At 37.6% G+C, this 57,671-nt stretch carries 52 protein-coding genes and 2 tRNA genes (1 of these 54 running past the window's edge); 35 read left to right on the top strand and 19 right to left on the bottom strand.

Annotated elements, in window-relative coordinates; translation table 11 throughout:
• Positions 1-63: 63 nt before the first annotated feature.
• The gene (locus B4F31_RS00795; RefSeq protein ID WP_286760351.1) at positions 64-1,494 is read right to left on the bottom strand and encodes a TonB-dependent receptor; all 1,431 of its coding nucleotides are present in this window, start codon (positions 1,492-1,494) and stop codon (positions 64-66) included.
• Positions 1,495-1,530: 36 nt separating this feature from the next.
• Positions 1,531-3,075: a SulP family inorganic anion transporter gene (locus B4F31_RS00800; RefSeq protein ID WP_286760352.1), complete on the bottom strand. Its 1,545-nt coding sequence runs from the start codon at positions 3,073-3,075 to the stop codon at positions 1,531-1,533.
• 357 nt (positions 3,076-3,432) lie between these two features.
• Between B4F31_RS00800 and era the strand changes: the two genes are divergently transcribed.
• The 4 genes from era (at position 3,433) to B4F31_RS00820 (ending at position 9,590) form a co-directional block, all read left to right on the top strand.
• Positions 3,433-4,314, top strand: coding sequence for a GTPase Era (gene era, locus B4F31_RS00805; RefSeq protein ID WP_075325885.1), 882 nt, complete (start codon positions 3,433-3,435; stop codon positions 4,312-4,314).
• A gap of 189 nt (positions 4,315-4,503) precedes the next feature.
• Positions 4,504-5,811 carry a ribosome biogenesis GTPase Der gene (der, locus tag B4F31_RS00810; protein WP_286760353.1) on the top strand — a complete coding sequence of 436 codons (1,308 nt, stop codon included), beginning with the start codon at positions 4,504-4,506 and terminating at the stop codon, positions 5,809-5,811.
• Positions 5,812-5,917: 106 nt separating this feature from the next.
• Positions 5,918-8,680 carry a TonB-dependent receptor gene (locus B4F31_RS00815; RefSeq protein WP_286760354.1) on the top strand — a complete coding sequence of 921 codons (2,763 nt, stop codon included), beginning with the start codon at positions 5,918-5,920 and terminating at the stop codon, positions 8,678-8,680.
• 259 nt (positions 8,681-8,939) lie between these two features.
• On the top strand, positions 8,940-9,590 hold the full coding sequence (locus B4F31_RS00820; protein WP_286760355.1) for a hypothetical protein: 651 nt from the start codon (positions 8,940-8,942) through the stop codon (positions 9,588-9,590).
• Between the two features lie 422 nt (positions 9,591-10,012).
• Here the strand turns inward: B4F31_RS00820 and B4F31_RS00825 are convergent, their stop codons facing one another.
• Genes B4F31_RS00825 through B4F31_RS00845 form a run of 5 tightly spaced genes read right to left on the bottom strand, consistent with a single transcriptional unit; the run spans position 10,013 to position 13,158 of the window.
• A complete protein-coding gene (locus tag B4F31_RS00825) occupies positions 10,013-10,807 on the bottom strand; it encodes a TPM domain-containing protein (RefSeq protein ID WP_286760356.1) in 795 nt (264 codons plus the stop codon).
• The gene (locus B4F31_RS00830) at positions 10,808-11,248 is read right to left on the bottom strand and encodes a TPM domain-containing protein (RefSeq protein ID WP_093303942.1); all 441 of its coding nucleotides are present in this window, start codon (positions 11,246-11,248) and stop codon (positions 10,808-10,810) included. It abuts the gene before it with no gap.
• 5 nt (positions 11,249-11,253) lie between these two features.
• Entirely contained in the window at positions 11,254-11,850 is a 597-nt protein-coding gene (locus B4F31_RS00835) for a LemA family protein (RefSeq protein WP_075325890.1), read from the bottom strand.
• A 1-nt stretch (position 11,851) separates the two neighbouring features.
• On the bottom strand, positions 11,852-12,181 hold the full coding sequence (locus B4F31_RS00840; protein WP_057480627.1) for a MerR family transcriptional regulator: 330 nt from the start codon (positions 12,179-12,181) through the stop codon (positions 11,852-11,854).
• Positions 12,181-13,158: a M23 family metallopeptidase gene (locus B4F31_RS00845; RefSeq protein ID WP_075325891.1), complete on the bottom strand. Its 978-nt coding sequence runs from the start codon at positions 13,156-13,158 to the stop codon at positions 12,181-12,183. The genes B4F31_RS00840 and B4F31_RS00845 overlap by 1 nt, the downstream gene beginning before the upstream one ends.
• A gap of 132 nt (positions 13,159-13,290) precedes the next feature.
• Here B4F31_RS00845 and alaS point away from each other — a divergent pair, with 132 nt between their 5' ends.
• From alaS to B4F31_RS00860, 3 genes are all read left to right on the top strand, one after another.
• On the top strand, positions 13,291-15,900 hold the full coding sequence (gene alaS, locus B4F31_RS00850) for an alanine--tRNA ligase (RefSeq protein ID WP_286760357.1): 2,610 nt from the start codon (positions 13,291-13,293) through the stop codon (positions 15,898-15,900).
• A 171-nt stretch (positions 15,901-16,071) separates the two neighbouring features.
• On the top strand, positions 16,072-17,019 hold the full coding sequence (locus B4F31_RS00855) for a GSCFA domain-containing protein (protein WP_286760358.1): 948 nt from the start codon (positions 16,072-16,074) through the stop codon (positions 17,017-17,019).
• A gap of 289 nt (positions 17,020-17,308) precedes the next feature.
• Positions 17,309-17,923, top strand: a complete 615-nt coding sequence (locus B4F31_RS00860; protein WP_093303931.1) for a DUF4230 domain-containing protein — start codon at positions 17,309-17,311, stop codon at positions 17,921-17,923.
• 35 nt (positions 17,924-17,958) lie between these two features.
• On the opposite strand, the gene B4F31_RS00865 is transcribed toward B4F31_RS00860, so the two are convergent.
• From B4F31_RS00865 to B4F31_RS00875, 3 genes are all read right to left on the bottom strand, one after another.
• Complete coding sequence (locus tag B4F31_RS00865) at positions 17,959-19,713, bottom strand: aromatic amino acid hydroxylase (protein ID WP_286760359.1); 1,755 nt, start codon at positions 19,711-19,713, stop codon at positions 17,959-17,961.
• A gap of 129 nt (positions 19,714-19,842) precedes the next feature.
• Positions 19,843-20,385: a DUF4136 domain-containing protein gene (locus tag B4F31_RS00870; RefSeq protein ID WP_075325896.1), complete on the bottom strand. Its 543-nt coding sequence runs from the start codon at positions 20,383-20,385 to the stop codon at positions 19,843-19,845.
• A gap of 11 nt (positions 20,386-20,396) precedes the next feature.
• The gene (locus tag B4F31_RS00875; RefSeq protein WP_286760360.1) at positions 20,397-22,394 is read right to left on the bottom strand and encodes a urocanate hydratase; all 1,998 of its coding nucleotides are present in this window, start codon (positions 22,392-22,394) and stop codon (positions 20,397-20,399) included.
• A gap of 105 nt (positions 22,395-22,499) precedes the next feature.
• Here B4F31_RS00875 and B4F31_RS00880 point away from each other — a divergent pair, with 105 nt between their 5' ends.
• Complete coding sequence (locus B4F31_RS00880) at positions 22,500-22,958, top strand: copper resistance protein NlpE (protein WP_093303925.1); 459 nt, start codon at positions 22,500-22,502, stop codon at positions 22,956-22,958.
• Here B4F31_RS00880 and B4F31_RS00885 read toward each other — a convergent pair.
• Positions 22,953-23,123, bottom strand: coding sequence for a DUF5522 domain-containing protein (locus B4F31_RS00885; RefSeq protein WP_177195671.1), 171 nt, complete (start codon positions 23,121-23,123; stop codon positions 22,953-22,955). The genes B4F31_RS00880 and B4F31_RS00885 overlap by 6 nt on opposite strands.
• 80 nt (positions 23,124-23,203) lie before the next feature.
• On the opposite strand from B4F31_RS00885, the gene B4F31_RS00890 reads away from it, so the two are divergent.
• From B4F31_RS00890 to hemL, 4 genes are read left to right on the top strand one after another with little or no spacing between them, the layout of a single operon-like run.
• Entirely contained in the window at positions 23,204-23,482 is a 279-nt protein-coding gene (locus B4F31_RS00890) for a hypothetical protein (RefSeq protein ID WP_349675909.1), read from the top strand.
• Positions 23,483-23,513: 31 nt separating this feature from the next.
• A complete protein-coding gene (locus B4F31_RS00895; protein WP_075325899.1) occupies positions 23,514-24,452 on the top strand; it encodes a 1-aminocyclopropane-1-carboxylate deaminase/D-cysteine desulfhydrase in 939 nt (312 codons plus the stop codon).
• A gap of 1 nt (position 24,453) precedes the next feature.
• Positions 24,454-25,284 carry a glucosaminidase domain-containing protein gene (locus B4F31_RS00900; protein WP_075325900.1) on the top strand — a complete coding sequence of 277 codons (831 nt, stop codon included), beginning with the start codon at positions 24,454-24,456 and terminating at the stop codon, positions 25,282-25,284.
• A 6-nt stretch (positions 25,285-25,290) separates the two neighbouring features.
• Positions 25,291-26,580 carry a glutamate-1-semialdehyde 2,1-aminomutase gene (hemL, locus tag B4F31_RS00905; RefSeq protein WP_286760361.1) on the top strand — a complete coding sequence of 430 codons (1,290 nt, stop codon included), beginning with the start codon at positions 25,291-25,293 and terminating at the stop codon, positions 26,578-26,580.
• A 165-nt stretch (positions 26,581-26,745) separates the two neighbouring features.
• Here hemL and B4F31_RS00910 read toward each other — a convergent pair whose 3' ends face one another.
• The 3 genes from B4F31_RS00910 to B4F31_RS00920 form a co-directional block, all read right to left on the bottom strand.
• Positions 26,746-28,206 (bottom strand): glutamate synthase subunit beta, encoded by a 1,461-nt coding sequence (locus tag B4F31_RS00910; protein WP_286760362.1) that lies wholly within the window; start codon positions 28,204-28,206, stop codon positions 26,746-26,748.
• A gap of 2 nt (positions 28,207-28,208) precedes the next feature.
• The gene (gene gltB / locus B4F31_RS00915; protein WP_286760363.1) at positions 28,209-32,732 is read right to left on the bottom strand and encodes a glutamate synthase large subunit; all 4,524 of its coding nucleotides are present in this window, start codon (positions 32,730-32,732) and stop codon (positions 28,209-28,211) included.
• A gap of 239 nt (positions 32,733-32,971) precedes the next feature.
• The gene (locus B4F31_RS00920; protein WP_075325904.1) at positions 32,972-34,114 is read right to left on the bottom strand and encodes an acyl-CoA dehydrogenase; all 1,143 of its coding nucleotides are present in this window, start codon (positions 34,112-34,114) and stop codon (positions 32,972-32,974) included.
• A 93-nt stretch (positions 34,115-34,207) separates the two neighbouring features.
• Between B4F31_RS00920 and B4F31_RS00925 the strand changes: the two genes are divergently transcribed.
• From B4F31_RS00925 to B4F31_RS00960, 8 genes are all read left to right on the top strand, one after another.
• Positions 34,208-35,272 (top strand): anhydro-N-acetylmuramic acid kinase, encoded by a 1,065-nt coding sequence (locus B4F31_RS00925; protein WP_286760364.1) that lies wholly within the window; start codon positions 34,208-34,210, stop codon positions 35,270-35,272.
• 65 nt (positions 35,273-35,337) lie between these two features.
• Positions 35,338-36,564 (top strand): Glu/Leu/Phe/Val dehydrogenase dimerization domain-containing protein, encoded by a 1,227-nt coding sequence (locus B4F31_RS00930; protein ID WP_286760365.1) that lies wholly within the window; start codon positions 35,338-35,340, stop codon positions 36,562-36,564.
• A gap of 220 nt (positions 36,565-36,784) precedes the next feature.
• The gene (locus B4F31_RS00935) at positions 36,785-37,486 is read left to right on the top strand and encodes a MotA/TolQ/ExbB proton channel family protein (protein ID WP_057482149.1); all 702 of its coding nucleotides are present in this window, start codon (positions 36,785-36,787) and stop codon (positions 37,484-37,486) included.
• 1 nt (position 37,487) lies between these two features.
• The gene (locus B4F31_RS00940; RefSeq protein ID WP_075325907.1) at positions 37,488-37,880 is read left to right on the top strand and encodes an ExbD/TolR family protein; all 393 of its coding nucleotides are present in this window, start codon (positions 37,488-37,490) and stop codon (positions 37,878-37,880) included.
• 8 nt (positions 37,881-37,888) lie between these two features.
• A complete protein-coding gene (locus B4F31_RS00945; protein WP_286760366.1) occupies positions 37,889-38,707 on the top strand; it encodes an energy transducer TonB in 819 nt (272 codons plus the stop codon).
• Positions 38,708-39,928, top strand: a complete 1,221-nt coding sequence (locus B4F31_RS00950) for a bifunctional folylpolyglutamate synthase/dihydrofolate synthase (RefSeq protein WP_286760367.1) — start codon at positions 38,708-38,710, stop codon at positions 39,926-39,928.
• Positions 39,929-39,994: 66 nt separating this feature from the next.
• Positions 39,995-40,069, top strand: a tRNA-Val gene (locus B4F31_RS00955).
• A gap of 73 nt (positions 40,070-40,142) precedes the next feature.
• A tRNA-Val gene (locus B4F31_RS00960) sits at positions 40,143-40,217 on the top strand.
• 259 nt (positions 40,218-40,476) lie between these two features.
• Here the strand turns inward: B4F31_RS00960 and B4F31_RS00965 are convergent.
• Positions 40,477-41,529, bottom strand: coding sequence for a flavin-containing monooxygenase (locus tag B4F31_RS00965; protein WP_093303914.1), 1,053 nt, complete (start codon positions 41,527-41,529; stop codon positions 40,477-40,479).
• A gap of 94 nt (positions 41,530-41,623) precedes the next feature.
• Between B4F31_RS00965 and B4F31_RS00970 the strand changes: the two genes are divergently transcribed.
• From B4F31_RS00970 to B4F31_RS00980, 3 genes are read left to right on the top strand one after another with little or no spacing between them, the layout of a single operon-like run.
• A complete protein-coding gene (locus B4F31_RS00970) occupies positions 41,624-42,397 on the top strand; it encodes a creatininase family protein (RefSeq protein ID WP_286760368.1) in 774 nt (257 codons plus the stop codon).
• 7 nt (positions 42,398-42,404) lie between these two features.
• Positions 42,405-42,737 carry a CidA/LrgA family protein gene (locus tag B4F31_RS00975; protein WP_075325911.1) on the top strand — a complete coding sequence of 111 codons (333 nt, stop codon included), beginning with the start codon at positions 42,405-42,407 and terminating at the stop codon, positions 42,735-42,737.
• Positions 42,737-43,441 carry an LrgB family protein gene (locus tag B4F31_RS00980; RefSeq protein ID WP_286760369.1) on the top strand — a complete coding sequence of 235 codons (705 nt, stop codon included), beginning with the start codon at positions 42,737-42,739 and terminating at the stop codon, positions 43,439-43,441. Before B4F31_RS00975 ends, B4F31_RS00980 begins: the two co-directional genes overlap by 1 nt.
• On the opposite strand, the gene B4F31_RS00985 is transcribed toward B4F31_RS00980, so the two are convergent.
• Positions 43,418-44,689, bottom strand: coding sequence for a cation:proton antiporter (locus B4F31_RS00985; RefSeq protein ID WP_286760370.1), 1,272 nt, complete (start codon positions 44,687-44,689; stop codon positions 43,418-43,420). The two genes, B4F31_RS00980 and B4F31_RS00985, sit on opposite strands and share 24 nt — an antisense overlap.
• 170 nt (positions 44,690-44,859) lie before the next feature.
• On the opposite strand from B4F31_RS00985, the gene B4F31_RS00990 reads away from it, so the two are divergent.
• The 5 genes from B4F31_RS00990 (at position 44,860) to B4F31_RS01010 (ending at position 51,281) form a co-directional block, all read left to right on the top strand.
• Positions 44,860-45,246, top strand: coding sequence for a hypothetical protein (locus B4F31_RS00990; protein ID WP_075325914.1), 387 nt, complete (start codon positions 44,860-44,862; stop codon positions 45,244-45,246).
• A gap of 11 nt (positions 45,247-45,257) precedes the next feature.
• On the top strand, positions 45,258-47,624 hold the full coding sequence (ppsA, locus tag B4F31_RS00995) for a phosphoenolpyruvate synthase (protein WP_286760371.1): 2,367 nt from the start codon (positions 45,258-45,260) through the stop codon (positions 47,622-47,624).
• Between the two features lie 107 nt (positions 47,625-47,731).
• Positions 47,732-50,359 (top strand): cation-translocating P-type ATPase, encoded by a 2,628-nt coding sequence (locus B4F31_RS01000; protein ID WP_286760372.1) that lies wholly within the window; start codon positions 47,732-47,734, stop codon positions 50,357-50,359.
• Positions 50,360-50,437: 78 nt separating this feature from the next.
• On the top strand, positions 50,438-50,878 hold the full coding sequence (locus B4F31_RS01005; RefSeq protein ID WP_286760373.1) for a hypothetical protein: 441 nt from the start codon (positions 50,438-50,440) through the stop codon (positions 50,876-50,878).
• 103 nt (positions 50,879-50,981) lie between these two features.
• Entirely contained in the window at positions 50,982-51,281 is a 300-nt protein-coding gene (locus B4F31_RS01010; RefSeq protein ID WP_075325918.1) for an HPF/RaiA family ribosome-associated protein, read from the top strand.
• Between the two features lie 102 nt (positions 51,282-51,383).
• On the opposite strand, the gene B4F31_RS01015 is transcribed toward B4F31_RS01010, so the two are convergent.
• The gene (locus B4F31_RS01015) at positions 51,384-51,881 is read right to left on the bottom strand and encodes a DUF456 domain-containing protein (RefSeq protein WP_286760374.1); all 498 of its coding nucleotides are present in this window, start codon (positions 51,879-51,881) and stop codon (positions 51,384-51,386) included.
• 335 nt (positions 51,882-52,216) lie between these two features.
• Here B4F31_RS01015 and B4F31_RS01020 point away from each other — a divergent pair, with 335 nt between their 5' ends.
• The 7 genes from B4F31_RS01020 (at position 52,217) to B4F31_RS01050 (ending at position 56,900) form a co-directional block, all read left to right on the top strand.
• Positions 52,217-52,579: a BlaI/MecI/CopY family transcriptional regulator gene (locus B4F31_RS01020; protein ID WP_057482135.1), complete on the top strand. Its 363-nt coding sequence runs from the start codon at positions 52,217-52,219 to the stop codon at positions 52,577-52,579.
• A complete protein-coding gene (locus tag B4F31_RS01025; RefSeq protein ID WP_286760375.1) occupies positions 52,579-54,027 on the top strand; it encodes a M56 family metallopeptidase in 1,449 nt (482 codons plus the stop codon). Before B4F31_RS01020 ends, B4F31_RS01025 begins: the two co-directional genes overlap by 1 nt.
• A 22-nt stretch (positions 54,028-54,049) precedes the next feature.
• Positions 54,050-55,168: a tetratricopeptide repeat protein gene (locus B4F31_RS01030; protein ID WP_286760376.1), complete on the top strand. Its 1,119-nt coding sequence runs from the start codon at positions 54,050-54,052 to the stop codon at positions 55,166-55,168.
• 48 nt (positions 55,169-55,216) lie between these two features.
• Positions 55,217-55,615, top strand: coding sequence for an ExbD/TolR family protein (locus B4F31_RS01035; protein ID WP_286760377.1), 399 nt, complete (start codon positions 55,217-55,219; stop codon positions 55,613-55,615).
• 68 nt (positions 55,616-55,683) lie between these two features.
• Positions 55,684-56,253 carry a hypothetical protein gene (locus B4F31_RS01040; protein WP_286760378.1) on the top strand — a complete coding sequence of 190 codons (570 nt, stop codon included), beginning with the start codon at positions 55,684-55,686 and terminating at the stop codon, positions 56,251-56,253.
• An 80-nt stretch (positions 56,254-56,333) separates the two neighbouring features.
• The gene (locus B4F31_RS01045; RefSeq protein WP_245764355.1) at positions 56,334-56,489 is read left to right on the top strand and encodes a type II toxin-antitoxin system HicA family toxin; all 156 of its coding nucleotides are present in this window, start codon (positions 56,334-56,336) and stop codon (positions 56,487-56,489) included.
• Positions 56,490-56,495: 6 nt separating this feature from the next.
• On the top strand, positions 56,496-56,900 hold the full coding sequence (locus B4F31_RS01050; RefSeq protein WP_093303885.1) for a type II toxin-antitoxin system HicB family antitoxin: 405 nt from the start codon (positions 56,496-56,498) through the stop codon (positions 56,898-56,900).
• On the opposite strand, the gene B4F31_RS01055 is transcribed toward B4F31_RS01050, so the two are convergent.
• Together B4F31_RS01055 and B4F31_RS01060 are read right to left on the bottom strand one after the other, a co-directional pair.
• The gene (locus B4F31_RS01055; RefSeq protein ID WP_093303882.1) at positions 56,897-57,172 is read right to left on the bottom strand and encodes a YciI-like protein; all 276 of its coding nucleotides are present in this window, start codon (positions 57,170-57,172) and stop codon (positions 56,897-56,899) included. The genes B4F31_RS01050 and B4F31_RS01055 overlap by 4 nt on opposite strands.
• A 2-nt stretch (positions 57,173-57,174) precedes the next feature.
• A protein-coding gene (locus B4F31_RS01060) for a glycosyltransferase family 2 protein (RefSeq protein WP_075325924.1) crosses the window boundary here: on the bottom strand, positions 57,175-57,671 show its 3' end. The gene runs 652 nt beyond the window's last position; the window shows 497 of its 1,149 coding nt (coding positions 653-1,149); its start codon lies off the right edge, out of view; it ends in the stop codon at positions 57,175-57,177.

Consider the following 57,671-nt stretch of genomic DNA (forward strand, 5'->3'; position numbering starts at 1 on the left):
AATCCCTATCTTCCTACTCTATCTTTACAAATACTTCTGAAAAAGGCAGAGGTGATTTTTTCTCTACTTTCCTCTAAAAAGTTCTTTTTCTTTAATCATTTTTGTAGTGCTTTCCGGCAGCATATCTTCCCATTCGGTTTTCCCTTCTCTAATCATTTGATGTACCTGCCTGGAGTGAATATCTAAGGTTTTAGGATCATAATCTTTAATATCTACAACCCGGCCATTATCTTTAAAATATTGATAAAGTTCCTGCATTCTTGGATGCACCTTTAGATTTTCACTGGTAATAATCTCGTCCGTTTCCTGGTCTTTAAGCGGATAAAGATAAATCTTTAAGCTTTTGAAGAATAATTTTCCAAAGGCTTCAAGAATTCCACCGCTTAAATGGCGGTAATATCTTTCGTCAAAAATGTCCTGAAGTGTACTTACACCCATGGTAAGGCCCATTCTTTCTTTTGTATGTTGGCCAAAATACTCTACCACCTTGTAATATTCCTGGAAGTTAGAAATCATTACCGTTTGGCCTAAAGAACCTAGTAAATCGGCACGATCCAGGAAATCCTGCTCGTCTATTTCTCCTTCGCCTTTTAAATTAGAAAGTGTAATTTCAAAAATAACTACCGTTTTATCCTTATCAACTTTTCTTTCATTCAGGAAAAGTTCTAGCGATTTTTCATACATCGCCATATTTACTTTAGTAACCGGTCTAAAACTTCCGCGTAGCGTTAAAATATTCTTTTTATAAAGTAAACTGGCCGGTAAAATATTGTTGCCATCGGGAGCGAACATAATGGCTTCTGTAATGCCTTTTTTAACCAATTCCAGGCTCATTAATCTATTGTCTACGTCTTTAAAAACAGGGCCGGTGAAATTAATAGCATCAATTTCAATCTTGTCGGTGGTTAGATGATCAAATAAATGATTGAGTAGCTTTTTAGGATTATCGTAGTGATAAAAGGCACTGTGAATAAGATTTACGCCCATTATCCCCAGGCTAATTTGCTGGTGCGAAGCATTGTTTTCGTGAAACTGCACATGCAGAACAATTTCGCTATAATCTTCTCCCGGTTTTGTTTGAAATCTAATTCCCAGCCAACCATGGCCTTTATATTTTTTTGCCCAGTCTATGGTTGCTACGGTATTGGCATAGCTAAAAAATAATTTATTAGGATGTTTTAGACGGGAAATACGCTCTTCAATAAGTCCGGTTTCGTAGCGCATCATACTCGTTAACCTGTCCTCTGTCACATAACGGCCATCATCTTCAATCCCGTAAATCGCATCGCTAAAATCCTTATCATAGGCACTTAGGGTTTTTGCAACAGTTCCGGAAGCATTTCCTGCCCGAAAGAAGTGCCGCACGGTTTCCTGCCCGGCACCAATTTCAGCAAAAGTTCCGTAGATATTTTCATTTAGATTAAGGCGCATTGCCTTGTTCTGCACAGAAGTTATTTCTTCGAACTTCTTTTCTCCTTCAGCAATTATAGACATCGTGTGTATTTTAGTTGAAGTATAAAGTTAAGAAACTTAAGCTTTATCTACCGCAACTTTATAGGTTGGATCTTCTAAAATGTTTACATCTATAATTGCATCTGCATTACTAAGCAGTCTTCGACAATCCTGACTTAAATGTCTTAAATGAAGTTTTTTGCCTTGTTTATGGTACCTCTCGGTAAGCTTATTTAAGGCTTCAATCCCCGACATATCTACTACACGACTCTCAGAAAAATCTATAATTACTTCTTCAGGATCGTTTAAAACATCAAATTTATCATTAAAAGTCTGCACAGATCCGAAGAATAGAGGGCCGTAAATCTCGTAATGTTTTATGCCATCTTCATCAATACGCTTTCTGGCTCTAATACGTTTTGCGTTGTCCCAGGCAAAAACAAGTGCTGAAATAATAACTCCTATCAATACGGCTAAAGCAAGGTTGTGAAGAATTACAGTTACTACGGTTACCAATACCATTACCAAAATATCAGATTTAGGCATTCTTCTAAAAGTTCTTAAACTGGCCCACTCAAAAGTTCCCACTGCAACCATAATCATAACCCCGGTTAAGGCCGCCATTGGAAGTAATTCAATAACCGAAGAGCCGAACATAATAAAGATTAATAAAAAAACAGCAGCAACAATACCCGATAATCGGGCACGTGCTCCAGAAGAAACGTTAATTAAACTTTGACCAAGCATTGCGCAACCACCCATCCCAGAGAAAAAACCTGAAAGTACGTTGGCAGTTCCCTGTGCCACACATTCTTTATTTCCGCTTCCCCGGGTTTCCGTAATTTCGTCTACAATATTTAGAGTTAATAAACTTTCAATTAAACCAACTCCGGCCATAATTGCGGCATATGGAAAAATAAGCATTAAAGTATCCAGGTTAAAAGGTACCATAGGAATATGGAAAGGAGGAAAACTACCTTTAATAGAAGCAATATCACCCACAGTTTTAGTATCTATTCCCAGGGCAGCTACAATCCCAAAAACTACTAAAATTGCAACTAGAGTGGCCGGGACTACTTTTGTAAGTTTTGGTAAAAGCCAGATAATTAAAATGGCAACACTTACAAGCGCAAGAAATGTATACATTGGGGGACCCGTCATCCATTCTAACTCACCGGTAACAGGGTTTAATGCTTTAAATTGGTCTAATTGGGACATGAAAATAATAATCGCCAAACCGTTTACGAAGCCAAATATTACAGAGTGGGGTACAAGCCTAATTAATTTCCCTAGTTTTAGAACTCCGGCTAAAACCTGTATTAATCCGGCTAAAACTACTGTAGCAAATATATATTCTGGTCCATGAGAAATTGAGAGACCCACTATAACCACAGCAACCGCTCCTGTAGCGCCAGAGATCATCCCTGGACGACCACCTAAAATAGCTGTTACCAATCCCATAACAAATGCGGCGTATAAACCGGTTAATGGCGAAAGCCCGGCGATTAATGCAAAGGCAACCGCTTCTGGTATTAATGCCAGCGCAACGGTAAGCCCTGCTAAAATTTCGTTTTTGTAATCTACTTTTTGTGAAAAATCAAACAGGTTGAAGATTTTTTGCATAAGAATATAATTTTAATAAATAAGGGAAAGCGGATTCTCTTCCGCAGAAAATAAATTTTCGGAATTTAATAGAAATGAAGACTTAACTGCCTAGGGCGGCGTAAGTGGAGACGATTGTATATTTCTTCTTTGCTTCATAAGAGCCGGCAAAATTAGCCAATTATTTTTGTTAGCCAAGTTTGTAGCCACTTTAGTAAGAATTTTTAATGTATTAATAATATGAAGCTATCTGATTATCAAATTACTAATAAATTTTAATAGAAAATTAATGGAAAACCTATTTATGAAATAAATTTAAATCAAAAGCAGATAACTGTAAGTGAATCGTCTTACCTTTGCAGCATAAAAATTATCAAAATGGCACATAAGGCAGGATTTGTAAATATTATTGGGAACCCTAATGTGGGGAAATCTACTTTAATGAATGCTTTTGTAGGCGAAAAATTGTCTATTATCACTTCTAAAGCGCAAACCACCCGCCACCGTATTCTGGGAATTGTAAATGGCGAAGACTTCCAGGTGTTGTTAAGCGATACCCCCGGAATTATTAAACCGGCTTACGAGTTGCAGGAATCTATGATGGGTTTTGTAAAATCTGCTTTTGAAGATGCCGATGTTTTGATATATATGGTAGAAATTGGGGAAAAGGAACTTAAAGATGAAGCCTTTTTTAATAAAATTATAGGAACCGATATTCCTGTTATTTTATTGCTGAATAAAATTGATAAATCTAACCAGGAAGAATTGGAAAGCCAGGTACAAATGTGGACAGAGAAAGTGCCCAATGCTGAAATTTTCCCGGTTTCGGCTTTAGAAGGTTTTAATGTTGCTGAAGTATTTAACCGAATTATTGAGTTATTACCAGAATCTCCGGCGTTTTATCCAAAAGACACGCTTACCGATAAGCCCGAACGTTTCTTTGTAAATGAAATTATTCGCGAAAAGATTTTAATGCATTACAAAAAGGAAATTCCTTATGCGGTAGAAATTGATACGCAGGAATTTTTTGAAGAAGAGAAAATCATTAGAATGCGTAGCGTGATTATGGTAGAGCGCGAAACTCAAAAAGGAATTATTATAGGTCATAAAGGTGCCGCTTTAAAAAGGGTTGGGGTAGAAGCCCGAAAAGATCTTGAGAAATTCTTTGGGAAACAGGTTCATCTTGAACTTTACGTAAAAGTGAACAAAAACTGGAGAAGCGATCAACGCCAGTTAAAGCGTTTTGGGTATAATGAATAATTTTTCTGAATTAATTTTCTAAAAGTTTTTATCTAAAATTTTCAATTTAAATACTTCAATTTTTTACAGAAAACTTCCGTTTTCTAAGTTTCGGGTAAACCCGAATTTTTACACTAATTTTGCAAACAATTGCATTTTCTGAATAAATTCAGAAAACAAACCTCTTTGAGGCAATAAAGAATAAATATTATGGGCAATATTGTAGCCATTGTAGGAAGACCTAATGTTGGAAAATCTACTTTTTTCAACCGATTAATTCAACGTCGTGAGGCGATTGTAGATTCGGTTAGTGGGGTAACCCGCGATCGTCATTATGGAAAATCTGATTGGAATGGTCGTAATTTTTCTCTTATAGATACCGGTGGATATGTTGTGGGAAGCGACGATATTTTTGAAGCCGAAATAGACAAGCAGGTAGAACTTGCTATAGATGAAGCCGATGCCATAATTTTTATGGTAGATGTTGAAAGTGGCGTAACCCCTATGGACGAGGATGTTGCGCAATTGCTTAGAAAAGTAGATAAACCTGTTCTTCTTGCTGTTAATAAAGTAGATAATAATAAAAGGCTGGAGAATGCTGTCGAATTTTATTCTTTAGGTCTTGGCGAATATTTTCCTATTGCCAGTACAAACGGTAGTGGTACCGGAGATTTACTTGATGCTTTAGTAGAAGCGCTCCCTGAAACCGAAGCCGAAGAAGAAACCGAATTACCAAGATTTGCTGTAGTGGGACGTCCCAATGCCGGGAAATCTTCTTTTATCAATGCACTTATTGGCGAAGAACGTTATATAGTTACCGATATTGCAGGGACAACCCGCGATGCTATGGATACTAAGTATAATAGGTTCGGGTTTGAATTTAACATTGTAGACACTGCCGGGATTAGAAGAAAGTCTAAGGTTAAAGAAGACCTTGAATTTTACTCGGTAATGCGTTCAGTTCGAGCTATAGAAAATTGCGATGTATGTTTGGTAATCTTAGATGCTACCCGCGGATTTGACGGGCAGGTTCAAAATATATTTTGGCTGGCACAAAGAAACCGAAAAGGAATTGTAATTCTTGTAAATAAATGGGATTTGGTTGAAGATAAGGAAACCAATACCATGAAAGAGTTTGAGGCCATGATTAGGCGTGAAATAGAACCTTTTACCGATGTGCCTATCGTCTTTATGTCGGTGCTTACCAAACAAAGAATCTTTAAAGCTATAGAAACGGCGGTAAAGGTTTTTGAGAATCGTAGTAAGAAAATTAAAACCCGCGAGCTTAACGATATAATGCTTCCTATAATTGAGCAAAATCCTCCGCCGGCTTATAAAGGGAAGTATGTAAAGATAAAATTCTGTACCCAATTGCCTACCCCACAGCCGCAGTTTGCTTTTTTTTGTAATCTTCCGCAGTATGTTAGAGATCCTTATAAACGTTTTATAGAGAACAAGTTAAGAAAGGAATTTGATCTTACGGGAGTACCTATTTCAGTGTATTTCAGAAAAAAATAAAATTAGCTGTTAAACTTTGTAACAAATTGAGAGTCTAACTACCAATATAGTTAGTGAGGCATAACTTTGTCTTGATTTTTTTCAAATTTTAACACCTAAACCCTCCATGAGAATTCTTCTTTCCCTTGCCTTTCTGTTTTTGGCAGGAAATCTAACAGCCCAAAATTTTGAAATAAATGGTAAAATAACCGATTCGCAGGGAGCACCCCTGGAATCGGCAACGGTTTACCTGGAGAAACCGGCAGATAGTAGTTTGGTTACCTATACAATTTCAGACAATACAGGAGAATTTCAACTTTCTGGAAGTTCAGAAATTAAGGAATTAAATTTACTTATTTCCTATGCCGGCTTTAAGACTTATGCTCAGCAGGTGCAAATTAATAGCGAGGTAAATCTTGATGTTATAAAAATGCAGGTAGCCGATAATGCTTTAGATGAAATAACAATTACTTCTTCTCGCGCGCCGGTAACGATAAAGAAAGATACCCTGGAATTTAATGCAGCTTCTTTTAAAACGCGTAAAGATGCAAACCTGGAAGAATTACTTAAAGAACTTCCCGGGGTAGAAGTGGCTACAGATGGTAGTATTACCGTAAACGGAACCCCGGTTTCGCAAATTAAAGTGAACGGAAAAGAATTTTTTGGAGACGACCCAAAGATCGCTACCAAAAACCTGCCTAAGGAATTGATAAATAAACTTCAGGTGGTAGATAGCAAAACTAAATCTGAAGAATTTACCGGAAAAGAAGGAGATGCCGAAAACAAAACCATTAATATTACCATAGACGAAGATAAAAACCGCGGATTTTTCTCCAGGCTTACTGCAGGCGGCGGAACCGATGAGCGTTATGAATTAAGCGGAATTGGAAATTATTTTAAAAATGATATGCGCGTGAGCCTTTTGGCGAGTTCCAACAACATTAATTCTTCCGGGTTCTCATTCGATGAAATTTATGATGCGATGGGCCGTAATGCTTATTCCATCAGTAGGAGCAGAGGTGGAAATTTCAGCATTAACGGAAGTAATTTTGGATCAGCAAACGGGATTACAAAATCTGATAACGCCGGATTTAGTTTTGTAAACGAATGGCCACAGGAAACCGAACTTTCTTCTAATTATTTCTATAGTCGTGCTGATAATAGAACCGAAAGCCGAACTCAAAGAGAAAATATTTTGCCAGATAGAAGATTCTTTAATAATTCTGAATCTAGCGGAAACAGGGTGAATAATAATCACCGATTTAATTTAGGATTCGAGATTCAGCCAGATACTTTAACAAGGATTTCAGTGAGACCAAATATAAACACCAATAACGGTCGCTCTTCTAACCAATCTTTCACAGAATCTGTTGCAGAAGATGGTACCCCAATAAATACTGCTTTAACCGATAATTATTCTGAAGTTCACAGCGTGAATTTCTCGAACCGATTGAATTTTACAAGAAAATTTGGTAAAAACGGAGGTTATTATAGTTTAGGATTTAATAATCAGAATAATACACGTTCACAGGATAACAATTTCTTTTCAGAAAGAGAGATATACAATCAGGAAGGAGAGTTGGTCAATACCGATATTCAGGACCAGTTGATTTCAGAAGAGAATAAAGACAATAATTACGGAGTTGATCTAAGTAGCCGTTTTCCTATCACAGAAGAGTTAATGCTGGATGTAAGCTACAATTTCGATAAAGCAGACGGGCGAAATGAGCGATTGGTGTATGATGCAAATGATGATGGTGATTATACACTTCTTGACAATGAATTAAGCAACGATTTTAAATCTGAATCTTTTACGCATCGTCCGAGCTTAGGTCTTGCGTATAACGGAGAGAAATTAAGAGCAAGTGTTTCGGGAGGTTTCCAAAGTATCAGGCTAAAGAATGAAGATCTATTCACTGAAACTTCTATAGATAATACTTATGAAAATCTTTTTGCAAATGCATATTTCCGGTACAATTTGGCGCAGGGAAAAGCTATTTATTTCAATTATAGTAACTCCTGGGATGCACCTTCATTAAACCAGTTACAACCGGTTACCAATACTATAAATCCTTTGAATATCACCACGGGTAACCCCGATCTTAGACCAGCCTTAAGACATAGATTTTACTTCAACTTTAATAATTTTGATTTTAAAACCCGATCTGGTTTTTACGCTTATTTTGGTGGAAATTTCACCGATGACCAGGTGGTTACAAGAAGTACGGTAGATGAAGATTTGGTGAGAACCACGACATATACCAACGTAGACGGTGTTTACAGCTATTTCGGTGGTGGAAATATTGATAAAACCTTTGAACTGGAGAAAGAAAGTTCTATTAAGATTCGTGGAGGAGTTTATGGAAATTATAACAGAAATGTCGGCTTCACCAATGAGCAACGTTTTACCTCTAAAACCCTAAACCTGACTCCCAATTTAGGAGTTGAGTATAATTTCAGGGATTTGGTGACTATTGAGCCTTTTTATAGCGTTGAATTTGTAGATGCCCAGTACAGTTTTAATAACAGGGAAGAGAATTATAAGAATCAGAATATCTCTTTGGCGCTAACCTCTTTCTGGCCAGAAAAATTTGTGATTGGAAGTGATATTGCATACCAATCTATTGGTAACGCTTCCCCCGGATTTCAAAATTCATTTTACCTATGGAATGCCAGTTTGGGATATGAAGTCTTTGGAGATAATGGAACGCTAAAAATTAAAGTATTCGACTTGCTGGATCAAAACATCGCCACCCGAAGATTTACCGGAGACGATTTTATTCAGGACACCCAGGAGCTTGTTTTAGAACAATATTTTATGCTGAGTTTTACTTATAAAATAAGCAAGTTTGGAGGGAAAGACCCGAATAATAACAGGAGAGGAAGATAGAATTTGCTCCCTGCTTCTAAAACAGGTGAATGAATTCCAATTATCGTAAGAAAGGGGTGGTTGGTTGTCCAGAACTTAGTAAAGACCCCTCCGGCCTACGGCCACCCTGCCCGACTTTTGTCATACAAGCTCCTCCCCTTTTTTCAAGGGGAGGAGCTTGTATGAATTTCTAAATTGTATTATTGACATTCGGTTTAACATAAATAATTTTTATTACTGTTAAATAAATTTATATTTTAGGAAAATAAAACCAATAAATATGTTAAAATTAAAACTCCTTATTACGTTATTTTTCACTATTTTAGTAACCAGCTGTGGGAAAGAAGAAATAGATGAAAATTTACATTCAGAAAAGTCCAATAAATTAACTTTTGTAGAATCGTCTGATAACATGGTTGTTTCTGAAATCTTTATTTCCAAAGGACAAGATGGTATTACAGCAGAAGTGAAATATTTTAATAATCCATGGAATACTGAGAATGTTAAATTTCAAATTCTGAAGAAAGAAAAATCTTTTGAAATTAATGAATTATCTGGTCTGAAAAGGTCGGTTAAAATTTTTAAGAAAGGGGAGCAATTAAGTCTTAGCTTTTTTGTGAATAATTCTTTGGTGGATATTGATAAAAGCGAATATACTTTTGTAGATATAATTGAAATTATAAAGAACAGCAATTTGAGAAATGAACGGGTAGTAATTAGTAAACCCTCAAATTCCTTAGAAAAACAATCCGCAGATGGTACTTTTAATTCTGTTAGTTCGAGATGTAGTACTGCGAGAGCAGGTGTAACAGAGCAAATAAAAAAAGTAGGCGGGTACGCCACTACCTCTGAAGTAGATTGTTATAGTGCTATGTTCATTTGTTGGTGTTCAGCAACGGTAGACCTTCATGGAGCGGGAGGAAGTTGGTAGAGATTTTAAGAATGAGGATGTCTTAAATTATTCTTTATTGATAAGTGATAGCCTGATATAACAATGGAGCAATTATTGTCAGGATAACGGGTATAATGTCATAATTCTCGAAATGAGGGCAAGAATACTCTTACAAAAAAAGTATGCAAAATGGTAACTTTTAAAGAGGTGGAATTTAGCAGCGCTAAAGAAAGAGGTGGTTCCACATCCAATATGAAATTTCCAGTTGATTTTCGAGAAAATAACCCCTCCAGCCTACGACTACCCTCCCCGATTTTGTGATTCAGGCGGGCTCCTCTTGAAAATAAGGGGAGGAGCTCTATGAAATTCTAAAATGAGCTCGATTAGATTAAAAAATCATTTAAACTGGTAACCGAAAAGTGAAAACCGTTTACTGCCTACTGAAAAACTATGTACTAAACCTACCAGCTTCCACCGGCACCGCCGCCGCCAAATCCTCCGCCGCCGAAGCCACCACCAAAGCCGCCTCCGCCGCCAAATCCACCTCCAGAACTGCCGCCGCCGAATGTACCGCGACCCAATGAACTGAGGATTATAGCATCCAGGAAGGTGCCACCGGCACTTCTTCTTCCGCCATTTCTTCCGCCTTTGTTTTTGTTGGCCAGGGAAACAATAATTACAAGTAAGATAATTCCCATTACAAGAAGCTGTACGGGGATTCCTTCAGATTGACCACGTCTTTGAGGTGTGCCTTCAAAAGTACCGTCTAAGACCTGGAAAATTGCGGTAGTACCCGCATCAAGACCATTGTAATAACTTCCGTTTCTAAATTCGGGAAGAATTACCTGCTGAATTATTTGCCAGGTTTTAGCATCGGTCATGTATTCTTCAAGTCCATAACCTGTGGTAATCCAAATCTTTTTATCTTCTTCAGCTACAATAACTAACAAGCCATTATCTTCTGCACTTTGGCCAATTCCCCATTCCTGGGCCCATTTCGTAGCATAATCACTTTGGTTTTCGCCTTGAAAAGAACTGATAGTTGCGATTACAATTTGGGTAGAAGTGGTATCTGCATAGTTAACCAATTTCTGCTCAAGCTGACTTTCTTCCGAAGAAGATAAAATATCAGCCTCGTCATATACGCTCGTTTCTTCAGCTGGTTTTGGAGGAACATCGCGCTGCGCATATATAAACCCCGAGAAAACGAGGAAAAACAAAAATATTAGTTGGAATCTTTTAGTGAATTGTGGCATTTATCCTTTTGAAATTTCATTGGAGAGTTCGTCCCGGGTCTCGTCGCTATACGGGAAGTGTTTTTTAAGCTGCTGGCCTGCGGTTAAAATTCCGTCTACCAGGCCTTGCTTAAATTCTCCTTTTTTAAATTTTTCTACAATGGCATCTTTGGTACTTTCCCAAAAATCGTCTGGAACAACATCGTTAATTCCTTTATCGCCGTAGATCACAAAGTTATGATCTTCTACGGCAACATATATCAGCACGCCATTATCGTGTTTGGTATTATCCATTTTCAGCATATGAAAAACCTCCATAGCGCGATCAAAAATATCCATCTCGCCAGTGGTTTTTTCCAGGTGAACCCTTACTTCGCCAGATGTATGGCTCTCTGCCGTTCTAATGGCTTTAATGATTTCCTCTTCGTCTTTTTTACTTAAAAAATCCTCTACTTTACCCATTTCGCTTAAAAATCAAATTCAACATCTGGAGCATTTTCTGCACCTTCTTCTGCTTCAAAAGCTGGTTTTCTTTCAAAACCGAACATTCCGGCAAAAATATTATTCGGGAATTTTCTAATATAAGTGTTGTATTGTCTTACCGCTTCATTGTAGCGATTTCTCGCAACGCTAATTCGGTTCTCAGTTCCTTCTAATTGCGACTGTAATTGAAGAAAATTCTGATTCGATTTTATATCGGGGTATCTTTCAACCGAGACCAAAAGCCTGGATAAAGCATTAGATAATCCGCCCTGAGCTTGCTGGAATTGCTGAATTTGCTGCGGATCTAAATTTCCCGCATCAACATTTACCGAAGTAGCTTTTGCTCGCGCCTCAATAACATCGGTTAAAGTTCCTCGTTCAAAATCGGCTGAACCTTCTACTGTGCTAACTAAATTCGGGATAAGATCACTTCTTCGCTGATAGGCATTTTCAACATCGGCCCAATTCTTAGATACATTTTCTTCATATTCTACTGCGGTGTTATTTACTCCTGCGGTGAGGCTGTAAACGATAATACCAAGAACTACGATTACTATTACAGGGATTAACCATTTTTTCATTCTACAACTGATTTTTAAGATTGATTAGTTTTGCTTTTACTCCTTCCAACTTACGAATAATTTCGAAGTTGCTAAGGGTTTTGTGTTTTTCTTCTTTTAAATGTGTTTTGGCACCTTCCAGGGTGAATCCGCGTTCTTTTACCAGGTGATAAATAAGCTCTAAATTCTTAATATCCTCGGGTGTGAATTTGCGATTTCCCTTGGCATTTTTTTTAGGCTGAATTACATCAAATTCTTTCTCCCAAAACCTAATTAGAGAAGTGTTTACCTTAAAGGCTTCTGCAACTTCGCCAATGCCGTAATATCTTTTATCGGGTAAATTAAGATGCATTAATCCAGGGATTGGTTTTCTTGTTGTGCTTTTTCCAGAACCTTATCAAATTCTTCTGGCGAAAGGTTTCCATAGTAAAAATTAATCGGGTTAATTCGGTTATCATCTTTAAATATCTCATAATGTAAATGAGGTCCCTGGGATCTGCCCGTGCTGCCCACGTAACCAATAATATCCCCACGTTGAACCCGCTGGCCAACCCGTACATTATATTTATATAAGTGGGCGTAAAGGCTGGTGTAGCCATAGCCGTGATCTACTCTTATATGATTTCCATAACCGGTAGCGCGATTATCTGCTCTTTCCACCCTGCCATCTCCTGTGGCGTAAACCGGCGTTCCTCGAGGCGCGCTAAAATCCATCCCGTGGTGAAATTTTCTCACTTTAGTAAATGGGTCGGTTCTCCATCCGTAACCAGAAGCAATTCTGCTTAAATCTTCATTTTTTACCGGTTGTATAGCAGGAACCGAAGCTAAAAGACTCTCTTTTTCCTTTGCCAATTCTGCAATTTCATCTAAGGATTTAGATTGTACCACCAACTGTTTGGTGAGAATATCCATTCGCTTGCTGGTTTCAATAATCAATTTAGAATTATCAAAACCTTCAAGGTCTTTGTAGCGGTTAATTCCGCCAAAACCTGCTCTTCTTTGCTCTTCAGGAATTGGGTTTGCTTCAAAATAAACCCGGTAAATATTATTGTCCCGATCTTCAATATTTGCCAGAACATTCTGGACCTGGTTCATTTTTTTATTCAGTAATCCATATTGTAATTCCATGTTTTGAAGTTCGCGTTTTAAGGCCTTTTCTTTTGGAGTTACAATCTGAGGAATATTTAAATAAATGACCAGTAATAAAAAACCAGAGAGGAAAGATCCCAGGATACTAAGCAGCACAATCCCTATGCGGCGGCCCTTTCGGCGCTCTATTTTTCTATAGGATTGCGTGTCGCTATCGTAATAATATTTAACCTTCGACATGAGTCAAATTTATGCTATTTTTGCCAACAATAATTAGCAATTACCGTGCTAAGTTTAGTCTGGTAAACGAACAAATATAGGAAATTGTTTCAGCACCAACACAAATTAATAATTTTAGATTAGAGCAGCTAGATGAAATCTCAGGAAATAAGAAGCCAATTTTTAGAATTTTTTAAATCCAAATCTCATAAAATCGTTCCCTCAGCGCCTATGGTGCTAAAAGACGATCCCACTTTAATGTTTACCAACGCCGGGATGGTTCAGTTTAAGGAGTATTTTTTAGGAAATAGCGAGCCTTCCAGTTCCCGAATTACCGATAGCCAAAAATGCCTTCGCGTAAGCGGAAAACATAACGATTTGGAAGAAGTGGGAATGGATACTTACCATCACACGATGTTCGAGATGTTAGGGAACTGGAGTTTTGGTGATTATTTTAAAGAGGAAGCCATAAACTGGGCCTGGGAATTGCTTACCGAAGTTTTTAAAATTGCTCCTGAAAATCTTTATGTTTCTGTTTTTGAAGGAAGCGAAGAAGATAAATTAGGATTGGATACCGAAGCCCTGGAACTTTGGAAAAAGATTGTTCCTGAAGATCGCATTGTTTACGGCGATAAAAAAGACAATTTCTGGGAAATGGGAGACCAGGGACCTTGCGGACCTTGTTCTGAAATTCATATTGATATTCGATCTGAAGCTGAAAAAGCTAAGAAACCCGGAAAAGAACTGGTAAATGCAGATCACCCACAAGTGGTAGAGATCTGGAACCTGGTTTTTATGCAATATAACCGTAAAGCTGATGGTTCTTTAGTAGAATTACCGGCAAAACATATAGACACCGGGATGGGTTTTGAACGTCTTTGTATGGTTTTACAGGGAACACAATCTAATTACGATACCGATGTTTTTACGCCGCTAATTGCTGAACTGGAAAAAATCACGAATTCTCAGTACGGAAAATCTGAAAAAACCGATATCGCGATTCGGGTAATTGCAGATCACGTGAGAGCGGTAACTTTTTCTATAGCCGATGGGCAATTGCCATCAAACACCGGTGCCGGTTATGTGATTAGAAGAATTTTAAGACGTGCCATTCGTTATGGATTTACATTTTTAGATACCAAAGAACCTTTTATTTATAAGCTTGTTGAGGTGTTAAGTAAGCAAATGGGCGAAGCATTTCCTGAGCTTAAATCTCAAAAAACTTTATGCGAAAATGTGATTAAGGAAGAAGAACAATCTTTTTTAAGAACATTGGACCAGGGCTTGATTTTGCTGGAAAATATAATTTCAGAAACCAAAGGAAAAACGGTTTCGGGGAAGAAAGCATTTGAGCTTTACGATACTTTTGGTTTCCCTATAGATTTAACAGCACTAATTTTACGTGAACGCGGATTCGATCTTGATCAAAAGGAATTTGAAGTTCAGCTTAAGGAGCAAAAAGACAGGTCCCGTGCGGCAACCCAGGTTACAGCGGGAGACTGGGAAGAAATAAATTCGGTAAATGCTGAAGCCTTCGTAGGTTACGATCATTTAGAGGCTGAAACCCAAATTGCACGATACCGAAAAGTGGAAAGCAAAAAAGGTGCTTTTTATCAAATTGTGCTTTCGCAAACTCCGTTTTACCCTGAAGGTGGCGGACAGGTTGGAGATAAAGGTTTTCTTGTAGATAGCGAAAACAACAAAATAGAGATTACCGATACTAAAAAAGAAAACAACTTAATTGTTCATTTTGCTAAATCGCTTCCTAAGAATCCAAAAGATAAATTTAGGGCGGTTGTAAATTCAAAAAACCGTGCGGCTACCGCGGCTAATCATACGGCCACGCACTTATTGCACCAGGCGCTTCGGGAAGTTTTGGGAACTCACGTAGAACAAAAAGGTTCTCTGGTTAAAGGAGATTATCTGCGCTTCGATTTTTCTCACTTCAGCAAAGTAAATAAAGAGGAATTAGAGCAGGTTGAAAAACTGGTAAATCAGCGAATCAACGAGCAATTACCTTTAGAAGAGCAGCGAAGTATTTCGTTTAAGGAGGCCGTTAACCAGGGCGCTTTGGCGCTGTTTGGTGAAAAATACGGGGATGCTGTTCGTGCCATTCGTTTTGGAGAATCTATGGAACTTTGTGGTGGAATTCATGTAAAAAATACTTCAGAAATATGGCATTTTAAAATCACTTCAGAAGGAGCTGTTGCTTCCGGAATTAGAAGGATTGAAGCAATTACCGGGGAAGCTGTAAAAGATTATTTTGCCACCCAGGATGAGGTTCTAGAGCAAATAAAAGCCGAATTGAAAAACGCCAAAGACCCGGTAAAAGCGGTAAATACTTTGCAGGACGAAAATGCAGCATTGAAAAAGCAGGTAGAAGCCTTACTAAAGGATAAAGCCAAAAACCTAAAAAGTGAATTAAAGTCTGAAATTTCTGAAATAAACGGGGTGAATTTCCTTGCTAAGAAAGTAGATCTTGATGCCAGCGGCATAAAAGATCTTGCTTTCCAACTTGGGGATGAATTCGAAAACTTGTTTTTATTATTCGGAACCGAGCAAAATGGAAAGGCACTTTTAAGTTGCTATATTTCTAAAGACCTGGCAAAAGAAAAAGACCTGCATGCAGGAAAAATTGTAAAAGACCTGGGCAAATATATCCAGGGCGGTGGTGGTGGCCAGCCGTTTTTTGCAACTGCCGGCGGTAAAAAACCGGAAGGAATAAACGAGGCTCTGCAAGAAGCACAGGCTTATTTAAAATAAAGCATGACGCTGTCTGAAAAGTCTATTTTCGTCAAGCTGAACTTGTTTAAGCTTCTAACATGTTTTTTGATTACCATTACGTTAGATCCCCGATAAAAAATCGGGACAGGCTTTGAAATAAATTCAAGATGACGTTTTTAAAACCTTTTCAGACAGCTTCTATATAATGCTATGGAATTCAGGACCAAAATACCTATAAAAAAGGCTGAGCCTAAGATAGATTATAAATCTAAAATCTTTCTTATTGGTTCCTGTTTTGTAGAGAATATCAGTAAAAAACTGGATTTCTATAAGCTGCAAAATTTACAGAATCCCTTCGGAATTCTTTTTCATCCTTTGGCTATTGCAAAGTTTTTTCGAAAACTTAACGAAGCCGCGTTTTATACTGAGAAGGATATTTTTCAGCACCAGGAGCGCTGGCATTGTTTTGATGCGCATTCTTCTTTAAGTAATCCTGATCCTGAGGTTTTACTAAATAACCTGAATTCCGCATTAAAAAACGCTCATGAGTTTCTTCAGCAAAGCTCACATTTGGTAATCACTTTGGGTACTAGCTGGAGCTATTTTCATTTAGAAAGTGAACAGAGCGTTGCCAACTGTCATAAAGTTCCGCAGAAATCTTTTAGGAAAGAAATACAATCTATAGAAGAAATTGAGCGAGCTTTAAATGAGATTCTGGAAGACGCACACCAAATAAACCCTGATGCTGAAGTGATTTTCACCGTTTCTCCAGTTCGGCATATTAAGGACGGATTTGTTGAAAATCAGCGTAGCAAAGCGCATTTAATTACCGCTGTTCATAAGGTTTGCGAAGAAAGCAAGAAAACCCATTATTTTCCATCTTATGAATTGATGATGGATGAACTTCGGGACTATCGGTTTTATACTGAAGATATGTTACACCCTTCTCAAACAGCCATATACTATATTTGGAAAAGATTTACGGAAACCTGGTTTTCAGAAGACTCTCTTTCGATTTTAAATGAGGTGGAAAATATTCAAAAAGGATTAGCACACCGTCCATTTAATCTCAATTCTGAAGCGCATCGTAAATTTCTAAAAAATTTGAATTCTAAAGTTTCAACACTCCAAAAGCGTTATCCGCATCTTCAGTTCTAAATTAAGTTATCGTCAAAAAAACATTAAATTAATTTCGGAATTGTTTATATATTAATTTTTTTTGTATTTTTATCTTAGAATTTTAGATATAAGTTATTGATAACGAATGGCTGAGAAGTCGTTTTTTATGACTGTATCTTAATTCGTTTTCTAAAATTTGTTGGGGTAGATTTTAGAAAGTTAAAAACTTATGGACGGGTGGGGCCGTCCATAAGTGTTTTAAAAAAGTAATGTTTTCTTCAAAAACTCCAAAATTCACATTCTTTGTACCTTTAGAAAAAATTGATAAATGAGAAATTTCCTTATAGGTGCCATTTTGGTCTTGCTTGTGGTTTTTGGTATTCGCTATTGTGAAAACAGAAATATTGAAAAAGATCAATTAGAAGAAAGTACAGCCTTACTTCAGCAGCAAATTAAAAATGTGGGAAAATTGGTGGTAACCGAAGGTACTTTTTCACAAGTTTATTCTTATAAAAACTCAAAGAAGTTTTATCTCGATATTTTTTCGGCAAGAAAGAAAGCGCTTATCATTGTAAATGCTACGGCAACGGTGGCTTACGATCTAAGTAAATTAGAAACCGAAATTGATGAAGAAAATAAAATTGTACGCATCACTTCTATTCCTAAAGAAGAAATTACAATAAATCCCGAGATAAAATATTACGATGTTACCCAGGATTATTTAAACCAGTTTGATGCGGAAGATCACAATAAAATTAAGGGCCGAATTGAAAAATCTATTAGAGAAAAGGTAGAAGCTTCTTCGCTTAAATCTAATGCTGAAAACAGGCTAATTAGCGAATTGCAAAAGATCTATATTTTAACTAACTCTATGGGTTGGACGCTGCAATACAACGACCAGAATTTCAATGATTCCGAAGAATTCGAAAAAATAAAACTCTAGTCTGCTTTTTCGGAATTTAAAACTTGAATGTTATATTAACTTACCAATTGGCTGTTTATAAGGCTTATTCCGCCATCAATTAAATGTGAAATATCCGGTCTTAGAGATTTTACATCCTCTAAATTATTTAGAGCTTCTTTAGCGAGTTTTTCATCTTTCCCTACTGCTAGCTCATATATTTCTACGGAAAGCAACCAGTCTTTTGGGTGATGTTTTTTTACAAGTTCTAAAGCAGCGTCTAATGAAAATTTCGCATCTTTTCCTTCTCTTATATTTCTAACAGAAGCATAAAGTGAATTAAGTTCTTCGCGTTCTGGTGTACTTTTGCTTTTTATTGTAGTAGTTGAGGTTTTGTGGGTAATTAGATCAAAAGAAAGATTGTCGGCGGGGCCGGCAAAGGCTGAAATAACTTCTTTCCCAATCGCCATATCATATTTGCCCCATTCCGGTTTAAATAAAATTTCTTCGCCATAAGTCACAGTGCAATCTTTTAGGCTAATAATGATTATTTTCCCCTGGAGATTCCTGGTGCCGGTAATGATCTCACCTTTTACTTTTATCCCACCTTCAAATTCAAATTCAATCTTTTCACCTTCATAAATATCATAAGCCCTAAGATCACGCGGGCTCATATCTTCAATCGCTAAATTGATTCCTTTTAAAGAGCCAATTGGCGAACCAAATCCGTCAGGGTGATTTTTTACACCGTGACCTACCAGTTCCTTTTCTCGATGGGAAAGGGCAGTTTTCCCTGAAGTTTGAATATAAATTGGTTTGCCATCGTGTTCAATAACTTTTGAAAAATCTCCTGAGATCTGTAAACCGGTACTTAATTCTATAGTTCCAAGATTTTTAGAATCTATCAATTTTTGAATTCCTTCAAGACCGCCTTTTCTTAAAGCCATTTTATTAGCAGATTCCTCTAAAACTGAGCTTAAATGAGCAAAATCTGGCGTTACATAAAGCTGAGGCTGAGGTTTGGTAATATCAAATTCCTGTTTGCAAGCTTCAATAGAATATGGAATCTTCTTCACTTTATCTGTCATACACCAGGCGCTTTCTCCAATAGAAGAGAGTAAACCGGCGCCATAAATTTTAGGATCTTCAAGCGTTCCAATCAACCCGTATTCAACGGTCCACCAGTGCAGGTTTCTTATCTGCGCCATCTCGCTGGGTTTCCCCATATTATTTTGCAGGTAATCTACTTTCTTTTCAGCTTCTTCAATTTCTTGTTTAGGTGTATCTTCAGCTTCCTTAATAATAGAAAGATGCCTTATGGCTTCATACATTTCATAATCTTTAGCGCTGGAAATCGCTTTACAGCCAATTTCGCCAAAGCGTCTAAGATATTCTGCGTATTCTGGGTTAGCGATAATAGGGGCGTGGCCGGCACCTTCGTGAATAATATCTGGAGCAGGAGTATATTCTATATGCTCGAGCTGACGAATATCGCTCGCAATTACCAAAACGTTAAAAGCCTGGAATTCCATAAAAGCAGCCGGCGGAATAAAGCCGTCTACCGCTACAGCAGCCCAGCCAATTTCTTTTAAAATTCGGTTCATCCCATACATATTGGGAATATGATCTATAGAAATGCCGGTTTGCTTTAAACCATCAAGATAAGATTCGTGCGCAACTTTGCTTAAGTAATCTACATTTTTACGCATTACATAACGCCAAACCGCGTGGTTTACCGGGGTGTAATCATCGTAATTCTGTGGTTTTATATATTGCTGAAGATGGGCCGGCAAGCGGTCTAAAATCGCATTAGATTCAACTTTATCGAGCATAAGTGTGATTAACTAAAATTCAATATAAAGATAAGAAATTAACCTGAAATTCATAAAATGATAACTAAAGCCGTGTAAAAATAAAAATGCTCCTACAAGAGGAGCATTTTTGTTGAAAAATTTGTGGGGTTAATTCTTTATTTCTGGAGGATACTTTTCAAGTATTTCAGAAACAATTTCGTTTATCCTTTTTTGTTTTTTATTCACATCACTGGCTAAAGCGGCAGTTCCCATTCCCTGCCAAACCAGTTCTTTTCCTTCAGCATCAATTAGATCTATATAAAGAGTGCCTTCGCTAGTGCGGTTTACGGTATTAAAACCTGAGCCCCAATACCAGGGATGCCATCCCCAGCCATATCCCCAGCCCATCATATTGTTCTGGTAGATATTAATATTTTCATTGGTTTTCGTAAAAATGCTTACTAAAAGATCTGGATCCTCAGATTTTGTAAAACCTTTACGTTGCATTTCAGCTTCTATGGCTCTAAGGATTCGTTTTTTATCTAGATCTGATATTTCAGCTTTATCTATTCCAGGTTTAAAAAAAGCGTAACTTTCATATTGGTTAAAGTTTACTTCCCTGTCATAATCTGAAGCAACTCTTACGCTACTACAGGAAGTTACCAGGATAGTTAGCAGTAAAAGAACCGGTGTAATTTTTAAGACTTTCATAAAATATTATTTTAGGTGTTAGTGTCAAAAAGAGCCGGATCTACCAGGTTTGGGATAGTTACTTTTAGTTTTGGTTCCATTTGCATAGCCCTTTTTGCAGCGAAGAGCGCTTCTTTGTTTCGGGCCCAGCTTCGGCGGGCAATTCCATTATTAACATCCCAGAAAAGCATAGACTTTAGTCGCTCCTCCGATGCTTTATTTCCTTCAAGAATCATACCAAATCCACCATTAATCACCTCGCCCCAGCCAACTCCGCCGCCGTTATGAATACTTACCCAGGTGGCGCCTCTAAAGCTATCTCCAATTACATTTTGTATCGCCATATCGGCTGTGAACTGGGATCCATCGTAAATATTTGAAGTTTCCCGGTATGGAGAATCTGTTCCGGAAACGTCGTGATGATCACGTCCTAAAATAACCGTTCCTATTTCTCCATTTCCAATAGCATCATTGAAAGCTTTGGCAATCTTCATTCGTCCTTCGGCATCGGCATAGAGAATCCTGGCTTTAGATCCTACTACCAGTTTGTTTTCTCTTGCGCCCTTTATCCACTGAATATTATCAGCCATTTGCTGCTGAATTTCCTCTGGTGAACTCTTTTTGAGTTCTTCTAAAACCTGAGTCGCGATCTTATCGGTTTTATCCAAATCTTCTTCTTTTCCGGAAGCACAAACCCATCTGAAAGGCCCAAAACCGTAATCAAAACACATAGGCCCCATAATATCCTGCACGTAGCTCGGATATTTAAAATCTTTGCCGTTTTCAGCTAAAATATCGGCTCCGGCCCGGGAAGCTTCTAATAAGAAAGCATTTCCGTAATCAAAGAAATAGGTGCCCTTAGCGGTATGTTTATTAATCGCCGCGGTTTGTCTTTTTAAACTTTCCTGTACTTTTTCTTTAAATTTTTCAGGTTCTTCGGCCATCATGGTATTGGCTTCTTTTAAACTTAAACCTACCGGGTAATAACCGCCGGCCCAGGGATTGTGCAATGAAGTCTGGTCACTTCCCAAATCGATATAAATATTTTCTTGCTCGAAATATTCCCAAACATCTACGATATTTCCCTGGAAAGCGATAGAAACTACTTCCTTATTAGCTTTGGCTTCCTGCACTCTTTTAGCAAGTTTTTCTAGATCAGAAATTACTTCGTCTACCCAGCCCTGGCTATGGCGGGTTTTTGTAGCTTTTGGATTCACCTCGGCACACACGGTAATACAACCTGCAATATTTCCGGCTTTTGGTTGCGCGCCGCTCATCCCGCCAAGACCGGAAGTCACAAATAATTTACCTTCCAGACCTTCTCTAGATCTTGATATTTTTCTGCCTGCATTTAAAACTGTGATCGTGGTACCGTGCACAATTCCCTGTGGGCCAATGTACATATAACTTCCAGCCGTCATTTGCCCGTATTGCGTTACACCCAGCGCATTAAATTTTTCCCAATCATCAGGTTTCGAATAATTTGGGATCATCATTCCATTAGTAACTACTACTCTTGGGGCATTTTCATGAGAAGGGAATAAGCCCATAGGATGTCCGGAATACATCACCAAAGTCTGATCGTTTTCCATTTCGGCTAAATATTGCATAGTGAGCAGGTATTGCGCCCAGTTTTGAAAAACCGCCCCGTTGCCCCCGTAAGTAATCAATTCATCGGGATGTTGCGCTACTTTAGGATCCAGGTTGTTTTGAATCATGAGCATGATTCCTTTTGCCTGTGTGCTATTTCCGGGATATTCTTCAATATTTCGGGCATACATATCATAGTCCGGCTTCAGGCGATACATATAAATTCTCCCGTATTTTTCCAGTTCGTCCTTAAATTCAGGTAGCAATTCCTGGTGATGTTTTTCTTCAAAATAACGAAGGGCATTTTGAAGTGCTAATTGTTTTTCTTCGGCGTTTAGAATAGCCTTTCGTTTAGGAGCGTGATTTACCGAAGTATCGTATTCTTTTTTAGGTGGAAGTTCACTGGGAATTCCCTGTAGTATTTTCGCTTTAAAGTCCATTGATTTTCTGTTTGCAATAGGTTTCAATAATAGGAAGAAATGTTAAATTAAAGAGTTTTAAATTTCATTTTCTATAAATTTAGCGCTCTTTTAAAGAAATAAATTATGAAATCTATTATAATTCTTCTTGCTCTTGTTTGTCTTGTTTCCTGTAAAGATGAAAACAAAGAATTGGAATTAGAAACTACTGAAATTTCAAAGAAAAGCGAAGTAACACCTTCAAATGATGTTTTTAGTGCCCGGGATTCACTGGATTGGGCCGGTATTTATGAAGGGTTTTTGCCTTGTGAGGATTGCGAGGGAATTGAAACATCTATTGAGATAGAGAAAAATCGTGATTATACACTTTCTCAGGAATTTAAAGGCAGAGCAGGTGATAACAGCCTACAGGAAACCGGAAAATTTGAATGGGATAAGCAAGGGAATACCATTAGTTTAGGAGAACGCCAAAAACTCTATTTTAAAGTAAGCCAAAATTACCTTTTACAGGTTTTTAAGGATGAATCTAAAGTAATGGGAGATTCTGCAATCAAATACCGTTTAACAAAAATTAATGAACTATGATTGCTTGCCGGTTTTTTTATTAAATCCGTAGGGGCAATGCCGGCAACCACTTTCGCAGCAATAGCCACGCTTTAAGTGATATTGCTCGGTAAAACAACGATAACCTTCAGGAGTGGTGTAGTAATCTCCTTCTTCTAACGGAATTCTTTTTTTGAAAAAACTCATATCGCAAAAATACAATTTCTTAACTTCCACACGTGATTCTAATCGTTAACAAATATCTCCTAGGAAAATCATTTAAGGGCGTGAGTTTATGGCCTTTTGTGATTCTTAAAAATAGTGAGCTAAAAGATGATTTTAATTTTATTAACCACGAAAAAATTCATTTAAGACAGCAGTTAGAATTACTTATTTTGCCTTTTTATATCTGGTATTTAATCGAATATTTACTGCGTTTATTTTATTATAAAGACCGCTTTCTGGCATATAAAAATATAAGTTTTGAGCGCGAAGCTTACAGCCAGGAAATGAAAGAGAATTATTTGGAGGAGCGTAAATTCTGGGCATTTTTAAAGTTTGTTTAGGTAGCTCGTCTTAGAATTCGGATATTTGCTTATGCCGAAATCTTCAAACATTTTTACTGGAATATCTTCTGAAAATCAGTTTGTTGCTGAGTTTCCTAATGAAATTTCGCTCTATTTAAAACGTGAAGATTTATTACATCCTGAGGTTTCAGGAAATAAATTTAGGAAATTAAAATATAATATTGCCAGAGCGCTTGAACAAAAGCAAAAAACACTGCTCACTTTTGGCGGAGCTTTTTCAAACCATATCTCAGCAACGGCCGCCGCCGGGCAACTTTTCCATCTAAAAACAATAGGAATTATTAGGGGAGAAGAATTAGGCAAAGATTTGGAAAATACTTTAGCACAAAATCCCACACTTAAGTTTGCTAAATCTTGCGGAATGCAATTTAAATTTGTTTCCAGGGGTGATTATAGAGCAAAAGACACCAGGGAATTTCAGGAGAAGTTAAAAAATGAATTTGGTGAATTTTATCTTGTGCCTGAAGGGGGAACAAATGATTTGGCCGTAAAAGGTTGCCAGGAAATTTTAAACGAGAAAGACGAGAAATTTCATTTTATAGCAGCTTCAGTAGGTACCGGTGGGACTCTTGCAGGCTTGATAAACGCTTCAGATATAAACCAGAAAGTTTTAGGTTTCCCGGCTTTGAAAGGTGATTTTCTTTCCGAAGAAATTGAAAAATACAGTATTAAAAATAATTGGGAATTAAAAACCGACTATCATTTTGGGGGGTACGCTAAGGTAGATTCGGAATTGATAAATTTTATTAATAATTTCAAAAAAAAATACAAAATTCAATTAGATCCGGTATATACGGGAAAGCTAGTTTTTGGTATTTTTGACCTTATAAAAGGCGGGTATTTCCCTTCTGGAAGTAAGATTATGGCCATTCACACCGGCGGTTTACAGGGAATCCAGGGAATGAATATGATTTTAAAAAAGAAAAAATTGCCTCTAATCACTTTTTAATATGAGAATTAACCGGTTTTTTGTTTTAATTTTTCTCGCCGCATTTGCGGTTTCCTGCGGAAGCAAGAAAAAAGTAGTCACCACTAAGAAAGATTCTAACAGGGAAAATACTTTCACTGAATCTTCAAATACCGCAATAGAACGGGTAAAACCTTTAGATGGAGAGCCTATGTTGCCCCCGGTAAATCCACGTCTTTATACGGTAGAGGATTATATTCGGGATTTTGCTGCGGTAGCGATGGAAGAGATGCGGCTTTACAACATTCCTGCGAGTATTACTCTGGCCCAGGGAATTTTAGAATCTGGTGGTGGTAAAGGAGATCTCACTATGCGCGCAAATAATCATTTTGGAATTAAATGTCACGACTGGAAAGGCGCTAGAGCTTATCACGACGATGATGCCCGCGGTGAGTGTTTTAGAAAATATAAAGATGCTCGTTATTCTTACAGGGATCATTCACTTTTTCTCACAGAAAGAAAACGTTATGCAGAACTTTTTGAATTAGATGAAGACGATTATAAAGGTTGGGCTAGAGGTTTGAGAAAGGCAGGTTATGCTACCGATAGACGTTACCCAGATAAATTAATTAGTCTAATTGAACGTTACAGGCTTTATCAATTTGACGCAGATGTACTTAAAAGGCCATCTCCAAGTTATACCTATACGCCCGAATCTCCAGAGTCGGTTACTTACAAGGTTAAAAAGGGCGATACTTTATACAGAATTGCAAAGCAACATAATACCACAGTAGAAGAATTACAGCGATTTAATAATTTAAGAGACACTAATATTTCCGTAGGGCAAATGTTGGTGATTATCTCTGTAGAATAAAAATTTATGATCTATAAAAGAAGTAGCGAATTGTTCGCTTCGGCACAAAAAGTAATTCCCGGCGGAGTGAACTCACCGGTAAGAGCATTTAAAGCAGTGGGTGGAGATCCCATTTTTATTAAAAGAGCCGAAGGAGCTTATTTATATGATGAAGACGGAAATAAATTAATAGACTATATAAATTCGTGGGGGCCACTGATTTTAGGTCACGCTCACAAACCGGTAATAGATGCGGTAATTGATATTGCCAAAAAAGGAACTTCTTTTGGAACACCTACTGAAATTGAAACTAAAATCGCAGAACTGGCGGTAAAACTGGTTCCCAATATCGATAAAATTAGAATGGTAAATTCGGGTACTGAGGCCACCATGAGTGCCGTTAGACTTGCACGTGGCTATACCGGAAAAGATAAGATCATTAAATTTGCCGGTTGTTATCATGGGCATAGCGATTCTTTCCTAATCCAGGCCGGTAGTGGTGCGATCACTTTCGGTACGCCAAACAGTCCGGGAGTTACTCAGGGAACAGCAAAAGACACCCTGCTTGCAAGATATAATGACCTCGAAAATGTAAAATCTTTAATTGAAGCCAATAAAGATGAAATTGCCTGCATAATTATTGAGCCCGTTCCCGGAAATATGGGGTGTATTCCTCCAAACGAAGGTTTTCTTGAAGGTTTACGTGAACTTTGCGATGATCACGGTATTTTATTGGTTTTTGATGAGGTGATGAGCGGTTTTAGACTTGCTCCCGGCGGCGTTCAGGAACGAATGGGAGTGAATGCTGATATTGCCTGCTTCGGAAAAGTGATTGGGGGAGGTTTGCCGGTTGGCGCCTTTGCTGCCCGAAATGAAATTATGGATTATCTGGCCCCGGTTGGCCCGGTTTACCAGGCGGGGACTTTAAGCGGAAATCCATTAGCAATGGCCGCCGGACTTGCGATGTTAACCGAATTGGATAATAACCGAAGTGTTTTTAAAAGTATAGACAAGAAAACCGCATATCTTCACGAAGGAATAGAAAAAGTACTTTCAGAAAATAATGTAGCACATACCATAAACCGTGTAGGTTCTATGATTTCTATTCATTTTGGGGAAGAACCGGTAGTAGATTTTGAAACTGCCGCTAACTCAGCTGGAAATGGAATTTTCAACAAATTTTTCCACGGAATGTTAGAAAACGGAATTTACATTGCGCCAAGTGCTTTTGAAACCTGGTTTATAAGTGATGCTCTTTCTTATGAAGATTTAGACACTACAATTGAAGCGGTGAATAAAGTTGCAAAAACACTTTAATTAAGAAACCTCACAGATTTTTAAAACCTGTGAGGTTGCATTTTTTTAATTCATCCTGAATTTATTTTCAGAAACAGGATTTCTTAATTTCGTCTGCCTCGTTTAAAAAAATAAAAGCGCCCGAAATCCGGACGCTTTTAACCTACAATTTATTCAAAATTCAAATTAAGCAGCGGGAAGATCACCTTCTCCTTTTCTTGGTAATAAGGATTTCCCCATTAAATATTTATCTACGTGGTAGGCAGCTTCCCTACCTTCAGAAATTGCCCATACAATTAGAGATTGGCCGCGTCGCATATCACCGGCGGTAAAAATATTAGGAATGTTGGTTTGATAAGCTTCGTCTCCCTTAATATTTGTTCTGCTATCAAGTTCCAATCCTAATTGTTCGCTTAACGTTTTTTCCGGACCTGTAAATCCTAAGGCTAAAAGTACCAGTTCACAAGGCCATTCTTTTTCAGATCCTTTTACTTCTTTTAGCTGAGGTCTTCCGTTTTCACCTTTTACCCATTCTATATTTACTGTTTTTAAAGCTTTTAAATTTCCTTCTTTATCACGAATAAATTCTTTGGTATTAATGCTCCAGTTTCGCTCAACACCTTCTTCGTGAGAAGAAGTAGTTTTTAGCGTAAACGGCCAGTAAGGCCAGGGATTTTCCCTGTCTCTATGTTCTGCCGGCATTGGCATAATTTCAAAATTAATTACCGATTTTGCGCCGTGACGGTTAGATGTTCCAACACAATCTGATCCTGTATCACCACCTCCAATAACAATCACATTTTTACCTTCAGCGGAAAATTTTTCGGTTTGTTCTTTTAGGCCATCTACAACTTCGTTGTTATTTTTCAGGAAATCCATTGCCTGCATCACACCGTCACCTTCGGCTCCATCAATAGGAAGATTTCGGCGTTTAGTGGCGCCCCCACATAGTACTACGGCATCAAATTCTTTAAGTTTTTCGGCTTCATAATTTTCACCTACATGAACTCCGGTTTCAAATTTGATTCCTTCTTTTTTCATAATATTTACCCGGCGATCTATCACGTGTTTTTCCATTTTAAAGTCTGGAATTCCATAACGTAAAAGTCCGCCAATTTTCTTGTCGCGTTCAAAAACAGTAACCTCGTGACCGGCCCTATTAAGTTGTTGTGCTGCTGCAAGACCTGCAGGACCCGAGCCAACAACTGCAGCTGTTTTTCCTGTTCTGGATTTTGGAGGTTGTGGGGTTACCCAGCCTTCTTTAAATCCTCGCTCAACAATATATTTCTCAATAAGTTCAATCGCCACCGGCGGATCTGTGATTCCCAAAACGCAAGCCGATTCGCAAGGGGCCGGGCATAATCTCCCGGTAAATTCTGGAAAATTATTGGTGCCGTGTAAAATACTAAGTGCTTTTTTCCAGTCGTTTTTATAAACTGCATGGTTAAAATCTGGAATTAAGTTTCCAAGCGGGCAACCGCTGTGGCAAAACGGAATTCCGCAATCCATACACCTTGCTCCCTGGTCTCCCAATTCTTCGGGAGACATTTCTTTTGTAAATTCTTTATAATCTTTAACTCGATTTTCAACAGCTTCTGTCTCTTCCACCTTGCGGTCGTATTCCATAAAACCTCTTATCTTACCCATAATTATGCTGTTTTGAGTTCTACTTGTTCTTTTAACATTTTCTCTTCTTCCATTTTTTGTAAAGCCTTTTTATATTCTGCAGGCATTACTTTTATAAACTTACCGGCATTTTCTTCCCAGTTTTCCAGGATTTCTTTTGCTACATCGCTCTCGGTGTAGCGGTAGTGATTTTCAATAAGTTCTTTTAATTCTTTTTTATTTTCTTCTGAAGGATCTTCTAATCCAATCATTTCCATATTGAAATTATGATTGTCTAAAGTATTATCGGCATTATAGATATAAGCGATTCCCCCGCTCATTCCAGCAGCGAAATTTCTTCCTATTTTTCCTAAAATAACGGCTATACCTCCGGTCATATATTCACAACCGTGATCTCCAATTCCTTCTATCACCGCTTTGGCACCTGAGTTTCTTACGCAGAAACGTTCTCCACCCATTCCATTGATATAGGCTTCGCCATCTGTAGCGCCGTAAAGGGCAACATTCCCAATAATTACGTTTTCATTAGATTTAAAAGATGCTTCTTTAGGTTTTCTTACACTTAAAGTTGCTCCCGAAAGACCTTTACCTAAATAATCGTTAGAATTTCCATTGATATTCATCGTTAAACCATTGGTAGCAAAAGCACCAAAACTTTGCCCTCCCGAACCGGTAAAATTCAATGTAAGCGTACCATCGGGTAATCCTTTTGCACCGTGAATTTTGGAAATTTCATTACTTATAATAGCTCCGGTGGTTCGGTTTATATTGCTAATTGGGAAATCAAGACTCATTTTTTCCTTTCTGTAAATAGCCGGATGCGCCTGATTTAATATTTCAAAATCCAATACATTTTCCAGGTTGTGATCCTGGGTTTCTGTATTATAAAGCGGCATATCTTCATCTATTTTCGGCTTATACAGAATATTAGAAAGATCTAATCCCTGTGCTTTATAATGTTCTATTGCACGGTTCATATCCAGTTTTTGGCTTTGACCTACCATTTCATTTATAGTTCTAAAACCTAGATCGGCCATAATTTGTCTTAATTCCTGAGCGATGAAATACATAAAGTTGATCACATCTTCAGGGGTACCTTTAAATTTCTTTCTAAGTTCAGGATCTTGCGTTGCGATTCCCACCGGGCAGGTGTTTAAATGGCACGCACGCATCATAATACAACCTGATGCTACCAGGGGAGCGGTAGAAAAACCAAATTCCTCGGCACCAAGCAATGCGGCAATCGCTACATCACGACCGGTTTTTAACTGGCCATCACACTCTACAACAATCCTGTTTCTAAGATTGTTGATAAGCAGGGTTTGTTGAGCTTCGGCAATTCCAAGTTCCCAGGGTAAACCTGCGTGTCTTAGTGAGGTGAGGGGAGAAGCTCCCGTACCACCATCAAATCCTGAAATTAAAACAACATCTGCCTTTGCTTTTGCTACACCGGCGGCAATTGTTCCCACGCCAACTTTAGAAACCAGCTTTACATTAATCCTGGCTTCGCGGTTCGCATTTTTAAGGTCAAAAATTAATTGCGCCAAATCCTCTATAGAATAAATATCGTGGTGTGGCGGCGGTGAAATTAATCCTACATAAGGAGTGGAATTTCTTGTTTTTGCAATATCGGGGTTTACTTTTGGACCCGGTAATTGCCCGCCTTCCCCGGGTTTTGCACCCTGGGCCATCTTAATTTGAATTTCTTTAGCGTTACTCAAATAATTAATAGAAACTCCAAATCTTCCTGAAGCAACCTGTTTTATAGCTGAATTTCTCCAGTTGCCATCAAGATCTTTATGAAAACGCTGCGGATCTTCACCACCTTCTCCCGAGTTGCTTTTTCCCTGCATACGATTCATCGCAATAGCAAGGTTCTCGTGCGCTTCTTTACTAATAGAACCAAAAGACATCGCGCCGGTTTTAAATCGTTTTACGATCTCTGTCCATGGTTCTACCTCCTCAATAGGAACCGGATTAAGGTCACGGAATTTAAACATTCCGCGAAGCGTCATTAAACGTTCGCTTTGGTCGTTGATTAATTTTGAATATTCTTCGTAAGCTTTAGTGCTGTTTTGTTTTACCGCTTGTTGTAGTTTAGCCACACTTGCGGGATTAAACATGTGCCTTTCACCGGTTCTTCTCCAGCGATAATCGCCTCCAATTTCCAGATCCAGATCGGTATCTGTTTTCTTTGGAGCAAAAGCATTTTCGAAACGTTTTTGAATTTCTTTTTCTACTTCATACAATCCAATTCCTTCGATTCGAGTTGGTGTATTAGTGAAATACTTATCTACAAATTTTTGGTTTAAGCCAAGAATCTCGAAAATTTGTGCGCCGCGGTAGGAGTGAAGGGTAGAAATACCAATCTTATTCATAATCTTCACAATTCCTTTTCCAATGGCTACATTAAAATTCTCTACAGCAACTTCAGGATCATCAACTTCAATTTCTTTTTCTTCAACCAGGCTGTAAATAATTTCATTCACCATATACGGATTAATGGCGCTGGCACCATAACCAAATAACAACGCGAAATGATGCGGTTCCCGTGGCTCAGCCGATTCTATTACAATTCCGAAGGAAGATCTTCGGTTATGTTTTTTCACGCCGTGATGCACAAAAGAACAAGCCAAAAGTGACGGAATAGGAGCCAGTTTTGGATCGGCATTCCTATCAGTAAGTATAATTACATTACAACCTTTATCTACGGCATCGTTTATTTCGTAAATAATTTCATCCAGTCGTGTTTCCAGTCCGTTAAGACCTTTATTGGCCTCATATAAAATAGAAATTGAAGCGGTTTTAAAATCTGGATGTTCTATGTATTTTATTTTATCTAAATCCTCGTTGGAAATAACAGGATTTTGGATCCTAAGTTTCTTGGATTGTTCAGGAATGATATCAAATAAATTTCGGTCTTCCCCAATAGCTAAACTAATATCGGTGACAATTTCTTCCCTTATTCCATCTAAAGGAGGGTTGGTTACCTGGGCGAATAATTGCTTAAAATAATTAAATAAAAGCTGTGATTTATCTGAAAGAACCGCCAATGGAATATCGGCTCCCATAGAGCCAATAGCTTCTTTTCCCTGGAGCGCCATTGGGCTAATTATGGTTTTGATGTCTTCCTGGGTATAACCAAATAATTTTTGCCGGGTGTTAATATCTATTTTCTCTACCGGGGTTTTGTTACCGGTATAAGGAACTTCAGAAAGATTAAGTAAATTTTCGTCTAACCATTTTCTATAAGGTCTTTCAGAAATAATTTTTTGTTTTACTTCTTCATCGCCTATAATTCGGCCTTCCTGCATATCTACAAGGAACATTCTTCCGGGTTCGAGCCTACCGTGTAGTTCAACATTTTCGGGTTTAACCTCTAAAACACCGGTTTCTGAAGACATGATTACGTAACCATCTTTAGTAAGCGTGTACCTTGAAGGGCGTAATCCGTTTCTGTCTAATAACGCTCCTATATATTTTCCATCGGTAAACGGAATGGAAGCCGGGCCATCCCAGGGTTCCATAATACAAGCGTTGTATTCGTAAAATGCTTTTTTCTCATCAAGCATAGACGGATTTTTCTCCCAGGCTTCAGGGACCATCATCATTATTGCTTCTGGAAGAGATCTTCCTGTTTGTAATAATAATTCCAGCACCATATCCATAGAAGCTGAATCTGATTTACCTTCAGGAACAATAGGAATAACTTCTTTTAGATCTTCGCCAAATTTTTCGCTTTCAAAAAGCTCTTCCCTGGCTTTCATTCGGCTTAAATTTCCGCGTAGCGTATTTATTTCTCCATTATGACACATATATCGGAAAGGTTGTGCCAAATCCCAGGTTGGGAAGGTGTTTGTAGAGAAGCGTTGATGAACCAAAGCAAGTTTGGTAACTACATCTGGTTCGTTTAGATCGCGATAGTAAACGTTAATATCCTGTGGCATCAACAAACCTTTGTAGATAATGGTATTGGTTGATAAACTTGCCAGGTAAAAATATTCTGATTCAGAAAGTTCTGATTTTTCAATACGATGTTCAGCGATTTTTCTCGCAGCAAAAAGTTTTGCATTAAAACTTTCTTCTGAAACATCGTCTCCTTTTCCTATAAAAACCTGTTGTACACTTGGTTCAGAAAGTGAAGCAATGCTTCCCAGGCAGGCTCTGTTTACGGGTACTTCCCGCCAGCCTATAAGATTAAGCCCCTGGCCAATAATCTCTTCTTCAAAAATCTCTCTGCAAATTTTTCGTTGATTCTCAGATTGCGGAAGAAAAACCATTCCTACCGCATATTCTTTAAAATCAGGAAGTTTGAATTCACATGTTTTTTTGAAAAAATCGTGAGGAATTTCTATTAAAATACCGGCGCCATCACCTGTTTTACCATCGGCACTTACCGCACCTCTGTGTTCCAGGCGAATAAGAATATCCAGGGCTTTATGAATTATATCATTAGTTCGTTTGCCTTTTAGATTACATATAAAGCCTGCGCCACAATTATCGTGCTCAAATTCGGGTGAATAGAGCCCCTGTTTTTTTAATTTCATGTCCTTTTCGTCCTTAAGTTATCGTCTCAAAATTACCTAATTAGATAAATATTATGAAGCGTTTCTAACTTAAAGTAAGAAGAAATTCAGTAAAAACAATTAAAATTGTTATAAATGATAATTATGTAATTTGACCCCTTTTCTATTATTGATTCTATAAACATAGCAGGTAGTCTTAGTCCATAAAAAAAGTCCGATTTTAGAAAAACCGGACTTAAATTCAATAATTAACAAGAAAATTAATCTTTAAGGATAGCCCTTGAAATTACAATTTTTTGAATTTCTGAAGTTCCTTCGTATATCTGGGTAATTTTTGCATCGCGCATTAAGCGCTCTACGTGGTATTCTTTTACATAGCCGTTACCGCCGTGTACCTGTACAGCTTCAGTAGAAACATCCATTGCGGTTTTTGAAGCATAAACTTTGGCCATAGCACCGGTAAGGTCGTAATTATTGCCCTGGTCTTTATCCCAGGCAGCCTTCATTACAAGGTGTCTTGATGCTTCAATTGAAGTATACATATCGGCTAGTTTAAAAGCAATTGCCTGGTGATTACAAATTTCGGTACCAAATGCTTTTCGTTGTTTAGAATAATCTAAAGCCAGCTCGTAGGCGCCTGAAGCAATACCTAAAGCCTGGGCTGCAATCCCAATTCTACCACCAGAAAGTGTTTTCATAGCGAATTTAAATCCGAATCCATCTTCGCCAATTCTATTCTCTTTTGGAACTTTTACATCATTAAAATTTAATGAATGCGTATCGCTTCCGCGAATTCCCATTTTTTGTTCTTTGGGTCCAATTTCAAAACCTTCAACTCCTTTTTCTACTATAAAAGCATTAATCCCTTTATGTTTTTTCTCACGATCGGTTTGTGCAATTACAATATAATAGTCGGCTGAATTTCCATTGGTGATCCAGTTTTTTGTTCCGTTCAATAAATAATGGTCTCCTTTATCTATTGCTGTAGTTCGTTGTGAAGTTGCGTCACTTCCGGCTTCGGGTTCAGATAAACAAAAGGCTCCAAGTTTTTCGCCGGTGGTTAATTTAGAAAGATATTTTTCTTTTTGCTCCTGGTTTCCGTAGGTATCAAGGCCCCAGCAAACCAAAGAATTATTAACCGACATCACTACAGAAGCAGAAGCATCTATTTTCGAAATTTCTTCCATGGCAAGAATGTATGAAATGGTATCCATACCGCCGCCGCCAAATTCTGGAGAAGCCATCATGCCAAGAAAACCAAGCTCTCCCATCTTTTTCACCTGCTCTGCGGGAAACTCCTGTTTCTCGTCTCTCTCTATCACACCGGGCAATAATTCGTTTTTGGCAAAATCACGCGCGGCATCGCGAATCATTATATGTTCTTCTGTAAGTTTGAAATCCATATTATTATTTTAATTTAGGAAAATCTAATTTTGGTAGCCAAAGATAAAGTTTTGGTATGTAATTTTCAATTTAGTTTAATTAATTTTACGAATATGAAAAAAGCAAATTATAAAGTTATTGGTGTAATGTCGGGGACATCCTTAGATGGCATCGATTTGGTCTATGTGAATTTCGATCTTAAAAACTCCTGGAGTTATAAGATTTTGAAGGCTGAAACCATTCCTTACCCGTTAAATTGGCAGGAAACTTTAGCGGCCGCTATTAATTATTCTGAAGAACGCTTAGAAGAGCTTAACAAAAAATACACGAATTTTCTCGCCGGAATTATTTCCCGGTTTATTGAAAATCATCACATTAAAGATATTGATGCGGTTTGTAGCCACGGGCATACCATTAAACATGAGCCTGAAAATAATTACACCTTGCAAATTGGGAATTTACCAGAAATCGCTTACCTATCTGGACAAACCGTAATTTGCGATTTTAGAGTTCAGGATGTAGAGTTTGGCGGGCAGGGTGCTCCATTAGTGCCAATTGGCGATCAATTGCTTTTTTCAGATTATAAATATTGTTTGAATTTAGGCGGATTCGCAAATATTTCTACCGACAAAAGTGGGGAACGTTTGGCTTATGATATTTGTGCCGTAAATACCGTTTTGAATTATTACGCTCAAAAATTAGGAAAAGAATTTGACGAAGGTGGAAAACTGGCGGCGGCTGGCAATTTGAATGAGGACTTGCTTAAGAAGCTTAATAAGCTTGCATTTTATGCGCAAAAACCACCAAAATCCTTAGGAATAGAATGGGTGAAGTCTGAAGTTTTCCCTGTTTTGGAAAAACACGAAGAAAACCTCCAGGATATTCTTCATACTTATACTGTTCACGTGGCTAAGCAAATTGCAAAAACCCTGGATAACGATCCCAATTCAAAAGTTTTTATGACCGGCGGTGGGACTTTTAATAATTTTTTAATCAGGCTTTTAAAAAATGAGTCTAAATGTCATTTCACGATTCCTTCAGATGAAATTATTAATTATAAAGAAGCTTTAATTTTTGGACTGCTTGGCGTTTTAAAGCTTCGGGATGAGGTAAATGTATTAAAATCGGTCACCGGGGCTAAAAAAGACCATTCTTCCGGAGTAATTTATGAGATCTAAACTTTTTGCTGAAAAATTAAAAATATACTACTTAGTTTATATATTTGCGAAAAATTAGAGTATAAATGAAGGAATTATTAAAATTATACGAAAATAAAGAACCCGAAATCGTTTTCAACTGGAAAGATTCTGAAACCGAAGCCGAAGGTTGGGCGGTAATAAATTCTCTACGCGGTGGTGCTGCCGGTGGAGGTACAAGAATGCGTGTAGGATTAGATCAAAATGAAGTGCTTTCACTAGCCAAAACTATGGAAGTGAAATTCACCGTTTCCGGACCTCCAATTGGTGGCGCTAAATCGGGTATAAATTTCGATCCTAATGATCCTCGAAAAAAAGGCGTTTTAGAGCGTTGGTATAAAGCGGTTTCTCCATTGTTGAAGAGTTACTATGGTACCGGTGGCGATCTAAATGTAGATGAAATAAATGAAGTAATTCCTATTACTGAAGACTGTGGTGTATGGCACCCGCAAGAAGGTGTATTTAACGGGCACTTTAAACCCAGTGAAGCCGATAAAATTAATAGAATTGGCCAGTTACGCCAGGGAGTTATTAAAGTTTTAGAAAACACTCGATTTTCACCAGATGTTACCCGTAAATATACGGTTGCCGATATGATTACCGGTTACGGCGTAGCCGAATCGGTTAAACATTATTACGATATTTATGGTGGCGATGTAACCGAGAAAAAGGCAATTGTTCAGGGCTTTGGAAATGTTGGTTCTGCCGCAGCTTATTACCTTTCGCAAATGGGTGTTAGGATTGTTGGAATAATAGATCGCGTTGGCGGTTTAATTAACGAAGACGGATTTACTTTTGAAGAAATTAAAGAGCTTTTTCTTAACAAGGAAGGGAATACAATTAAACACGATAATTTAATTCCTTTTGAAGAAATTAATGAAAAGATTTGGGAGCTTGATGCGGAGATCTTTGCACCTTGTGCCGCTTCCCGATTAATTACCCAGGATCAAATTAATAATTTGATAGAAAGAAAGTTAGAGGTAATTACAAGTGGAGCCAACGTTCCTTTTGCTGATAAAGAAATTTTCTTCGGTTCGATTATGGAATCTACCGACGAGAAAGTCAGCTTAATCCCTGATTTTATTGCAAACTGTGGAATGGCGAGAGTTTTCGCTTATTTTATGGAAAGAAGAGTACAAATGACAGATGAGTCTATTTTTAATGATACTTCTATGACCATTAAAAATGCCATCCAGAATACTTACGATAACAATAGTAGTAAAACCAATATCAGCAAAACAGCTTTTGAAGTAGCGCTGAAGCAATTGGTATAAGTTTTTGATTAATCTTGTAATTTTAGTTGATTGAGATTATTTCTGAAGATCCCGCTTTTGAGCGGGATTTTTTTATGAATAAAATCATTTAAAATGCGCTTTAAAAAATAAAAAACTGCCATTTGAGACAAAGCGGTTTGCACTGCTGATTATTTTACTAAATTTGATTTACAATTAAATCTGGTTTATCACGTTACATTAAAAACCCTAATAGAAACCTATGCTATACTTTTTTCAGCAGGACGGCGTTGCCGAAGCCGCCCAGGAGGCAGAACCGGTAGTGGAAGAAAAAACCCTGTCTTTATTCGATTTAATGCTTAGTGGAGGCCTTGGAGGCCAAATCATCATCCTTATTCTTTTTATCCTGTTGTTTGCGGCAGTTTATATTTACTTCGAGAGGCTGTTTGCGATAAAGTCGGCCAGCCAGGTAGATAAAAATTTTATGCTTCAAATAAAGGATAACGTTTTAAACGGAAATATAGAATCGGCTAAAATGCGCTGTGCACAAAGTGATTCTCCAGTGGCCAGGTTAACCGAAAAAGGAATTTCCCGAATTGGAAGTCCGTTAGAAGATATTAATACCGCCATAGAAAATGCAGGTCGCTTAGAAGTTTACAAACTGGAGAAGAATGTAAGTATTTTGGCTACTATTGCAGGTGCAGCTCCAATGATTGGTTTCCTTGGAACAGTTATAGGTATGGTAATTGCATTTCATGAATTGGCAACAAGTAGTGGACAGGCACAAATGGGAGCACTCGCTGAGGGTATTTATACCGCGATGACCACAACCGTTGCCGGACTTATTGTGGGTATTATCGCTTATATAGGTTATAACCACTTAGTGGTGAAAACCGATAAAGTTGTACACCAAATGGAAGCTACCGCAGTAGATTTCCTTGACCTGTTAAACGAGCCCGCTTAATATGAATTTAAGAGGAAGAAATAAAGTAAGCCCCGAGTTCAGTATGAGCTCAATGACAGATATTGTATTCCTGTTGTTGATCTTTTTTATGCTCACCTCGCCGGTAATTACTCCAGAAGCCTTAGACCTAATACTTCCAAAGGCTAAAGGAAAAACAACCAGTGTTCAAAATGTAGCGGTAAGCATCACTAAAGACCTTCAGTTCTATGTAGACGATGAACGTATTTCACAGTCGGCATTAGAAAGTACTTTAAAAACCAAACTGGCAGGCGAAGAAAAGCCAACCATTATTTTAAGAGCAGAAGAAGGTGTGCCAATAGAAAAGGCAGTAAATGTTATGGATATCGCAAACCGAAATAGTTATAAAATCGTTCTGGCGGTTAAACCCGAATAAATCTAATCATGTTAGAAACCAAACACGAAAAAAAATCTTTTACCATCACGGTTATCTTACACGTGCTGTTAATTGCATTGCTATTTCTGTTAGGCTTTAAATATTTAGATCCCCCACCAGAGAGTGGTATTGCTATAAATTTTGGAACTTCTGAAGTTGGTTCAGGAGAAGAGCAACCTACCGAGCCGGTACAATCTGCTCCTCAGCAAACTACCGTTCCTGAAACTCAAACGCAGCCAGAACCGGTTGTGGAAGAAGAAGTGGTGACACAGCAAATTGAAGAAGCTCCGGTAATTCAGGAAAAGCAAAAGCCAAAGCCAGTAGTTGAGAAGAAACCGGAAAAGCCTGTAGAACAACCACCGGCTAAAAAGCCAGAACCCAAACCAGACCAATCTACTACCGATGCTATGAGTAGTATTTTAAACGATCCCGAAAGATCGGGAACCGAAAGTGGTGGAGAAGGTAACGATAATAAGGCCGGCGATAAAGGCGATCCAGATGGTGATCCTAACGCGAGTTCCTATTATGGTAGTGGCTCTGGCCTGGATGGTGATGGTAATTATCGCTTAGGTGGAAGACGGGCAATAAATAAAGAAAAATTTGTACAGGATTGTAATGAATCCGGGATAGTGGTAGTGCGTATAGAAGTTAACCAAAACGGGCAGGTTATTAATGCCACGCCGGGTGTAAAAGGGACAACTAACAGTGCGTCCTGTCTTACAGATCCTGCAAGAAGAGCTGCAATGGCTACTCGCTTTAATAGCGATAACAACGCACCTTCGCGCCAGGTGGGCACAATTATTTATAACTTCAAACTTTCTGAATAAGTGGAAGCATATACCAAAACTGTTGAATGGATGTTTCAGCAGTTGCCTATGTATCAAAGAGTAGGAGCACAGGCATTTAAGAAAGATCTTTCCCGCACCATTAAACTTGCCAAACATTTAGGTAATCCTCATCAAAAATTCCAATCGGTTCATATTGCAGGAACTAACGGGAAAGGTTCTACAAGCCATATGTTAGCTTCGGTTTTACAGGAATCTGGCTATAAAGTGGGTTTATACACATCTCCGCATTTAAAAGATTTTAGAGAGCGCATTAAGGTAAACGGAAAATTTATTCCGAAGAAAAATGTTGTTGGATTCATCAATGAGAACAGAGATTTTTTAACTGAAAATGAACTTTCCTTTTTTGAAATGACCGTAGGGATGGCATTTGATCATTTTGCAAGGGAAAAGGTAGATATTGCTGTAATTGAAGTAGGCCTGGGTGGTCGTTTAGATTCTACTAATATAATTACTCCTGAAGTCTCGGTAATCACTAATATAGGCTTAGATCATACTGCGTTCCTGGGAGACACCTTAGCCAAAATTGCTTCAGAAAAAGCCGGAATTATAAAAGATAATATTCCTGTAGTTATTGGTGAAAAACAAAAAGAAACTACAGATATTTTTACTGAAAAGGCTAAGCAACATCACTCAGAAATTTATTTTGCTGAAGATTTAAAATTCGATAAATATCATACTGATCTTAAGGGCGATTATCAAAACAAGAATATAAAAAGTGTACTGGGAGCGGTAAAAGTATTACGTAAAAAAGGCTGGGAAATTCCCGAAGATGGTCTAAGAAACGGACTTAATAGTGTGAAATTGCATACTTCCTTGCAGGGGCGTTGGGATATATTAAAGGAAAAACCAAAAGTGATTTGTGATACTGCACATAATACCGAAGGTTTAAGCCTGGTTTTTAAACAGCTTAAAAAAGAAAAGTTTCAACACTTACATATTGTATTGGGTGTGGTAAACGATAAAGATTTGGATAAAATTCTTCCATTATTTCCTACATCGGCGATTTATTATTTTTCAAAACCTGATGTTCCTAGAGGATTGGAAACGGAAATATTGCAACAAAAAGCTGCTAAATTTGGGCTGGAAGGAAGCTTATTTAATTCGGTTTCAGAAGCCTACGAAGCTGCGCTGGAAACGGCCTTAGATGAAGATCTGGTGTTTGTTGGAGGAAGCACTTTTACCGTTGCAGAAATAATTTAATTTTTTTGAAATTTTTCTTGGTGTAGATTAAAAACTAATCTATATTTGCATCCGCATTCAGGAATAGGGCGCGTAGCTCAGTTGGTTCAGAGCACTTGGTTTACACCCAAGGGGTCAGGGGTTCGAATCCCTTCGCGCCCACAGAATTAAAAAGGCTTCTATAAAAGGAAGCCTTTTTTTAGCTTATTGAAAGCTTTAGTTTTATTGATATTTAGGGCGCGTAGCTCAGTTGGTTCAGAGCACTTGGTTTACACCCAAGGGGTCAGGGGTTCGAATCCCTTCGCGCCCACAAGAATTTAAGATTTCCAAAATTTGGAAATCTTTTTTATTTTTACAGAAAGTTAGCTCAGTTAGTTCAGAGCATCCCGATTTTACATCGGGAGGGTCAGGAATCCAAATCCCTTCGCGCCCCCTTTTATTCCCAAAACCCAAAGTTTATCTTTTTTAGGGATTTTTTTATGCCGAAATTTTATGGGATCAAGCTTAATTGTTGTGTTTAGGCAAAAATTGTAGTTAAAATATTTAAGAAGAAACCTCACGAGGTTTTCTTAGGCTTGCGTTTTTTCTTCAGCTTCAATATAATTAGCAAGATATTGCGCGTCTTTTTTAATTCCACCTAAAGTTGCCGAGCCTCGTGTATGCAGCCAGGGAAGACCTATAAAGTATAGTCCTTTAATATTACTAATACCGCGATTATGTTTTGGGTAGCCGTCTTTAGAGAGTTCCAGGCCTTCTATCCAACTGAAATTTGGTCGGTAACCGGTGGCCCAGACGATATTTTTTAGCCCTTCGATTCTTCGATTTTTAGTAATTATAATTTCGCCTTTTGCATCTTTTGTTTTTCCAACAGGAATAACGTTCTCTCGTTTTAGAATACCTTTTACATCGGTCCCAATAATAGGTTGCTTAGACTCACTCAACTTTTTCCCTAACCAGGTATTTCGGCTAAAACTTAGAAAACCAATTTTTGTGAACCACCACCATAATGTTTTTCCTAAAATTTCTTGTGGAAGTACTCGAACGTTGGTGGCGCCAGAAAAATAAGTGGTTCTGTTAGTTTGAGAGATTTCATCTAAGATTTGAAATCCCGAATCTCCTGCCCCTACAACCATTGCTGGACCTTCTTGTAATTGACCGGGATTTTTATAATAATTACTATGAATCTGGAAAATAGCTGTTGATATTTTCTTAGAAAAAGATGGCGTGTATGGAATATGAAACGGCCCTGTAGCAATCACTACATTTTTACAATGTATCTCGCCGTTTTGATGCTTCAGAATAAAATAATCTTCTCTTTGCGAAATATGCTCTATTAATGTATTTAACCTAATTTTAATATCAAATTCGGCTACATAATTTTTAAAATATTCAGCAACATCTTTTTTTGTTGGGTAATAACCTTTTTCGGCAGGGAACTCCATTCCCGGAAGCTTGTTAAATTCTGAAGGTGTAAAAAGTTTAAGGGAATCCCAACGGTTTAACCAGGAAGCACCAACTTCCTTTTCCTTATCTACCACAACATAATCCTTACCCATTTTATTAAGGTAATAAGCCATTGAAAGTCCGGCCTGTGCACCGCCAACAATTACAAAATCCAGCATCGATTTTAATTTTAATCAAAGATAGGTTTTAATTTCTGCCCTTTAAATCTTACAGAATCGCTTAGAATTATTAATTTTAAATGAAATTAAGTTTATGGAAAGAAAGATAAGGCCTTACGTTTTGGCCGAAACCAATTGGAAACATATTAAAAACGAAGATTTTAGCATAGCTGTTTTGCCCTGGGGAGCTACCGAAGCACATAATTATCATCTGCCGTATGCTACCGATAATATTCTTGCCGAAGAAGCTGCAATAAACTCAGCCCACAAAGCCTGGGAAAAAAATGCAAAAGCCGTAGTTCTACCTACCATTCCGTTTGGAGTTAATACCGGCCAAATGGATGTGAAATTATGTATGAATCTTAATCCCAGTACCCAATACGCTATTTTAAAAGATGTAGCGCAGGTTTTAGAAAAACATAATATCAATAAACTGGTGATTTTAAACGCCCACGGCGGTAATAATTTTAAACAACTAATCAGGGAATTAAGTCTTGAATTTCCAGATATCTTTGCCTGTGCGGTAAACTGGTGGCAGGTTACAGATGCAAAACCTTATTTTGAAGAGCCTGGTGATCACGCCGGAGAATTGGAAACCGCGGCTGTTATGCATTTGCGGCCTGAGTTAGTCTTACCTTTAGAAGAAGCGGGAGACGGCAGCGCCAAAACTTTTAAGATTAAAGCTTTAAAAGAAGGTTGGGCGAGTGCACAACGGGAATGGACTCAAGTTACCGAAGATACAGGGGTAGGAAATCCTAAAGATGCAACTGCTGAAAAAGGAAAGATTTTCTTTGAAAAAGCAACCGATATGATTGGCGAATTCTTCGTAGACTTACACGAAGCCGACCTGAAAGATATGTATCAATAAACCAGAGATGCTCAAAGCTTTAGCTTATATTTTTGGATTTTTACTTTTAGGTGAGTTAATCACCTATTTTTTTGAAATCCCAATCGCCGGCAATATCCTGGGAATGTTTCTTATTTTCCTGGCTTTACGGTTAAAAATCATAAAGCTTCAGAATGTGAAACCGGCCTCAGATAAGCTTATAAAATACCTGGTGTTATTCTTTATTCCTTATGGGGTTGGCTTAATGGTGTATTTTGAGATTATCGCCGATTACTGGTTACCCATTTCAGTAGCTGTAATTGCCAGCACCGTAATCACTCTTTATATTTCAGCAATAATTATTGAAAAATTCGGGAAATAATGCAAGAATTTTTTCAATTACCAATATTTGGTGTTTTTATAAGTCTAATCGCTTTTGCGGGTGCACGTAAACTTCAGAAAAAATTTAATTACGCGCTACTGACTCCAGTTTTGGTAGCCATTGTTTTTATTATTTGTTTTCTGTTGATTTTCAATATTGATTTTGAAGATTATAATCGCGGCGGAAAATTTATTAGTTTCTTCCTGGGACCATCGGTAGTGGCGCTTGGTGTGTTTTTTTATGAAAAATATGAAGAAGTAAAACAGAATTTAAAAGTGTTCTTGCTTTCGGTAGCCGTTGGTGGAATAAGCGGAGTTTTAACTGTAATCATTTTTCTTCTACTTTTAAAAGTCCCTGATTTTATAATTGAATCGTTGGCGGCAAAATCGGTTACTACGCCAATTGCTATTGAGATCACCAAACTTACCAATGGAATTCCAGAGATTACCGCCGGACTTGTAATTGCCGTGGGAATTTTTGGAAACGCTTTTGGACCATTTATTCTGAAGAAATTAAGAATAAAAAGCAAAATTGCTATTGGTACTGCTTTAGGTACAGCTGCCCACGGAATTGGCACCGCCCGGGCCTTTGAAGAGAGCAAACTCGCCGGGGTTTACAGTGGGTTGGCTATGTGTGTAAATGGGATTATCACCGCGCTTATTACTCCGTATTTACTTCAGTTATTCCTTGGGAGTTTCACCTGATTCGTTTTTGTTTTGTTCTGTTTTTCGTTTAAAATATTCAATAATTGAAGGAGCAGTAAAACCGTGAACCACTATAGAAATTAGAATAATATATGCGGTAATAGAATAGAGTTCATTTTTATGTTCAAAACCTTCAAATTCAACGAAAGCCCAGGCGAGATAAAATACGGAGCCAATTCCCTTAATTCCCAGGAAACTAATGGCAAGTTTATTCTTAAAACTGTCTCTAATCCCCGTCATACTTATAATTCCTGCCAGGGGCCTAATAATTAAAACAAAAGCAAAAGCGAATACAATTCCACGCCAATCGGTAAGGCTTAACATTCCATTCATAATGGAGCCACCAAAAAGAATAATCCAAACCACGAGTAAAATGCGTTCTATTTCGTGAACAAAATCGTGCATTTTTGTCTTGTAATCTCCGCTAACTTTTTCAAAATGTCTTAGGCTTAAACCGGTAAAGAAAACAGCAAGAAAACCATACCCATGCAGGAGCTCTGCTGCGCCATAACTAAAAAGGGTAAGAGAGAGTGCAAGAAAACCGTCAAATGTTTTTATACCCGTGTATTTATGTACCCTGTCCAGTATAAACCCAATAGCCTGTCCTATTGCAAAACCTATTAAAGTGCCAATAATTATTTTTAGAAAGAACTTATCTAGCATCCAATCGGTAAAATCAAAAGCCGCCCAACCTCCGGCTTGTGCAACCAATACAGCCATATAAGTGAAAGGAAAAGCGAGACCGTCGTTTAAACCGGCTTCTGCAGTAAGTGCAAATCTAATTTTGCCTTTATATTCTTTTTCTCTTTCGGGATCATCAAGTTGAGTTTCAGCGGCTAAAACAGGATCGGTAGGAGCAAGTACTGCCGCAAGTAATAAAGAGGAAGGAACACTAAGAAATAGGAAATTTTGTCCCAGGAAATATGCCGAAATCATACACAGGGGCATAGTTAGAAATACGAGTAACAAAGGTCTTTTCCAGGCTTTAAAACTATAATTATTTCCAATTTTTAAACCAGCGCCCATTAGGGAAATAATCACTATCATTTCAGAAAAATACATGAGTCCCTCATCTGCCCATAAGGGATCTGGCCATCCAATAGGTAATCCTAATCCCACTAAAAGAAAGCCAATGAGTAGTAAAATTATAGGACCGCTAACCTTTATTTTTTTTGAAATTGAAGGCAGCCAGGCCATGATAAGGGTGGTGAAACCAATTCCCGCTAAGATCCAGTAATGTTCTTTCATATAATTATAAAAATAGCTGAATTTAATTGATCTTGTTGAAAGCCTATTAAATTTTTACAAAAGTCTAACAGTTTAAATAAGATGAATTATTAGTTATTCAGCTGATATTTATCATATTAAAATCTTTTTATACAGGTTAACTTTGAGAGAATAACCAAGGCCTGTAAAAGATGGATACTTCCTTATTTCTCGCTAAATTCTGGGGTTGGTACCTTTTAATTTTCTTCTTTGTACTAAGCTTCAACCCTAAAAGAATAAAACAAATTTTTGAAGATTTAAAAGATCAAAAATTTGTGATATTGGCTGCCTTTGCTGCTATAATTATAGGTTTACTCAACATTTTATTTCACAATATCTGGGAACTAAGTTGGAAGTTTATAATAACCGCCCTGGGTTGGACCTCCCTTTTTATAGGTCTTGGCCTCTTTGTTTTTCCTGAATCTACTACGCGCAAACTTGCTGTATTAAATTTCAAATTTGTACAGACAATTTATGTACTGCTTTTCCTATTGGGAATTTTCCTACTCAATATGGGTTATGAACTCGTGTTACAATAAAAATTAAGCTTATGAAATTCATTAAAAAATTTAGAGAGATATCTATAAAAGATGTCACAAAGGTTGGCGGGAAAAATGCTTCTCTGGGCGAAATGTATAACGAATTATCTTCTGAAGGTGTTCTGGTGCCAGATGGTTTCGCTACCACTTCAGAAGGTTTTTGGGCCTTTTTAAAGTCGAATAATATTGAAGAAGACATAAAAAGTTTATTGAAAAGACTTGATAGGAAGAATTATGAGAACCTTAGCAGTATTGGCTCTGAAGCCAGGGAGCTGATTTTAAGGGGAGAATTTTCCATAGATTTTTCCGAAGAAATTGTTGCCGCATATAACGATTTGGGAAAAGGAGAAAACATCCAGGTGGCCGTGAGAAGTAGTGCCACGGCCGAAGATTTACCGGGTGCGAGTTTTGCCGGCCAGCATGACACCTTTTTAAATATTAAAGGAAACGAAGCATTGCTTGAGGCGGTTAAGAAATGTTTTGCTTCCCTTTATACCAATAGGGCTATTAAATACAGAGAAGACCAGGGCTTTTTGCATCACGAAATAGCACTTTCGGTAGGTGTACAAAAGATGGTTCGATCTGATATTAGTTGCTCGGGGATTGGTTTTAGCCTCGAACCCGAATCTGGTTTCAGAAATATTATTCATTTATCCGGTGTTTGGGGATTAGGTGAAAATATTGTGCAGGGATTGGTGAATCCAGACGAATTTGATGTTTTTAAACCAACTATTGATAAAGCTGAAAATCCGATTATTCAGAAAAAACTGGGGCACAAAGAACTTTCTATGGTTTATGCCGAATCCAGCGGCCATTCTTCAACAGTGAACATTGAAACTCCGCTCGAAAAACAGGATAGTTTTGTTTTAAGTGATGATGAGGTAATTAAACTTTCCCGATGGATTTTACTTATCGAAAAGCATTATAACCGCCCAATGGATGTGGAGTGGGCAAAAGACGGTTTAACCAACGAACTTTTTATTACCCAGGCCCGCCCCGAAACGGTACATAAGGATGAAGATAAACGCCTTTATATTGAATATCACCTAAAGCAAAAAGGCGAAATTTTAACTAGCGGAAGCGCTATTGGTTCCAGCATCGCCACCGGTAAAGCGCGATTTTTGAAGTCACCTGAAGAAGGACATAAGTTAAATCCCGGGGAGATTCTTATTACCAATAACACCAGCCCAGACTGGGATCCGCTATTAAAATTGGCAGCTGCAGTTGTAACCGATAGAGGCGGAAGAACCAGTCATGCGGCAATTGTAGCCCGCGAACTTGGTGTGCCGGCCATAGTGGGTACAAACGATGCTACTACAAAAATTAAAGACGGGGAAATGATTACCGTTTCCTGTGAAGGCAAAACCGGTTTTATTTATAAAGGTGCCCTGGAGTTTGATACCAGGGAAATTGATTTTGGAAAAATTTCACTTCCAAAAACCGAAGCTAAATTCATTCTATCAGATCCAGACCGGGCCTTTCAACTTTCTTTTTATCCAAATACAGGAATTGGATTATTACGAATGGAATTTATAATTACCCATAAAATAAAAATTCACCCAATGGCTTTGGTAAAATATGATGAGGTTAAAGAAAAAGCTGCAAAAAAAACCATAGACGAACTTACCTGGCAATATAAAAATAAAAGTGATTTTTTTGTTGAAGAATTATCCCGCGGAATAGCCGTAATGGCGGCCGCATTTCACCCAAAAGAAGTAATTGTTAGGCTTAGCGATTTTAAAAGTAACGAATATGCAAACCTAATTGGAGGCCGTCAATTTGAACCTTTAGAAGAAAATCCTATGCTTGGTTTTAGAGGCGCTGCGCGTTACCCTCATCCTAACTATAAAGAAGCTTTTGAGCTTGAGTGCAAAGCTATTAAAAGAGTTAGGGAAGAAATGGGTCTTGATAATTTAAAAGTGATGATTCCTTTTTGCAGAACGATTGAAGAAGCAAAATCCGTAATAAAGCTTATGAAAAAATTCGGTTTGGAGCGCGGAAAGAATTCTCTTGAAATCTATATGATGGTAGAAATTCCCTCTAACGTAATTCTCCTTGAAGAATTTGCAGAACATTTTGACGGATTTTCCATAGGATCTAACGATCTCACACAACTCACGCTGGGTGTTGATCGCGATTCAGAATTAATGGTAAGTGTTTTTGATGAAAATAATGCTGCTGCTAAAGAAATGGTTTCCAAAGCGATACAAAAAGCCAGGAAAGTCGGGAAGAAAATAGGACTTTGCGGGCAGGCGCCCAGTGATTTCCCCGAATTCGCTTCATTTCTGGTAAAAGAACAAATAGATAGTATTTCGTTTAATCCTGATGCACTTTTAAAAGGAATAGAGAATATTAATAAGGCCGAGGCCGGGCAGTAAACAACTTCGGGGGCAGGCTCAGGAAGCATTGATATTGGAAAATATAATCTGATTTCGAGGCAATCCCCGGAATATTTAATTTCGATTATCGAGTAAAATACTAAGAAATGTCTAAAGATCTGCACACGCTCGCTGTTGAAAAAATCTTGTCGGAATTTAATGTAGATCCCAATAAAGGATTAGATAGTTCTGAAGTTAAATCAAGATTAGAAAAACACGGAGCTAATCGATTAAAAGAATCGAAATCTAAAAATATCGGACTCATATTTTTAGAGCAATTTCTTGATCCTATAATTTATATTCTGGCTGCCGCGATGGCATTGGCTTATTTCTTTGGCGAATGGCTGGAAGGCACGGCGGTTTTAATTTTGATCCTTATTACTGCGCTTATTGGATTTTTTATGGAATGGCAGGCGCTTCGCTCAGTAGAAGCTCTGCAGAAAATGGTAGAAACTCAGGCCAATGTTTTGCGTAGTGGTAAGGAAGAGCAAATTAAGGCGGCAGGATTGGTTCCCGGTGATATTGTAATTCTGGAGAGTGGCGATGTTATTCCTGCCGATTGCCGAATGCTGAAAACCGAAAGTTTTGCGGTAAAAGAAGCTATTCTCACCGGGGAAAGTAATCAGATAGAAAAAAATATTGAAGCAATTCCCGAAAAAGTTCCTCTGGCCAATCGTAAAAATATGTTGTATAAAGGTACGATTGCGGTTAGGGGAAAAGCAAAGGCCATTGTAATAGCAACAGGGATTAATACCGAAATTGGCCGTATTAGCGAACTCACCAGTAGTGCTAAAAAGCAAAGTACGCCTTTAGAAAAAAAGTTGAAAAAATTAAGCAGATGGCTTATATGGCTCACGTTAATTCTAGCTATGCTAATTGTAATAACCGGCTACTTCCAGGGCAAAGATTTAATGTTGATGATAAAAACCGGAATTGCCTTAGCGGTAGCAGCAATTCCTGAAGGTTTGCCCATTGTGGCCACCATAGCTCTTGCAAGGGGAATGCTTCGACTTTCTAAAAAGAATGTAGTGATTAAAAAATTGGAGGCGGTTCAAACTTTAGGCGAAACCGGGATAATTTGCACCGATAAAACTGGCACACTTACCGAAAATAAAATGAGCGTTCACCATTTAATGTTGGGCACTTTAGATTTTCCGGCAACCGAAGCTGCAAATTTCAAAACAGATCCTGCTTTTGAAAAACTGATACAAATTGGTAGCCTCTGTAATAATTCAAAATTAAAAGATAATAAATTCACTGGAGATGCCGTGGAGATCGCGTTAGTTGAATTTGTTGCCGAGATGGGATTTGATTATAAAAAACTTCAGCAAAAATATCCGAAAATACAGGAGGTTCCTTTTGATGCTGAAATCAAAAAAATGGCCACTTTACATAATTTTGAAAGCAAATATTTAATTTGTGTGAAAGGAGCTTTGGAGGCTTTGCTTGATTCCTGTGATTTCATTTTAACCAAAGATGGGGCAAAGAAATTTCTGGATAAAGAGGAATGGCAAAAACAGTCAAAATTAATTGCAGCCGAAGGTATGCGTGTTCTGGCTTTTGCTTTTAAACAAACTGATGCAAAGCCAGATTATGAAGATTTAATGAATAATCTCACCTTCGTGGGAATTTTAGGATTTTTAGATCCGCCGCGAAAGGATATTAAACAAGCAATTGAAACTTATAAAAACGCGGGAATACGGGTGGTAATGGTAACCGGCGACCATCCTGATACTGCTAGAAAAATAGGAGAGGAAATTGGGTTAATAGCTGAAGACGCCCCTGAAGAAATGGTTGTACATGGTGCCGATCTCGAAGAAATAGGCAGTTTACCTGAAGATAAACAAATGACCTTGATGCGGGCGGGAATTTTTGCAAGAATGGTTCCCGGCCAAAAATTAGATTTAGTAGAATTTTATCAAAAAAATAAAGCGATTGTGGGAATGCTGGGAGATGGGGTAAACGATGCCCCGGCCCTTAAAAAAGCAGATATCGGCATTGCCATGGGAATTAGAGGAACCGAGGCTGCCAAGGAAGTTGCCGATGTGATCCTGATGGACGATAAATTCACCTCTACCGAGCTTGCCATAAGACAGGGACGTACCATTTTTGAAAATATCAGGCAATTTGTGATTTTTTTACTTTCGTGTAACCTGGCAGAGATAATCTCGGTAGCCCTGGCATCCTTTAGTAACTTGCCCATGCCCTTACTTCCGCTCCAAATACTTTTTCTAAACCTGGTAACCGATGTTTTCCCGGCATTAGCGCTGGGTGTGGGTAAAGGAGATCCAAACATTATGAAAGATCCTCCCAGGGATCCGCAGGAGCCAATACTTACTAAAAAACTCTGGACCGCTACAGTTTTATATGGTTTAAGTATTACAGCGGCGGTAATTGGCGTTGTGGCCTACACACATTTTAAAATGGGTCTAAGTGCTATTATGGTAAATAATATTGCTTTTTATACCCTTATTTTAGGTCAGTTACTGAATGTCTTTAATCTACCCGGACGAAAAATATCTTTCCTGAAAAATGAAGTTACCACCAACCCGTGGGTTTGGGGAGCATTGGTTTTTTCGGTTTTAACTATGGTGCTGGTTTATCATATTCCTTTAATGTCAGAAGCTCTATCACTGGTACCACTTTCAGCGAATCACTTTATAATTATCGTGGTTTTTGGGTTTGCTTCATTAGTGTTATCCCAAATTTTAAAGTTCCTGAAATTGGCGAATTAAACTTACCTGCGACTGACGAAAATCATACTTTTTTAGATCGTATTATATTAATTTCAATGTATTATAAAACTATTAATTATGGAAAGTATAAGGAAAAGGCCAAAAGGCGATTTTATTGCCGAAGCCAATATGGAGCAGCTCTATACGCTCACTAAACACTGGAATTCAGATTTACATTTTTTCAGGGACGATCTCACTTTTCTACATAAACTTTTAGATAGCTATTTTATATGGATAGATAAAGATGAAAATTATAAGGTGGCCTCAAATATGAAGAATGAACTTCTAAAATTAAAAGAACGTTGCCAGGATCTATTGGAGAAAACCGATAAGCATAGGCAGCAAATAGGGAAAATGATTCTTGAAAAAATGGAAGATTCCAGGGTTTTTAGAATGGAACACGAACATTTGGAAGATGAAATCGCAAGTTTTGTAAAAGCCTTCAGGTTAAACAGGTTAGAAGTTTTTAAGATTACAGAGTATATAAAAGATACCGACAAGCGGCCTGAATACTCATAAATTGATCGTTAAGATTTGGTCTAATTGAATCCAAAGTGACCTTTATCATATTTAATAAGAAACCTTAAACCTAATTTTGAACTAACAATTAAAACCTACTACCATGTTCATCAATATTCAATTTATAAAAACAAAAGGAAGTCAGAATTTAACTCAATTTGTATCAGAACACTTAGATAAATTATCAGAAAAATATGAATGGCTTATTAGAGCCGAAGTTTATTTTAAAGAAGAAAATGACCCAACGGGAAGATCAAAAATTTGTGAGATCGAGCTTAGTGCTCCCGGCCCCAGGATTTTTGCTTCCTCTACAGAAGAAAGTTTTGAATTAGCCATCAAAAAAACCATCTTCGAACTTGACCAGCAGCTCAAGAAAAGAAAGGCTGTTTTTGTAGCACATTAAGATGCTTGCAGAGGCTGTTTAAAAATAACAGGTTTTACATCTCATTTTGTTTAGCCCAAATTTACCAGACTTTAGTTAAACCATTTTTAAACAGCCTCTTTTTTAAAATATCAATTCCCTAAATTCCCAGGCTTTATAGCTGAAGAAAATTAAAAATCCTACCGCTACTACCAACTCCATAAATGTAGAAGCAAGAAGACCAATAAAAGATCCGTAGGCTGCCCGTAAAGCCGATTTAGAATCAGATTTATTAATAATTTCCCCAATAAAGGCTCCTGCAAAAGCTCCTATTATTATTCCCAGCGGGATTGGAACAAAAATCCCGATTACCAATCCAATAGTAGCGCCCCACATTCCGGCTGTACTTCCGCCGTATTTTTTTGTTCCCATTGCCGGAATAATAAGTTGAAGGGCATAAATTATGGCAGCGAGGACAAAAGCGATGCCTAAAACCCAATAATTTATAGGGACAGACGGTGCTAAATAAAGAAGCAATAATCCCACCCAACTAAGCGGTACACCGGGCAAAACCGGTAAAAAACTTCCCAGAATTCCAAGGATCATTAAAACCGCTCCAACTCCAAATAATATTAGATCCATAGTCTTTTAAATGTTTTGATTATCAAATATAATTTAATTCCGAAGAAGTTTTTAACTAAATTATTAGGTTAAACTAAAATGTTAGTTTATATTAGCAGTGTTGAACTTGAATTTTACGACATCCTGAACTTGTTTCAGAGCCTGCTCCGAATAGATTCGGAGATCTAGTTTCAATTAATCCTGGAATCCCGAGTTAATTCGGGATAAAGTCTGAAATAAATTCAGCTTGACGTGGAAGAAGAATTAAAGGTTTGGATATAGATTCGACCTGCGTGGGAATGACAAATGAATATAATAAGAGATTTCCGCCTGCGCGGAAATGACAAACATTAATTATGAAACAACTAACCAAAGCCGAAGAAGAGATTATGCAAATTCTCTGGAAACTGGAGAAAGCCAATGTCGCTTCAATAATAGAAGAAATGCCAGAGCCTAAACCGGCTTATAATACGGTTTCTACCATTGTGAGAATCCTGGAAGACAAAGGTTTTGTAGATCACGAAAAGAAAGGGAAGGGCTATTTGTATTTTCCGCTTTTGGCTCGTGAAACTTATAGCAATCAAAGCATCAATAAATTGATGAACAATTATTTTAACGGCTCCTTTAAAAGTATGGTTTCTTTTTTTATGAAGAAAAACGATATGGACACTAAAGACCTGGAAGCCATTTTAAAAGAAATCAATAAAAAAGAAAAGTAATGTTAGATTATATACTTCAGGTAGTTATGTTTCAACTCGGTTTTTTGCTGATGTATGAACTGCTGCTAAAAAAAGAGACATTTTTTACGATAAACAGGCTGTATTTATTAGTAACACCGCTTGTTTCACTTTTACTGCCATTATTGAAATTTGAAAGTTTATCGGCGCTTGTTCCGGCAGACTCTATTTCTGCACTTTCACAGGTTTTGCTTCCCGAAGTTTATATTGGCGGACAACCAGAGAATATTCAGCAATTGCCTGCTGTAAACTTAGTGCAGGAGCAGGGTTTACAAATAAACTGGTGGCTGGTAACATATGTTTCAGGAGTGGTACTTAGCTTAATTTTATTGCTGAAAAAATATCAAAACTTAAATCATCTATTCCGTTTTAGAAGAATTTCAGAAGATAAAGAGCTACGAATTATTGAAGTTCCAAACTCAAACATTGCCTGTACTTTTTTCAAAACCATCTTTTTAGGTGATAAATTATCTGAAGCAGAAAAGCAGCAAATTTTGTCTCACGAGCTAGTTCACGTAAAACAAAGGCATAGCCTGGACCTGGTATTTTTTGAAGCTTTAAAGATTATATTTTGGTTTAATCCGCTGGTTTATATCTACCAAAGCAGGATTGCCACTTTGCACGAGTTCATCGCCGATGCAAACGTGGTGAAAACCACAACCAAACGCAGCTATTATGAACAGTTGCTTAACACCGCGTTTAACACGCAGAATATTTCATTCATCAATCAATTTTTTAATCATTCATTAATCAAAAAACGAATTATTATGTTACAAAAATCAAGATCAAAAACAATTGCGAAATTCAAGTATTTATTTGTGCTGCCTTTACTCTTTATGATGCTGACTTATGTTTCCTGTTCAGAAAATAGAGAAGGTCTGGAAGAGAATCAGTCCATTTCAGAACAATTAGCAGAAATTAAAATGGCCATTGATGATGGTAAGAAATTATCAGACACCGAAAAGCAGCAATTATTTGAAATTCTAGATGCGATGAGTCAAAATGAAAAGGGATCAACGCCACCACCACCGCCATTGCCGCCTATCGTTACAGAAAAAGAAGTTGGGGTGCCATTTGCAGTAGTAGAAGATGTGCCGGTATTTGTTGGTTGTGAAAACTTAAGTACTAATGAGGAGAGAAAAGAATGTATGAGTCGCCAGATTTCCCAATTTGTAAATAAAAATTTTAATACCGGTTTAGGAAAACAATTAAACTTAAAAGGTGTTAATCGCGTAATTGCTCAATTTAGGATAGATAGAACCGGAGAAGTAGTAGATGTAAAAGCACGAGCTTCACATCCAGCTTTACAGGAAGAAGCCATAAGAGTTATTTCTGAACTTCCACAGATGCAGCCGGGGAAACAAGATGGTAAAGACATAAGTGTGATGTATTCTCTTCCTATAGTTTTTCAAGTAGGTAGCAGTGAATAGAGTTAGTCTAATAATTATTTTAATGTTAGTAGCCTTTAAAGCCGAAGCTCAAACTTCGGCTTTGGCTGTTTCAGACAGTTTGTATGCCGTGGGAGAATATGCTGAGGCCATAAAAAAACTTCAGGAAATAGCTCCTCAAACAGAGAAAACCTACTTAAAACTGGCTAAAAATTATGCTGCCAACCGGCAACCGGAGATTGCACTTGAGAACTATAAAAAAGTTTTAAGTCAAAACCCCAACCGTGTTTTAACCACAATAGATTATGGCGAATTACTGGTGAAAAGTGGGAAACTAAAGTTAGCCGATAGTCTTTTTAAAGATCTAACCGAGAAATATCCCGATAATGCCAATTTTAAATATCAGCTAGGTTTGATCAAGGAGAAGTTAAAAGATAGTACGGCAATAAGTTATTTTATGTTCACTATAGCCTTAGATAACACGCATCAGGGTGCACTTTATAAGCTGGCAAAGGATAAATTAAAGCACCGTCAGTATACGATGGCTGAGCACTTTAGTAAAATAGGATTGAAGGTGAATCCAAACAATCCTTCCTTGCTTTCCATCCTGGCACAAACCTATTCTTCACTGAAGCTTTATAAAGAAGCGCTTCAACCTTATGAAAAGCTGATAGAAATTGGGCAGGATTCAGAATTTATCTATAGTAAACTTGGGTTTGCGTATTATCGACTTAATGAGTATGAAAAAGCAATTAAAAACTATAATAAAGCTTTGGAGATCGAAGACCGAAATTCAGATACACATTATACTCTCGGGAAATTATATGCCCTAACCGGGGATTTTGATAAATCTGAAACCCATTTATTAATGTCTATTCTTATAAAGAAGCAACCGTTAGATGCCGAATATTTGAGTTTGGGACTAACCTATAAGATGCAGGAAAAATATAAAGACGCGTTAGATTATTTTAATAAAGCCCTGGAAGAAAACCCAGATAATGAGAGAGCTTTATACGAACGGGCCGTAGCTGCCGATAATTATATGGCTGACGATTCAACCGTTATAAAATATTACCTGGCTTATTTTAATAAATATGAAACCATTGGTAACGATGGAATGTTATACAGGGCGAAAACCCGGGCAAGCGACCTGAAGAAAAAGATGCATTTAGCTGAGAATTAATTTAATTTTCCCACATCGAGCATTTGAAAAAACTTTGAATTAACACCTATGAAATTTAAAATCACTTTACTTTTTTTTAGTCTTTTTCTCATTGCCAATACAGGGCATTCCCAGGAAGCTTTTGAAATCAATGTTTTTGTAGACGCCGATAAAAATATCTATTTGGAAGAGCAAAAACTGAGCATGAACGAACTTTTAGAAGAAACAAAAGCTTTGGTTTATAAGCAGCCAGCGGTGAAATATAACCGGCTTGTTTACAATATCTATGCAGACAAAAACTTGAAACATGGTTTTATTATGGATTTAAATCATCAACTTTTACGAGCCGTGGATGGTTTGAAATCAAAGACGAATAAATATCTTTTAGAGTATAAAAACCTGGATCTTGATGAGGCTGCCTGGCAGTTAGAAATAAAGTCTTTAAAACTGGATGCAATAGAAGATTAGCTTTTTATTTTCGCCAGGCTTTCTCCTAATTTTCCTTACTTTTGCTTAAAGTCCAAGTGCGTTTGCCAATGAAAAAAGCTTTACTCGATAATCGAGATTTAAATGCTCTGAAACCTATCTCAAGATTTAAGTCTTATTTCTTCTGCCATTCCCTTTTGATTTTGTTTCGGCGTGGATTATTTGTAATTGCACTTTTACTAATTTCCTCCTGTAATTTTGAGACCAAGAAAATTTCTTCTGAAGAGGTGCTGGAACTGGAATCCCGAACACTTAATTGGAAAGAAGTAGACGAATACCCTGCTTTTGAAGACTGCCAGGACGAAACCGAACTACTTGCGGCCCGGGAATGTTTTGAGCGGGAAGTAGCCGAAAATATTTATGCTTATCTTTCTAAACAACAACCGGTAGTTACAGAATCTATAGACGATACGCTTTATCTTTACCTGGAAATAAACAGTGCGGGCCGTCCAGAGATCGATTCGGTTAAAATAGATTCTACCTTAAATAATCAATTGCCAGAATTGCGAATGTGGTTAGACCAAAGCATAGATTCTCTTCCAAAAATTTACCCGGCGAGTAAACGTGGCGTACCGGTTTCAACTGTTTTTAAAATGCCAATTGTTATTAAGGCTGAGTAACAATTCACATATAACAGTTTTGTTATATAACATTTTTGTTATAAATTTAAAGAGTAAATTCGGTTTCCTTAATTAAAGCAATTAAAAAAGATGGTTGGTACCTCGTAAGAACAAAAGGAAGTCACCATCATTTTAAACATCCTAAAAAGAGAGGGATTGTTACCATTCCGCATCCTAAAAAAGATCTTCCTAAGGGAACGGTGAATTCAATTTTAAAACAAGCCGGAATTAAGTAAATTACAATGAAAAAGATTAATGTATATGTTGAAAAGGCCGAGGATGGGACTTACTGGGGAAGTACTCAAAATATCCCAGGCGGAGTAAGTGCTTTTGGAAATTCATTAGATGAATTAAAACAAAATCTCAAAGTTGCGTTTGAGGATTATATAGAAGTAGCAGAAGATCTTAATGAAGAATGGTTAGATGAAATTAAAGGTTTAACTGAATTTGAATATAGGCTGGATATAGCTTCATTTTTTAAGCTTCTTCCAATAAAAATTTCTGCTATCGCCGAAAAATCCGGTATAAACCCTTCACTCATGAGGCAATATGCCAGTGGAAAAGCAAATGCATCAGAAGAAAGAGCAAAAAGAATAGAAAAAGCGATTCACGAATTAGGTGAAGATCTTCTTTCAGTATCAATTTAATTACCAATCACCACATTCCATTTTTTTACCGACCAGCTTTTAATAAGTCCGTTTTTTACATATGGGTCATTTTTAGCAAAAGCTTCCGCGATTTTCTCACTTTCGGCTTTAAAAACTAATACCGCTTCGTTTGCCGAGTCGATGGCTCCTCCAAGTATTAAATAGCCTTCATTAAAATATTCGGTGGCGTGATTTAAGTGTTCTTTTCGGTATTTCACCCTTTCCTCCAGGTAATTATCAGAGGTGATATAATCTAAAATATAATAATTCATCTTTAGTTTTTAAATTGTCTTCCCTTCCAGGAAAAGTCCGAAAATAGGGATTTAACCCCGACGTAAGTGCTAAAAAAAGGATAAAAGATGCTGCTCCAAAAATAACTTCGCAATACTGTTTCTCGCTGAAAAAATTTAGCTGAACTGTAGATCAGTATAAAATCAAGATTAAATTTTATTAGAAAAATAATCAAAATAGGCTGGTAGGGCAGGATTTGAAAGAAGACTAAAAAAAGAGCGATCACAAGACTTAGGTTCATCAAAAGTACGCTTACTCCGGTGAATTTTGCAAATAAACCTTTATAAGCCGGCGCTTTAGAAGCCCAACGAATTCGCTGTGACACCAGATTACCAAAACTTTGTTGAGGTTTGGTATAAACGAGTACTTCTTTACTTTTTAAAAACCCGATTTTATAATTCTCCTGTTGAAATTTTTGAAGCAAAAAAACATCATCACCGCTTGCAATGTTATCATTTCCGGTAAACCCTGAAACTTCTA

Origin of the sequence: Salegentibacter sp. UBA1130, from assembly GCF_002311535.1 — a bacterium.
Lineage (GTDB): Bacteria > Bacteroidota > Bacteroidia > Flavobacteriales > Flavobacteriaceae > Salegentibacter > Salegentibacter agarivorans.

Bases quoted from the DNA above. Each gene is read 5' to 3' on its own strand.
- B4F31_RS00795 (WP_286760351.1), bottom strand. From the start codon at position 1,494: ATGTCTATAATTGCTGAAGGAGAAAAGAAGTTCGAAGAAATAACTTCT.
- B4F31_RS00800 (WP_286760352.1), bottom strand. From the start codon at position 3,075: ATGCAAAAAATCTTCAACCTGTTTGATTTTTCACAAAAAGTAGATTAC.
- era (WP_075325885.1), top strand. From the start codon at position 3,433: ATGGCACATAAGGCAGGATTTGTAAATATTATTGGGAACCCTAATGTG.
- der (WP_286760353.1), top strand. From the start codon at position 4,504: ATGGGCAATATTGTAGCCATTGTAGGAAGACCTAATGTTGGAAAATCT.
- B4F31_RS00815 (WP_286760354.1), top strand. From the start codon at position 5,918: ATGAGAATTCTTCTTTCCCTTGCCTTTCTGTTTTTGGCAGGAAATCTA.
- B4F31_RS00820 (WP_286760355.1), top strand. From the start codon at position 8,940: ATGTTAAAATTAAAACTCCTTATTACGTTATTTTTCACTATTTTAGTA.
- B4F31_RS00825 (WP_286760356.1), bottom strand. From the start codon at position 10,807: ATGCCACAATTCACTAAAAGATTCCAACTAATATTTTTGTTTTTCCTC.
- B4F31_RS00830 (WP_093303942.1), bottom strand. From the start codon at position 11,248: ATGGGTAAAGTAGAGGATTTTTTAAGTAAAAAAGACGAAGAGGAAATC.
- B4F31_RS00835 (WP_075325890.1), bottom strand. From the start codon at position 11,850: ATGAAAAAATGGTTAATCCCTGTAATAGTAATCGTAGTTCTTGGTATT.
- B4F31_RS00840 (WP_057480627.1), bottom strand. From the start codon at position 12,181: ATGCATCTTAATTTACCCGATAAAAGATATTACGGCATTGGCGAAGTT.
- B4F31_RS00845 (WP_075325891.1), bottom strand. From the start codon at position 13,158: ATGTCGAAGGTTAAATATTATTACGATAGCGACACGCAATCCTATAGA.
- alaS (WP_286760357.1), top strand. From the start codon at position 13,291: ATGAAATCTCAGGAAATAAGAAGCCAATTTTTAGAATTTTTTAAATCC.
- B4F31_RS00855 (WP_286760358.1), top strand. From the start codon at position 16,072: ATGGAATTCAGGACCAAAATACCTATAAAAAAGGCTGAGCCTAAGATA.
- B4F31_RS00860 (WP_093303931.1), top strand. From the start codon at position 17,309: ATGAGAAATTTCCTTATAGGTGCCATTTTGGTCTTGCTTGTGGTTTTT.
- B4F31_RS00865 (WP_286760359.1), bottom strand. From the start codon at position 19,713: ATGCTCGATAAAGTTGAATCTAATGCGATTTTAGACCGCTTGCCGGCC.
- B4F31_RS00870 (WP_075325896.1), bottom strand. From the start codon at position 20,385: ATGAAAGTCTTAAAAATTACACCGGTTCTTTTACTGCTAACTATCCTG.
- B4F31_RS00875 (WP_286760360.1), bottom strand. From the start codon at position 22,394: ATGGACTTTAAAGCGAAAATACTACAGGGAATTCCCAGTGAACTTCCA.
- B4F31_RS00880 (WP_093303925.1), top strand. From the start codon at position 22,500: ATGAAATCTATTATAATTCTTCTTGCTCTTGTTTGTCTTGTTTCCTGT.
- B4F31_RS00885 (WP_177195671.1), bottom strand. From the start codon at position 23,123: ATGAGTTTTTTCAAAAAAAGAATTCCGTTAGAAGAAGGAGATTACTAC.
- B4F31_RS00895 (WP_075325899.1), top strand. From the start codon at position 23,514: ATGCCGAAATCTTCAAACATTTTTACTGGAATATCTTCTGAAAATCAG.
- B4F31_RS00900 (WP_075325900.1), top strand. From the start codon at position 24,454: ATGAGAATTAACCGGTTTTTTGTTTTAATTTTTCTCGCCGCATTTGCG.
- hemL (WP_286760361.1), top strand. From the start codon at position 25,291: ATGATCTATAAAAGAAGTAGCGAATTGTTCGCTTCGGCACAAAAAGTA.
- B4F31_RS00910 (WP_286760362.1), bottom strand. From the start codon at position 28,206: ATGGGTAAGATAAGAGGTTTTATGGAATACGACCGCAAGGTGGAAGAG.
- gltB (WP_286760363.1), bottom strand. From the start codon at position 32,732: ATGAAATTAAAAAAACAGGGGCTCTATTCACCCGAATTTGAGCACGAT.
- B4F31_RS00920 (WP_075325904.1), bottom strand. From the start codon at position 34,114: ATGGATTTCAAACTTACAGAAGAACATATAATGATTCGCGATGCCGCG.
- B4F31_RS00925 (WP_286760364.1), top strand. From the start codon at position 34,208: ATGAAAAAAGCAAATTATAAAGTTATTGGTGTAATGTCGGGGACATCC.
- B4F31_RS00930 (WP_286760365.1), top strand. From the start codon at position 35,338: ATGAAGGAATTATTAAAATTATACGAAAATAAAGAACCCGAAATCGTT.
- B4F31_RS00935 (WP_057482149.1), top strand. From the start codon at position 36,785: ATGCTATACTTTTTTCAGCAGGACGGCGTTGCCGAAGCCGCCCAGGAG.
- B4F31_RS00940 (WP_075325907.1), top strand. From the start codon at position 37,488: ATGAATTTAAGAGGAAGAAATAAAGTAAGCCCCGAGTTCAGTATGAGC.
- B4F31_RS00945 (WP_286760366.1), top strand. From the start codon at position 37,889: ATGTTAGAAACCAAACACGAAAAAAAATCTTTTACCATCACGGTTATC.
- B4F31_RS00965 (WP_093303914.1), bottom strand. From the start codon at position 41,529: ATGCTGGATTTTGTAATTGTTGGCGGTGCACAGGCCGGACTTTCAATG.
- B4F31_RS00970 (WP_286760368.1), top strand. From the start codon at position 41,624: ATGGAAAGAAAGATAAGGCCTTACGTTTTGGCCGAAACCAATTGGAAA.
- B4F31_RS00975 (WP_075325911.1), top strand. From the start codon at position 42,405: ATGCTCAAAGCTTTAGCTTATATTTTTGGATTTTTACTTTTAGGTGAG.
- B4F31_RS00980 (WP_286760369.1), top strand. From the start codon at position 42,737: ATGCAAGAATTTTTTCAATTACCAATATTTGGTGTTTTTATAAGTCTA.
- B4F31_RS00985 (WP_286760370.1), bottom strand. From the start codon at position 44,689: ATGAAAGAACATTACTGGATCTTAGCGGGAATTGGTTTCACCACCCTT.
- B4F31_RS00990 (WP_075325914.1), top strand. From the start codon at position 44,860: ATGGATACTTCCTTATTTCTCGCTAAATTCTGGGGTTGGTACCTTTTA.
- ppsA (WP_286760371.1), top strand. From the start codon at position 45,258: ATGAAATTCATTAAAAAATTTAGAGAGATATCTATAAAAGATGTCACA.
- B4F31_RS01000 (WP_286760372.1), top strand. From the start codon at position 47,732: ATGTCTAAAGATCTGCACACGCTCGCTGTTGAAAAAATCTTGTCGGAA.
- B4F31_RS01005 (WP_286760373.1), top strand. From the start codon at position 50,438: ATGGAAAGTATAAGGAAAAGGCCAAAAGGCGATTTTATTGCCGAAGCC.
- B4F31_RS01010 (WP_075325918.1), top strand. From the start codon at position 50,982: ATGTTCATCAATATTCAATTTATAAAAACAAAAGGAAGTCAGAATTTA.
- B4F31_RS01015 (WP_286760374.1), bottom strand. From the start codon at position 51,881: ATGGATCTAATATTATTTGGAGTTGGAGCGGTTTTAATGATCCTTGGA.
- B4F31_RS01020 (WP_057482135.1), top strand. From the start codon at position 52,217: ATGAAACAACTAACCAAAGCCGAAGAAGAGATTATGCAAATTCTCTGG.
- B4F31_RS01025 (WP_286760375.1), top strand. From the start codon at position 52,579: ATGTTAGATTATATACTTCAGGTAGTTATGTTTCAACTCGGTTTTTTG.
- B4F31_RS01030 (WP_286760376.1), top strand. From the start codon at position 54,050: ATGTTAGTAGCCTTTAAAGCCGAAGCTCAAACTTCGGCTTTGGCTGTT.
- B4F31_RS01035 (WP_286760377.1), top strand. From the start codon at position 55,217: ATGAAATTTAAAATCACTTTACTTTTTTTTAGTCTTTTTCTCATTGCC.
- B4F31_RS01040 (WP_286760378.1), top strand. From the start codon at position 55,684: ATGAAAAAAGCTTTACTCGATAATCGAGATTTAAATGCTCTGAAACCT.
- B4F31_RS01050 (WP_093303885.1), top strand. From the start codon at position 56,496: ATGAAAAAGATTAATGTATATGTTGAAAAGGCCGAGGATGGGACTTAC.
- B4F31_RS01055 (WP_093303882.1), bottom strand. From the start codon at position 57,172: ATGAATTATTATATTTTAGATTATATCACCTCTGATAATTACCTGGAG.